Annotated in this window: 46 protein-coding genes; 28 read left to right on the forward strand and 18 right to left on the reverse strand. The window is 59.9% G+C overall.

The window, feature by feature from the left end; genetic code table 11:
* The first annotated feature begins 197 nt into the window (after nucleotides 1–197).
* Nucleotides 198–2,453 carry an Orn/Lys/Arg family decarboxylase gene (locus tag ACW9JC_RS06240; RefSeq protein WP_457454199.1) on the forward strand — a complete coding sequence of 752 codons (2,256 nt, stop codon included), beginning with the start codon at nucleotides 198–200 and terminating at the stop codon, nucleotides 2,451–2,453.
* A gap of 14 nt (nucleotides 2,454–2,467) precedes the next feature.
* A complete protein-coding gene (locus ACW9JC_RS06245) occupies nucleotides 2,468–3,082 on the forward strand; it encodes a GNAT family N-acetyltransferase (RefSeq protein WP_457454201.1) in 615 nt (204 codons plus the stop codon).
* Here ACW9JC_RS06245 and ACW9JC_RS06250 read toward each other — a convergent pair.
* Both ACW9JC_RS06250 and ACW9JC_RS06255 read right to left on the reverse strand, forming a co-directional pair.
* A complete protein-coding gene (locus ACW9JC_RS06250; RefSeq protein ID WP_457454203.1) occupies nucleotides 3,048–3,941 on the reverse strand; it encodes a LysR substrate-binding domain-containing protein in 894 nt (297 codons plus the stop codon). The genes ACW9JC_RS06245 and ACW9JC_RS06250 overlap by 35 nt on opposite strands.
* 88 nt (nucleotides 3,942–4,029) lie before the next feature.
* Complete coding sequence (locus tag ACW9JC_RS06255; RefSeq protein WP_457454204.1) at nucleotides 4,030–4,254, reverse strand: hypothetical protein; 225 nt, start codon at nucleotides 4,252–4,254, stop codon at nucleotides 4,030–4,032.
* Nucleotides 4,255–4,435: 181 nt separating this feature from the next.
* Between ACW9JC_RS06255 and ACW9JC_RS06260 the strand changes: the two genes are divergently transcribed.
* Complete coding sequence (locus tag ACW9JC_RS06260; RefSeq protein ID WP_338580489.1) at nucleotides 4,436–4,996, forward strand: NADPH-dependent FMN reductase; 561 nt, start codon at nucleotides 4,436–4,438, stop codon at nucleotides 4,994–4,996.
* A gap of 112 nt (nucleotides 4,997–5,108) precedes the next feature.
* Here ACW9JC_RS06260 and ACW9JC_RS06265 read toward each other — a convergent pair whose 3' ends face one another.
* Nucleotides 5,109–5,777 carry a TetR/AcrR family transcriptional regulator gene (locus tag ACW9JC_RS06265; protein WP_457454205.1) on the reverse strand — a complete coding sequence of 223 codons (669 nt, stop codon included), beginning with the start codon at nucleotides 5,775–5,777 and terminating at the stop codon, nucleotides 5,109–5,111.
* 55 nt (nucleotides 5,778–5,832) lie between these two features.
* Here ACW9JC_RS06265 and ACW9JC_RS06270 point away from each other — a divergent pair, with 55 nt between their 5' ends.
* From ACW9JC_RS06270 to ACW9JC_RS06280, 3 genes are all read left to right on the forward strand, one after another.
* The gene (locus ACW9JC_RS06270; RefSeq protein WP_457454206.1) at nucleotides 5,833–6,936 is read left to right on the forward strand and encodes a DUF2855 family protein; all 1,104 of its coding nucleotides are present in this window, start codon (nucleotides 5,833–5,835) and stop codon (nucleotides 6,934–6,936) included.
* 97 nt (nucleotides 6,937–7,033) lie between these two features.
* The gene (locus tag ACW9JC_RS06275; protein WP_457454207.1) at nucleotides 7,034–7,381 is read left to right on the forward strand and encodes a metalloregulator ArsR/SmtB family transcription factor; all 348 of its coding nucleotides are present in this window, start codon (nucleotides 7,034–7,036) and stop codon (nucleotides 7,379–7,381) included.
* A 31-nt stretch (nucleotides 7,382–7,412) separates the two neighbouring features.
* Nucleotides 7,413–8,696, forward strand: coding sequence for an arsenic transporter (locus ACW9JC_RS06280; RefSeq protein ID WP_457454208.1), 1,284 nt, complete (start codon nucleotides 7,413–7,415; stop codon nucleotides 8,694–8,696).
* A gap of 45 nt (nucleotides 8,697–8,741) precedes the next feature.
* On the opposite strand, the gene ACW9JC_RS06285 is transcribed toward ACW9JC_RS06280, so the two are convergent.
* Nucleotides 8,742–9,692, reverse strand: coding sequence for a DUF1853 family protein (locus ACW9JC_RS06285; RefSeq protein ID WP_457454209.1), 951 nt, complete (start codon nucleotides 9,690–9,692; stop codon nucleotides 8,742–8,744).
* A gap of 118 nt (nucleotides 9,693–9,810) precedes the next feature.
* Between ACW9JC_RS06285 and ACW9JC_RS06290 the strand changes: the two genes are divergently transcribed.
* The 6 genes from ACW9JC_RS06290 to pepN are packed head-to-tail and all read left to right on the forward strand — an operon-like array spanning nucleotide 9,811 to nucleotide 16,327.
* Entirely contained in the window at nucleotides 9,811–10,701 is an 891-nt protein-coding gene (locus ACW9JC_RS06290; protein WP_011333623.1) for an NAD(+) kinase, read from the forward strand.
* Nucleotides 10,701–11,672, forward strand: a complete 972-nt coding sequence (locus ACW9JC_RS06295; RefSeq protein ID WP_338580494.1) for a metallophosphoesterase — start codon at nucleotides 10,701–10,703, stop codon at nucleotides 11,670–11,672. Before ACW9JC_RS06290 ends, ACW9JC_RS06295 begins: the two co-directional genes overlap by 1 nt.
* Nucleotides 11,669–12,538 (forward strand): rhomboid family intramembrane serine protease, encoded by an 870-nt coding sequence (locus ACW9JC_RS06300; protein WP_338580495.1) that lies wholly within the window; start codon nucleotides 11,669–11,671, stop codon nucleotides 12,536–12,538. Before ACW9JC_RS06295 ends, ACW9JC_RS06300 begins: the two co-directional genes overlap by 4 nt.
* A gap of 33 nt (nucleotides 12,539–12,571) precedes the next feature.
* Nucleotides 12,572–12,832 (forward strand): YeaC family protein, encoded by a 261-nt coding sequence (locus ACW9JC_RS06305; protein WP_338580496.1) that lies wholly within the window; start codon nucleotides 12,572–12,574, stop codon nucleotides 12,830–12,832.
* Nucleotides 12,829–13,659: a DUF2797 domain-containing protein gene (locus ACW9JC_RS06310; protein WP_448108107.1), complete on the forward strand. Its 831-nt coding sequence runs from the start codon at nucleotides 12,829–12,831 to the stop codon at nucleotides 13,657–13,659. The genes ACW9JC_RS06305 and ACW9JC_RS06310 overlap by 4 nt, the downstream gene beginning before the upstream one ends.
* A gap of 10 nt (nucleotides 13,660–13,669) precedes the next feature.
* On the forward strand, nucleotides 13,670–16,327 hold the full coding sequence (gene pepN / locus ACW9JC_RS06315; protein WP_457454211.1) for an aminopeptidase N: 2,658 nt from the start codon (nucleotides 13,670–13,672) through the stop codon (nucleotides 16,325–16,327).
* Between the two features lie 82 nt (nucleotides 16,328–16,409).
* Here pepN and ACW9JC_RS06320 read toward each other — a convergent pair whose 3' ends face one another.
* Entirely contained in the window at nucleotides 16,410–17,720 is a 1,311-nt protein-coding gene (locus ACW9JC_RS06320; protein WP_457454212.1) for an ElyC/SanA/YdcF family protein, read from the reverse strand.
* A gap of 360 nt (nucleotides 17,721–18,080) precedes the next feature.
* On the opposite strand from ACW9JC_RS06320, the gene ACW9JC_RS06325 reads away from it, so the two are divergent.
* Both ACW9JC_RS06325 and ACW9JC_RS06330 read left to right on the forward strand, forming a co-directional pair.
* Nucleotides 18,081–19,133, forward strand: coding sequence for a WD40/YVTN/BNR-like repeat-containing protein (locus ACW9JC_RS06325; protein ID WP_338580501.1), 1,053 nt, complete (start codon nucleotides 18,081–18,083; stop codon nucleotides 19,131–19,133).
* Nucleotides 19,134–19,161: 28 nt separating this feature from the next.
* Nucleotides 19,162–21,546: an efflux RND transporter permease subunit gene (locus ACW9JC_RS06330; RefSeq protein ID WP_448108104.1), complete on the forward strand. Its 2,385-nt coding sequence runs from the start codon at nucleotides 19,162–19,164 to the stop codon at nucleotides 21,544–21,546.
* Nucleotides 21,547–21,616: 70 nt separating this feature from the next.
* Here the strand turns inward: ACW9JC_RS06330 and ACW9JC_RS06335 are convergent, their stop codons facing one another.
* On the reverse strand, nucleotides 21,617–22,840 hold the full coding sequence (locus ACW9JC_RS06335) for an NADH:flavin oxidoreductase/NADH oxidase family protein (protein ID WP_457454213.1): 1,224 nt from the start codon (nucleotides 22,838–22,840) through the stop codon (nucleotides 21,617–21,619).
* Nucleotides 22,841–22,917: 77 nt separating this feature from the next.
* On the opposite strand from ACW9JC_RS06335, the gene ACW9JC_RS06340 reads away from it, so the two are divergent.
* The gene (locus ACW9JC_RS06340) at nucleotides 22,918–23,322 is read left to right on the forward strand and encodes a MerR family transcriptional regulator (protein ID WP_457454215.1); all 405 of its coding nucleotides are present in this window, start codon (nucleotides 22,918–22,920) and stop codon (nucleotides 23,320–23,322) included.
* Here the strand turns inward: ACW9JC_RS06340 and ACW9JC_RS06345 are convergent.
* Entirely contained in the window at nucleotides 23,308–24,852 is a 1,545-nt protein-coding gene (locus ACW9JC_RS06345; protein ID WP_457454216.1) for an MFS transporter, read from the reverse strand. The genes ACW9JC_RS06340 and ACW9JC_RS06345 overlap by 15 nt on opposite strands.
* 103 nt (nucleotides 24,853–24,955) lie before the next feature.
* Between ACW9JC_RS06345 and ACW9JC_RS06350 the strand changes: the two genes are divergently transcribed.
* Together ACW9JC_RS06350 and ACW9JC_RS06355 are read left to right on the forward strand one after the other, a co-directional pair.
* The gene (locus ACW9JC_RS06350; protein WP_457454217.1) at nucleotides 24,956–25,825 is read left to right on the forward strand and encodes a LysR family transcriptional regulator; all 870 of its coding nucleotides are present in this window, start codon (nucleotides 24,956–24,958) and stop codon (nucleotides 25,823–25,825) included.
* A gap of 308 nt (nucleotides 25,826–26,133) precedes the next feature.
* Nucleotides 26,134–27,693, forward strand: coding sequence for a TerC family protein (locus ACW9JC_RS06355; protein ID WP_457454218.1), 1,560 nt, complete (start codon nucleotides 26,134–26,136; stop codon nucleotides 27,691–27,693).
* 81 nt (nucleotides 27,694–27,774) lie between these two features.
* On the opposite strand, the gene ACW9JC_RS06360 is transcribed toward ACW9JC_RS06355, so the two are convergent.
* From ACW9JC_RS06360 to wecB, 6 genes are all read right to left on the reverse strand, one after another.
* Nucleotides 27,775–28,371: a hypothetical protein gene (locus tag ACW9JC_RS06360; RefSeq protein ID WP_457454219.1), complete on the reverse strand. Its 597-nt coding sequence runs from the start codon at nucleotides 28,369–28,371 to the stop codon at nucleotides 27,775–27,777.
* A gap of 133 nt (nucleotides 28,372–28,504) precedes the next feature.
* A complete protein-coding gene (locus ACW9JC_RS06365) occupies nucleotides 28,505–29,587 on the reverse strand; it encodes a diguanylate cyclase domain-containing protein (protein ID WP_457454220.1) in 1,083 nt (360 codons plus the stop codon).
* Complete coding sequence (locus ACW9JC_RS06370; RefSeq protein WP_457454221.1) at nucleotides 29,571–30,446, reverse strand: DUF4434 family protein; 876 nt, start codon at nucleotides 30,444–30,446, stop codon at nucleotides 29,571–29,573. Before ACW9JC_RS06370 ends, ACW9JC_RS06365 begins: the two co-directional genes overlap by 17 nt.
* Nucleotides 30,446–33,610, reverse strand: coding sequence for an NfrA family protein (locus ACW9JC_RS06375; RefSeq protein ID WP_457454222.1), 3,165 nt, complete (start codon nucleotides 33,608–33,610; stop codon nucleotides 30,446–30,448). The genes ACW9JC_RS06370 and ACW9JC_RS06375 overlap by 1 nt, the downstream gene beginning before the upstream one ends.
* On the reverse strand, nucleotides 33,607–35,781 hold the full coding sequence (gene nfrB / locus ACW9JC_RS06380) for a cyclic di-3',5'-guanylate-activated glycosyltransferase NfrB (RefSeq protein WP_457454223.1): 2,175 nt from the start codon (nucleotides 35,779–35,781) through the stop codon (nucleotides 33,607–33,609). Before nfrB ends, ACW9JC_RS06375 begins: the two co-directional genes overlap by 4 nt.
* Entirely contained in the window at nucleotides 35,778–36,932 is a 1,155-nt protein-coding gene (wecB, locus tag ACW9JC_RS06385; RefSeq protein ID WP_448108094.1) for a non-hydrolyzing UDP-N-acetylglucosamine 2-epimerase, read from the reverse strand. Before wecB ends, nfrB begins: the two co-directional genes overlap by 4 nt.
* A 317-nt stretch (nucleotides 36,933–37,249) precedes the next feature.
* Between wecB and ACW9JC_RS06390 the strand changes: the two genes are divergently transcribed.
* The 10 genes from ACW9JC_RS06390 to ACW9JC_RS06435 all read left to right on the forward strand — a co-directional run bounded on the left by ACW9JC_RS06390 (nucleotide 37,250) and on the right by ACW9JC_RS06435 (nucleotide 44,746).
* Nucleotides 37,250–37,498 carry a type II toxin-antitoxin system Phd/YefM family antitoxin gene (locus ACW9JC_RS06390; protein WP_338580517.1) on the forward strand — a complete coding sequence of 83 codons (249 nt, stop codon included), beginning with the start codon at nucleotides 37,250–37,252 and terminating at the stop codon, nucleotides 37,496–37,498.
* A complete protein-coding gene (locus tag ACW9JC_RS06395; RefSeq protein ID WP_457454226.1) occupies nucleotides 37,488–37,769 on the forward strand; it encodes a type II toxin-antitoxin system RelE family toxin in 282 nt (93 codons plus the stop codon). Before ACW9JC_RS06390 ends, ACW9JC_RS06395 begins: the two co-directional genes overlap by 11 nt.
* Before the next feature lie 267 nt (nucleotides 37,770–38,036).
* Nucleotides 38,037–38,885, forward strand: a complete 849-nt coding sequence (locus ACW9JC_RS06400) for a transporter substrate-binding domain-containing protein (protein WP_457454227.1) — start codon at nucleotides 38,037–38,039, stop codon at nucleotides 38,883–38,885.
* 52 nt (nucleotides 38,886–38,937) lie between these two features.
* Complete coding sequence (locus tag ACW9JC_RS06405; protein ID WP_007941741.1) at nucleotides 38,938–39,600, forward strand: amino acid ABC transporter permease; 663 nt, start codon at nucleotides 38,938–38,940, stop codon at nucleotides 39,598–39,600.
* Nucleotides 39,601–39,608: 8 nt separating this feature from the next.
* Nucleotides 39,609–40,271 (forward strand): amino acid ABC transporter permease, encoded by a 663-nt coding sequence (locus tag ACW9JC_RS06410; protein WP_416127124.1) that lies wholly within the window; start codon nucleotides 39,609–39,611, stop codon nucleotides 40,269–40,271.
* Nucleotides 40,268–41,062: an amino acid ABC transporter ATP-binding protein gene (locus ACW9JC_RS06415; protein WP_448108092.1), complete on the forward strand. Its 795-nt coding sequence runs from the start codon at nucleotides 40,268–40,270 to the stop codon at nucleotides 41,060–41,062. Before ACW9JC_RS06410 ends, ACW9JC_RS06415 begins: the two co-directional genes overlap by 4 nt.
* Before the next feature lie 30 nt (nucleotides 41,063–41,092).
* Nucleotides 41,093–41,482 (forward strand): RidA family protein, encoded by a 390-nt coding sequence (locus ACW9JC_RS06420; protein WP_448108091.1) that lies wholly within the window; start codon nucleotides 41,093–41,095, stop codon nucleotides 41,480–41,482.
* Nucleotides 41,483–41,643: 161 nt separating this feature from the next.
* Entirely contained in the window at nucleotides 41,644–42,408 is a 765-nt protein-coding gene (locus tag ACW9JC_RS06425; RefSeq protein ID WP_457454241.1) for an IclR family transcriptional regulator, read from the forward strand.
* Between the two features lie 39 nt (nucleotides 42,409–42,447).
* Complete coding sequence (locus ACW9JC_RS06430) at nucleotides 42,448–43,665, forward strand: amino acid deaminase (protein ID WP_457454229.1); 1,218 nt, start codon at nucleotides 42,448–42,450, stop codon at nucleotides 43,663–43,665.
* A 148-nt stretch (nucleotides 43,666–43,813) separates the two neighbouring features.
* Nucleotides 43,814–44,746: a sugar kinase gene (locus tag ACW9JC_RS06435; RefSeq protein ID WP_457454231.1), complete on the forward strand. Its 933-nt coding sequence runs from the start codon at nucleotides 43,814–43,816 to the stop codon at nucleotides 44,744–44,746.
* A gap of 141 nt (nucleotides 44,747–44,887) precedes the next feature.
* On the opposite strand, the gene ACW9JC_RS06440 is transcribed toward ACW9JC_RS06435, so the two are convergent.
* Complete coding sequence (locus tag ACW9JC_RS06440) at nucleotides 44,888–45,163, reverse strand: peptidylprolyl isomerase (RefSeq protein WP_007933743.1); 276 nt, start codon at nucleotides 45,161–45,163, stop codon at nucleotides 44,888–44,890.
* 69 nt (nucleotides 45,164–45,232) lie between these two features.
* A complete protein-coding gene (locus ACW9JC_RS06445; protein ID WP_457454233.1) occupies nucleotides 45,233–47,770 on the reverse strand; it encodes a PAS domain-containing protein in 2,538 nt (845 codons plus the stop codon).
* A gap of 112 nt (nucleotides 47,771–47,882) precedes the next feature.
* Between ACW9JC_RS06445 and ACW9JC_RS06450 the strand changes: the two genes are divergently transcribed.
* On the forward strand, nucleotides 47,883–48,974 hold the full coding sequence (locus ACW9JC_RS06450; protein WP_457454235.1) for a PilT/PilU family type 4a pilus ATPase: 1,092 nt from the start codon (nucleotides 47,883–47,885) through the stop codon (nucleotides 48,972–48,974).
* Nucleotides 48,975–49,069: 95 nt separating this feature from the next.
* On the opposite strand, the gene ACW9JC_RS06455 is transcribed toward ACW9JC_RS06450, so the two are convergent.
* From ACW9JC_RS06455 to ACW9JC_RS06465, 3 genes are all read right to left on the reverse strand, one after another.
* On the reverse strand, nucleotides 49,070–51,025 hold the full coding sequence (locus tag ACW9JC_RS06455) for an acetoacetate--CoA ligase (RefSeq protein ID WP_457454237.1): 1,956 nt from the start codon (nucleotides 51,023–51,025) through the stop codon (nucleotides 49,070–49,072).
* 135 nt (nucleotides 51,026–51,160) lie between these two features.
* A complete protein-coding gene (hbdH, locus tag ACW9JC_RS06460; RefSeq protein ID WP_457454239.1) occupies nucleotides 51,161–51,934 on the reverse strand; it encodes a 3-hydroxybutyrate dehydrogenase in 774 nt (257 codons plus the stop codon).
* Between the two features lie 7 nt (nucleotides 51,935–51,941).
* Complete coding sequence (locus ACW9JC_RS06465; protein ID WP_338580532.1) at nucleotides 51,942–53,333, reverse strand: GntP family permease; 1,392 nt, start codon at nucleotides 53,331–53,333, stop codon at nucleotides 51,942–51,944.
* Nucleotides 53,334–53,502 lie beyond the last annotated feature (169 nt).

Below are 53,502 nucleotides of genomic sequence, written 5' to 3' on the forward strand. Positions count from 1 at the left end.
CTCCTACAAGGGAATGCGTAATCCTTTAGGAGCTGTCGAGTGAAACGAGGCTGCGATCCTTTGATCTTCAATAAAACGCACCACTGGCATGCGACGAATGACCCATTTCAGGGCATCACGCTCGCCACATCCGCTTCAACCCTCTACCCTGAGGTGATTGGCAGGTTCTGGTCTGCCGCCTCGGGACACTGAGCCTCATGTACAAAGACCTGAAATTCCCGGTCCTGATTGTCCATCGCGACATCAAGGCCGACACTGTCGCCGGCGATCGCGTGCGAGGTATCGCCCGGGAGCTGGAACAGGAAGGTTTCAGCATCGTCTCGGCGATGGATTACACCGAAGGGCGGCTGGTCGCGTCGACGCATCACGGCCTCTCGTGCATGCTGATCGCGGCGGAAGACGCCAGCGCCCATTCTCATTTATTACAAAATATGGCCGAGTTGATCGGACTGGCGCGTGTGCGTGCGCCGGATTTGCCGATCTTCGCCCTGGGCGAACAAGTGACCCTGGAAAACGCGCCCGCCGACGCCATGGCCGAGCTCAATCAGCTGCGCGGGATTCTCTACCTGTTCGAGGACACCGTGCCGTTTCTGGCGCGGCAGGTGGCGCGGGCTGCGCGCAAATACCTGGACGGGCTGCTGCCACCGTTCTTCAAGGCGCTGGTGCAACACACCGCCGATTCCAATTATTCGTGGCACACCCCCGGCCATGGCGGCGGCGTGGCCTATCACAAGAGCCCCGTGGGGCAGGCGTTTCACCAGTTCTTCGGGGAAAACACCCTGCGCTCGGACTTGTCGGTATCCGTGCCGGAGCTCGGCTCGCTACTGGATCACACCGGGCCACTGGCGGAAGCCGAGGCTCGGGCGGCGCGCAACTTCGGCGCCGACCATACCTTCTTCGTCATCAACGGCACCTCGACCGCCAACAAGATCGTCTGGCACTCCATGGTGGCGCGCGATGACCTGGTGCTGGTGGACCGCAATTGCCACAAATCGGTGCTGCACTCGATCATCATGACCGGCGCCATTCCGTTGTACCTGTGCCCGGAGCGTAATGAGTTGGGCATCATCGGCCCGATTCCCCTGAGCGAATTCAGCCCGCAGGCGATCAAGGCCAAGATCGATGCCAGCCCGCTGACCAAGGGCCGAGCACCCAAGGTCAAGCTCGCGGTAGTGACCAATTCGACCTATGACGGCCTCTGTTACAACGCCGAGCTGATCAAGCAGCAACTGGGCAACAGCGTCGAGGTGCTGCATTTCGATGAGGCCTGGTACGCCTACGCGGCGTTCCATGAGTTTTTCGCCGGGCGTTACGGCATGGGCACGTCCCGCAGTGACGATGGCCCGTTGGTGTTCACGACCCATTCCACCCACAAACTGCTGGCGGCGTTCAGCCAGGCATCGATGATTCACGTGCAGGACGGTGGCGCTCGGCAACTGGATCGTGACCGTTTCAACGAAGCGTTCATGATGCACATCTCCACCTCGCCGCAGTACGGCATCATCGCCTCGCTGGACGTTGCTTCGGCGATGATGGAGGGCGGGGCCGGGCGTTCACTGTTGCAGGAAATGTTCGACGAAGCGCTGAGCTTTCGCCGGGCGCTGGCTAATCTGCGTCAGCACATCGCGGCGGATGACTGGTGGTTTTCGATCTGGCAGCCGTCGTCGGTGGAAGGCATCGACCGGGTGGTGACCGAAGACTGGCTGCTGCAACCGGAGGATGACTGGCACGGCTTCGGCGACGTGACCGACGATTACGTGTTGCTCGATCCGATCAAGGTCACCCTGGTGATGCCGGGTTTGACCGCCGGTGGCGCACTCAGCGAGCGTGGAATTCCGGCGGCGGTGGTCAGCAAGTTCCTTTGGGAGCGCGGGTTGGTGGTGGAGAAGACCGGTTTGTATTCGTTCCTGGTGTTGTTCTCCATGGGCATCACCAAGGGCAAATGGAGCACGTTGCTCACCGAGCTGCTGGAGTTCAAGCGCAGTTACGACGCCAACGTCAGCCTCGCAAACTGCCTACCGTGTGTGGCGCAACAGAATGGCGCGCGCTATCAGGGCATGGGGCTGCGCGATCTGTGCGATCAGTTGCACGCCTGCTATCGCAGCAATGCCACGGCCAAACACCTCAAGCGCATGTACACCGTACTGCCGGAAATCGCCATGAAGCCGGCGGACGCCTATGATTACCTGGTGCGCGGCGAAGTCGAAGCGGTGTCGATTGATGCTCTGGAAGGGCGGATCGCTGCCGTGATGCTGGTGCCGTATCCCCCGGGCATTCCGTTGATCATGCCGGGTGAGCGTTTTACCGAGTCAACCCGCTCGATCATCGACTACCTGGCGTTTGCTCGCACATTCGATAGCAGTTTCCCGGGGTTCGTCGCCGATGTGCACGGATTGCAACATGAAGACGAGGGCAATGGGCGGCACTACACCGTCGATTGCATCAAGGAATGAGGACCTTTCCCAGTATGCAACCGGTCATGAATCCAAATCATCCAGGGCTGTCGGTGCGTGTTGCCGACGAAGGTTTTGCCGCTTACATCTGGGGCAGTGATTTCAGTTTTGAAGTCGCCGCCTACGGGGCGCCGAAAATAGGCCAACCGGTGGAGCAATGGCCGGTCACGCCGATCACGCCCTACCGCAAATGCTATGGCATCGATCCTGAAGAGTTCAGCAGTTTCCGCGACGCCGCCGACAGTGCGATTTTCATGGCCTATCTGGATGACGAGCCAGTGGGCCATCTGGTGATCAGCACCAATTGGAATGGTTTTGCCCACATCGACGAACTGGCCGTACATGCCCCGGCGCGACGCCATGGCGTGGCCAAGGCATTGCTGGATGTGGCGCAGTTCTGGAGCCGCAAGAAAAAACTGCCGGGCATCATGCTCGAAACCCAGAACAACAACCTCGGCGCGTGCCGGTTGTATGAGCGGTGCGGCTACGTGATCGGCGGCATCGACCACATGCGCTATCGCGGCATCGATCCCAATACCGCCGAGGTGGCGCTGTTCTGGTATCGCGTGTTCGATAACCCGTTGGAAAACCCGATCAGCTCCCCAGCATCGCCGCGGCTTGTTCCGTGATGATCGCCAGCAAGGTCTGGACGGCGGGCGAAGGCTCGCCATTCTTCAGGGTCAAGGCGTAGAGGCTGATCGGAACGGCGGGGGCCAGCGGACAGGCATCGAGCCCGGCGGATTTGGCGCCGAGGGCGGTGAAGGGGTCGACGATGGCCAGGCCTTCACCGGCCTCGACCATGCTGCGCATCATTTGATGGGTCTGGACCCTGGTCTGAATCACCGGTGCCGGGCGCAGCGCGTGCAGTTTGTGCTCAAGCGCCGGGCTGAGCGGGTCATGACCTTCCAGACCCACCATCGCCTGACCGGCGAGATCCTGCAGCGAGATGTATTTCTGTTTCGGTTGCAGCCAGCCATGGGGCGCGAGCAATTGCAGTTTGCCTTGGGCAATCACCTGACAATCAATCTCGGCACGATCCGGATCATGCAGGCTCAGGCCCAGATCGCTTTCGCGCAGCAACAGGCTTTTGACGATATCGCGCGTGGGTTGGCTGAGAAGAGTGCAAGGCGCATCGGGCACGCGTCGACGCAGCGCTGCAATGCTTTGCGGCAATAATTGCTGGGCCAGCGGCGGGGTGCAGATGATGCGTAATGGGGGCGCAAGGTATTGCTTGAGGCTATTGGCCAGACGTTGGACAGGTTCGAGCGCCTCGTAGACATGGGCGATTTCAACCTGCAACTCCCGCGCCTCGCGCGTCGCCTGCAAGCGACCGCGCACGCTGGAGAACAGCATGAAGCCCAACTGATCCTCGGCGTCGCGCAAAATGCGCTCGACCTCGGTCACCGGCAACTGCAGCCATTCGGCGGCGGTGCCCAGGTGACCGGTCTGCAGGAGCGCCTGGATCACTTCGATATGGCGTAAGCGCATGCGTGAAGTCCATGTTCAGCAGGTGAAGGAGTCAGTGGCTGAATCCTAACCCAAGTCCGCGCATATGACTTCTGCTCATAACGTCGAGTTATGAAACGGCATTCGTTTCCGGTTCACGGGTCAGGGTGACGCCGGATTGCACCAGTTGAAACTCGTTTTCATCGAGCTTGTTTACGCGATCGCCAATGGCCAGCTTGTAGGTGGTAACAGGCGCCGAACCTGTCGCCGGGGTGGAGTCCTGGAACTCATGCACGGAATAAATGCGGCCTTCCGCGTCTCTTGCATGGAACTGACCGACGAGTACTGCTGCCATCTGCTTAGAACCTCTGGAGATAAAACGCTTGATTTGCGGCTTTGTAGACCGCCATCAAGCACGGTAAGTTTTCCTACATAAAAAAAATAATCAGGACGCAGATATACCTGTGTTCACTGGTTGAACTGTCGTCTGATCATCTATAACTACAGGCTCCCCCACGGACAATCGAGAGTCTTCCATGAGCAATGTCTATAACGTCGCCGTTGTGGTCGGCAGCCTGCGCAAAGCATCGATCAACCGCAAGATTGCGCTGGCACTGGCTGATCTGGCGCCGGCCAACCTCAAACTCACTATCGTCGAAATCGGCGATTTGCCGCTCTACAACGAAGACATTGATGGTGATTCACCGCCGGCAGCCTACAGCACTTTCCGACAACAAGTGAGTTCATCCGACGCGGTGCTGTTCGTGACCCCCGAATACAACCGTTCGGTGCCGGCGCCGATGAAGAATGCTATTGACGTGGGCTCGCGCCCTTATGGCAAGAGCGCCTGGAATGGCAAGCCGGGTGCGGTGATCAGTGTATCGCCGGGTGCGATTGGCGGATTTGGCGCCAACCACAACTTGCGCCAGTCCATGGTGTTTCTCAACGTGCCGTTGATGCAGCAGCCGGAAGCCTATCTGGGCGGTGCCGGTTCGGCGTTCGATGAGGCAGGCAAACTGTCGGAATCGGTCAAGCCGTTCCTGCAAAGTTTCATTAATGCCTTCGGGCAGTGGGTCGAGCAACACAAAAAGATGTGACAAATACCCTGAACCTGTAGGAGCAAATCTTGCTCGCGAAGAATGTCTGGGCGCCGCGATCATTCAGGCAGCCTGCGTCATCGTTGACGTCCATCGCGAGCAAGATTTGCTCCTACGGAGGCTCAGGCGAGGTCTGGAGTCTTGCGCAGATCGTCGTTTCCATTTCCGACAGCCAGGCGGCGGTTTGTGCCGCCGCTGGTTGCGCGGTAACGCAATAACGTCGGCCGCCCCAGGCCATGATCACCCAGGCATCGATGGTCGCTGGTGAGGGTTGCGCTGGCAGGTCGTCGCAGGCCGCGAAGGCTTCACGCCATTTCAGCGTCAGTTCATCGAACACTCTTCGATGATGTTTAGGTTCGGCGATCTGGTGTTCGATGAGCAGCACGGCGTGGTTGAACAGGGGTTGGCCTTCATCGTCGGGGTCGCAGGTCAGGCGAATCAGACGCTTGATCCGGGTTGGCCAGTCCTGATCGTTGGCTTGGACGACAGTTTCATCCAGTTCCTGTAACAGGATATCCAGACGATGGCGGATGTAACCGGACAGCAAGGCTTCCTTGCTCGGGAAGTAGTCGTAGAGCGTGCCGACCGCAACACCTGCTTCCAGTGCCACCTCGCGGGTGGTCAGGCCTGACCAGCCGTCTCGCTGCCAAATCCGAACAAATGCCTCATAAATCGCATCGACGGTGAAAATCGCCCGGGCCTGAGTCGGCCGTTTCAGCGGTTTTGCGCGGGGATTGACGGTGGGCAACCGGCCCTTGCTGTTTCCGAACCCGTTCTTCATCGGCGGCCACTACGCTGGTGCTACCCGCCACTGTGTCGCAGCAGGAGATTGAAGGATGCAAATCACAAGCACGGTAACACGACTGATTACCCGTAAAGATGCCCTCGATCAAAGCCGCATCGAGCAGGTTTCGCGCAGTTTCGTTCCCGCCGCGGGCGAAGTCATTCTGAAGATTGATCGTTGCGCGCTGACCACCAACAACATTACCTACGCCGCTTATGGCAATTCGATGAACTACTGGGGCTTTTTTCCTACCGGATTGGCGGAGTGGGGCCACGTCCCGGCTTGGGGTTTTGCCGATGTCATCGCGTCGGATGTCGCGGGCATCAAGGTCGGTGAGCGTTTCTACGGGTATTTCCCGATTGCCAGCCACCTGTGGATGCGCCCGGAACGGGTTACCGAGCGCGGTTTCTACGACGGCGCCGAACACCGGCAAGGTTTGACTTCGGCCTATAACCAGTACACCCGCTGTAGTTGGGACGCTTACTACAGCCCCGATACGGAAAACTTGCAGATTTTGCTCAAGCCGCTGTTCTTGACGTCTTCGATGCTCGCCGACTTCCTGCAAGACAAGCAGTTCTTCGCTGCGACCCGGCTGGTGTTCTCCAGTGCGTCGAGCAAAACCGCCTACGGCACTGCCGTCTGCCTGGGAAATCATCCTGGTCTGGAAAGAGTGGGGTTGACCTCGGCGGGCAACAAAGCCTTTGTCGAGAGTCTTGGTTGTTATGAGCGCACGGTGTCGTACGAGGAACTGGCGAACCTGCCCAACGACCGTCCAACGCTGTACGTGGATTTTTCCGGCGATCTGGATCTGCGTGACCGGGTCCACCGGCATTTCTCCGGACAGTTGATCTACAGCTGTTTCGCCGGTTCTGCGCAAAGCACCCATGAGGCTCGGCTGACTGCAATCGAGGGCCCGCAGCCAGTGTTCTTTTTTGCGCCAATCCAGATTCGCAAGCGCAATGCCGATTGGGGGCCGGAAGGGGTCAGTCAGCATTTCGGTGAAGGCTTGCTGAAATTTTTCCAGAAGGTCACGGCCACTGAAAAGCCGTTGCTCAAGGTAGTGGAAAGTCGCGGGTACGAAGCGGCGCAGGCCGTTATTTCCCGCCTGTATCACGGCCAGATCAAGCCTGTCGAAGGGCATGTCATTCGCTTGTGAGTTTCAGTTGCATGCCGCTGTGATTTCCAGACAGCGCTTTACTGTATATTCGAAATTCCATATATTCACGCCTCGTTTGTTCAGAGGCGTGTTCTTCATGTCCGACTCCCGCAGTCCCGTCGCTGTTTTCAAGGCTTTGGCCGATGACACCCGCAGTCGTGTTGCGTTGCTGATCGCGCGCGAAGGCGAACTGTGCGTGTGTGAACTGACCGCCGCGCTGGACCTCAGTCAACCAAAAATCTCCCGTCATCTGGCGCAATTGCGCAGCAATGGCCTGCTGGCGGATCGGCGACAAGGGCAATGGGTTTATTACCGGTTGCACCCGCAGCTGTCACCTTGGGTCACCACGATGTTGCAAGAGGCGCTGGCGGCCAACGTCGAGTGGCTTGCAGCCGATGTGGCCCGTTTGCAGGCGATGGTCGACCGACCTGTCCGCTGCTGCTGATTCTTTCTCATTTTTCGCAAGGCAGTCGTCCATGCTGGTAGCGTCACTGATTTTCCTGCTGACCATCACCCTGGTGATCTGGCAACCCAAAGGGCTCGGCGTCGGCTGGAGTGCGGTCTTCGGCGCAGTGCTTGCGCTGATTTTCGGTGTGGTGCACCTGACTGACATCCCTTTGGTGTGGCAGATCATCTGGAACGCCACCGGCACCTTTGTCGCGTTGATCATCATCAGCCTGTTGCTGGACGAGGCCGGTTTTTTTGCCTGGGCCGCGCTGCACGTAGCCCGGTGGGGGCGAGGCAACGGGCGCAAGTTGTTTGCCTACATGGTGCTGCTCGGTGCGCTGGTCTCGGCGTTGTTCGCCAATGACGGCGCGGCGCTGATCCTCACGCCCATCGTGATCTCCATGCTGTTGGCGTTGCGTTTCTCCAAGGCGACAACCCTGGCGTTCGTCATGGGCGCCGGGTTCATCGCCGACACCGCGAGCCTGCCGCTGGTGGTGTCGAACCTGGTGAACATCGTGTCCGCAGACTTCTTCAACATCGGCTTCAACCGTTATGCGGCGGTGATGATCCCGGTCAACCTGGTGAGCGTGGCCGCGACGTTGGCGATGCTGATGTGGTTTTTCCGGCGCGACATTCCCAAGGCTTACGATCCCGAACAACTGGAGCACCCGGAAACCGCGATCCACGATAAGGCGACGTTCTATGCCGGTTGGGCGGTGCTGGTGATTCTGTTGCTCGGCTGTTTTGCGCTGGAGCCATTGGGCATTCCCATCAGCGCGATTTCAGCGGTGTGCGCTGCCTTGCTGCTGGCCATCGCGGGCCGTGGCCACAAGATTTCCACGCGCAAAGTGATGAAAGAAGCGCCGTGGCATATCGTGATTTTCTCGTTGGGCATGTACCTGGTGGTCTACGGCCTGCGCAATGCCGGGCTTACCGGGTATCTGGCAGGTTGGCTCAACGGCTTTGCCGAGTACGGCGTCTGGGGCGCGGCGATGGGCACTGGCGTATTGACCGCGTTGCTGTCGTCGATCATGAACAACTTGCCGACGGTGCTGATCGGGTTGTTGTCCATTGATGCCAGTCAGGCAACGGGCGTGGTGAAAGAGGCGATGATCTACGCCAACGTCATCGGCAGTGACCTGGGGCCGAAAATCACCCCGATCGGCAGTCTGGCGACATTGCTGTGGCTGCATGTGCTGGAGCGCAAGAACATTCAGATTGGCTGGGGGTATTACTTCAAGGTGGGGATCGTGTTGACGGTGCCGGTGTTGCTGGTGACGTTGGCGGCGCTGGCTGTGCGGTTGTCCCTCTAGATTGTTGAAGAGCAAGATCTTTTCGCTACACCGACAAAGTCCGGATCAACCTTGCCCCGGCACATTCGGCCAAAGATCCGCCACCAGAAACAACCGCTCGGCCTCTTCCCAATCGCCCTTGGCGTTTTCCGTCAGTCGAACCAGCAACTGCGCCGGCGCCAGCGGGTCGAGGTCAGCCATCCATGCCTTCAGTTGCTCGGCGCCCCAGGTGTGCTCCGCCGTGTAGTGCGCCGGCGCCAGCCAGGCGTGGCGGGGCAGGGGTTGCCAGCGGCCGGGCGGGCTTTGCTCGATAAAATCCGGCCAGTCCTTTTGATGCAGCCAGCGACCGCGCAAATGCTGCGGATGTGCGCCACGCGGAGACGCCGCCGGCCCCGGCCATGGATAAAGCAAGTAACCACCCAGCCACAAATGCGCGCTGAACTGGCGGATATCCAGCGCCGCCAGCACTTCACGGCTCTCCGGGCGCGCCGAAATCGGCAGCTGATGCTCGCTCAGATGGGCCAGTTTGCGGTCCAGCCGATCATGGCAGCCGGGACCGAGCCATTGCGCGGCGTCGTGGCCGTCGCCCTGTTGCGGGCCGAGATACAGTTTGATCGCCAGTTCCAGGTGATGCACGCCGTCGCGATCCCGCAGCAGCATGTCCAGTTCGCCCAGCGTGTGGCCTTCGCGGCGGATCGGCATGTTGGCGGCAATCAGTTCGATGCCGGGCGCATGCTGCACGGCAAACTGCCAAAGGCGTTCGTAATACAGGCCAAGTCGCCGGGTGCGGGCCTGGGCCAGCCAGTGCAGCAGGCCGTAGCTGTCCTGATCCAGCCGGCGCAGCCAATGTTCCAGGTGCTCCGGTGCCTGCACCCAGTCGCTGCCGGCCAGCGGATGGCGTTGCGGCCACGGCGTATCGGCGAGCATCGGCGGCGCGAGGATGACCCACGCCAGATCGCGCACCTCTGGGTGGCGCAACTGGTGGGGCAACTGCAGCAAATCTGGAAATAGGATCATCTTGCGAGCATAGCCTCAATCAGGAGTACATCCTTGGCGCTGAAAGGATTTTGTCTATCCGCCGCTTTCACCCATAATCGTGTTTTTCGTCGTCGCACAGATTCCCAGCAGGAGCCCCATGGAGCAATTTCGCAATATCGGCATCATCGGACGCCTCGGCAGTTCTCAAGTGCTCGATACCGTCCGCCGACTGAAACGCTTTCTGCTCGATCGTCACCTGCACGTGATCCTCGAAGACACCATCGCCGAAGTCCTGCCGGGCCACGGCCTGCAAACGTCTTCGCGCAAGATGCTCGGCGAAGTCTGTGACATGGTGATTGTGGTCGGCGGGGACGGCAGCCTGCTGGGCGCCGCCCGGGCCTTGGCCAAACACAATATTCCGGTGCTGGGCATCAACCGTGGCAGCCTCGGGTTCCTGACCGATATTCGCCCCGACGAGCTGGAAATCAAAGTCGCCGAAGTGCTCGACGGCCACTATCTGGTGGAAAACCGCTTCCTGCTGCAGGCCGAAGTCCGGCGCCACGCCGAGGCCATCGGTCAGGGCGATGCGCTGAACGATGTGGTGCTGCACCCCGGCAAATCGACGCGGATGATCGAGTTCGAGCTGTATATCGACGGCCAGTTCGTCTGCAGCCAGAAGGCCGACGGCCTGATCGTTGCCACACCGACCGGTTCGACGGCGTATGCGCTGTCCGCCGGTGGCCCGATCATGCATCCCAAGCTCGACGCCATTGTAATCGTGCCGATGTACCCCCATACCTTGTCGGGCAGGCCGATTGTGGTCGATGGCAACAGTGAGCTGAAAATCGTCGTGTCCAAGGATATGCAGATTTACCCGCAAGTCTCGTGTGACGGGCAGAACCACTTTACCTGTGCGCCCGGCGACACCATCACCGTCAGCAAAAAAGCGCAGAAATTGCGGCTGATCCATCCGCTCGACCACAACTACTACGAAGTCTGCCGGACCAAGCTCGGCTGGGGCAGCAAGTTGGGTGGTGGAGGCGACTGATGCTCGATCCCGCGCGTAGCTACGACCTGATCGGTGACGTGCACGGTTGCGCTCTGACCCTTGAGCATTTGCTCGACCGGCTCGGTTATCACAAACAAGGTGGCGTCTGGCGCCATGCCTCGCGCATGGCGGTGTTCGTCGGCGACATCATCGACCGCGGCCCGCGGATTCGCGAGGCGCTGCACATCGTCCACGACATGGTCGAGGCCGGTCAGGCGCTGTGCATCATGGGCAACCATGAATTCAACGCACTGGGTTGGGGCACGCCGGCGCTGCCTGGCAGCGGCAAGCAGTTCGTGCGCGAACACACGCCGCGTCATGCCCGCTTGCTGCATGAAACCCTGACCCAGTTCGAACATCATCCTGGCGATTGGCATGACTTTCAGCAGTGGTTCTATGAACTGCCACTGTTCCTCGATGCCGGGCGTTTCCGCGTGGTGCACGCCTGTTGGGATGCTGGCCTGATCGAACCGCTGCGGGCGTTGTTCCCCAACGGTTGCATCGACGAGCATTTCCTCCAGACCTCGGCGGAATCAGGCTCCTTTGCCTGTACCGTGTTCGATCGCTTGCTGCGCGGCACCGACATGCGCCTGCCCCATGGCTTGACCATGACCAGCGGCGATGGCCTGGTGCGTTCGTTCTTCCGCACCAAGTTCTGGGAAGACGACCCGAAAACCTACGGGGATATCGTGTTTCAGCCAGACGCCTTGCCTGAACCCGTGGCCCAGACGCCACTGACATCCACTGAAAAAAACAACCTGTTGCGCTACGGCGTCGACGAACCGTTGCTGTTCGTTGGCCATTATTGGCGCAGCGGCAAACCGGCGCCGATCCGCCCGAACCTTGCCTGCCTGGACTACAGCGCCGTGCTCTACGGCAAACTGGTCGCCTATCGTCTGGATCAGGAAACGCGGCTCGATCCGCATAAATTTGTCTGGGTCGATGTCGAGCGACCGGAGGTTTTGCAATGAGTTCTGTGGCGGTATTGCGTCTGCCGCTGGCAGTGGACTTGAGCGGCTTCGTCAAATTGCTGCAACGCATGCAAGTGCCGCATCGGGTCAGCGAAGAGGCGGGCGAACAGGTGTTGTGGGTGCCGGACAACATCAGCGAAGACGTTCGCGCCTTATATGAACGTTTTCCGGCGGGCGATCCCGACCAGCAACTGGACATTCCGGTGGCGCAAACCCGGAAGCGCCCCGGTTTCGTCGAGCAAGTGCGTTATGCCAAGGCGACCGCCGCGATACTCCTGCTGAGCGTGCTGGTCGGTGCGCTGACGATGCTCGGCGACAACCTCAACACAATGCGCTGGCTGACCTTCCTTGATTTCCGCATCGTCGGCGAATACATCCACTTCACGCCACTGGCCGACAGCCTGGCGGCGGGGCAGTGGTGGCGCCTGGTCACACCGATGCTGATCCACTTCGGCATCCTGCACCTGGCCATGAACGGCATGTGGTACTGGGAGCTGGGGCGGCGCATCGAATCGCGCCAGGGCAGCATCAACCTGGTCGGCCTGACCTTGCTGTTCAGCCTGGTTTCCAACTACACCCAATACGTTTTCAGTGGCCCGAGCCTGTTTGGCGGGTTGTCCGGCGTGCTGTACGGCTTGCTCGGGCACTGCTGGATCTTCCAGCTGCTGGCGCCGAACCCCGCTTATCGTCTGCCCCGTGGGGTGCTGGTGATGATGCTGGTGTGGCTGCTGCTGTGCCTGTCCGGGCTGGTCTCGATGATCGGCTTCGGCGAAATCGCCAACGCGGCCCATGTCAGCGGGTTACTCATCGGATGCTTCACCGGTTTGTTGGGTGGTTTGTACAACCGCCGTAAACTGGCCGCCTAATTTCAGAACATGCAATAAAGAGACGGAGACCCAATGTCCTCTTTTAACGAAATGATCAAGAACATCACCCCGGACATCTACCAGAACCTGAAACTGGCGGTGGAAATCGGTAAATGGGCCGACGGTGGCAAACTCACCGCCGAGCAACGCGAACTGTCGTTGCAAGCGATGATCGCCTGGGAAATCCAGAACCTGCCCGAGGAAGAACGCACGGGTTACATGGGCCCGCAGGAATGCAGCTCCAAATCGATCCAGGTGCCAAATATCCTGTTCAAGTCGGATGCCATCCATTGATCGAGATTGGCCGCGGTGCAATCAGCAAAATGTCGGCGCGCCTGGACGGGCCGAACGTGCAATACGCATTTCGTCTGGGCGAAACCGAGGTTCCGGTCAATCCGTTGATCGGTACCACGGTGCGCCTGGAATACCTGGGGGCGATCCACTGCACCCATTGCGGACGCAAGACCAAAACCAGTTTCAGCCAGGGTTACTGCTACCCGTGCATGACCAAGCTGGCCCAGTGTGACGTGTGCATCATGAGCCCGGAACGCTGCCATTTCGACGCCGGCACCTGCCGGGAACCGGAGTGGGGCGAGAAGTTCTGCATGACCGATCACATCGTCTACCTGTCGAATTCATCCGGGGTGAAAGTCGGGATCACCCGTGCCACCCAGCTGCCGACGCGCTGGATCGATCAGGGCGCCAGTCAGGCGTTGCCGATCATGCGCGTCTCCACCCGCCAGCAGTCGGGCTTCGTCGAGGACCTGTTCCGCAGTCAGGTGGCCGACAAGACCAACTGGCGCGCCTTGCTCAAGGGCGATGCGGTGTCGGTGGATCTGCCGCAGGTGCGCGACCAGTTGTTCGACAGCTGCGCCGAAGGCCTGCAAGGTTTGCAGGAACGATTCGGCCTACAGGCGATTCAGACTATTGCTGACGTCGAACCGCTCGAAATCCGCTTTCCGGTCGAACAGTATCCGGCGAAAATTGTCAGCTTCAACCTGGACAAGAATCCGATTGCCGAAGGCACGCTGATGGGGATCAAGGGCCAGTACCTGATCTTCGACACCGGTGTGATCAATATTCGTAAGTACACGGCCTACCAGCTCGCCGTGCATAGTTAAGGACTCCAGCATGCGCACCGAACAACCGAAGATGATCTACCTCAAGGACTATCAGGCCCCCGAGTACCTGATCGACGAAACACACCTGACCTTCGAGTTGTTCGAGGACCACAGCCTGGTCCACGCGCAACTGGTGATGCGCCGCAACCCTGAGCGTGGCCCGGGCCTGCCGCCGCTGGTGCTGGACGGCCAGCAACTCGACCTGCTGTCGGTGACCCTGGCCGACCGCGAGCTGAGCGAAGCTGACTACCAACTGACCGAGAACCACCTGACGCTGCACCCGACCAGCACCACGTTCACGGTCGACACCAGCGTGCGAATCCACCCGGAAACCAACACGGCGCTGGAAGGCCTGTACAAGTCCGGCACGATGTTCTGCACCCAGTGCGAAGCCGAAGGCTTCCGCAAGATCACCTATTACCTCGACCGTCCGGACGTGATGAGCAAGTTCACCACGACCGTGGTGGCCGAGCAGCACAGCTATCCGGTCCTCCTGTCGAACGGCAACCCGATTGCCAGCGGCCCCGGCGAAGACGGCCGGCACTGGGCGACCTGGGAAGACCCGTTCATGAAGCCGGCGTACCTGTTCGCGCTGGTGGCCGGTGATTTGTGGTGCGTTGAAGACACCTTCACCACCATGACCGATCGCACTGTAGCGCTGCGCATTTATGTCGAGCCGGAAAACATCGACAAGTGCCAGCACGCCATGAACAGCCTGAAGAAATCCATGCGTTGGGACGAAGAGGTCTACGGTCGCGAGTACGACCTGGACATCTTCATGATCGTCGCCGTGAACGACTTCAACATGGGCGCCATGGAGAACAAGGGCCTCAACATCTTCAACTCCAGCGCCGTACTTGCCCGCGCCGAAACCGCCACCGATGCCGCGCACCAGCGGGTCGAGGCAATCGTCGCCCACGAGTACTTCCACAATTGGTCGGGCAACCGCGTGACCTGCCGCGACTGGTTCCAGCTGTCGCTCAAGGAAGGCTTTACCGTATTCCGCGATTCGCATTTCTCCGCCGACATGAACTCGGCGACGGTCAAGCGTATCCAGGACGTGGCCTACCTGCGCACCCACCAGTTCGCCGAAGACGCCGGCCCCATGGCCCACGCCGTGCGCCCGGACAGCTTCATCGAGATTTCCAACTTCTACACCCTGACCGTGTACGAAAAGGGCTCGGAAGTGGTCGGCATGATCCACACCTTGCTCGGCGCCGAAGGTTTCCGTAAGGGCAGCGACCTGTACTTCGACCGTCACGACGGCCAGGCCGTGACCTGCGATGACTTCATCAAGGCCATGGAAGACGCCAATGGCGTGGACCTGACCCAATTCAAGCGCTGGTACAGCCAGGCCGGTACGCCGCGTTTGGCGGTCAGCGAGTCCTACGACGCTGCGGCAAAAACCTACAGCCTGACCTTCCGTCAAAGCTGCCCGCAAACCCCGGACAAGGTAGAAAAACTGCCGTTCGTGATTCCGGTTGAACTGGGCCTGCTCGACAGCAAGGGTAACGAGATTGCCCTGCGTCTGGCCGGTGAAGCTGCTGCACAAGGCACGACCCGGGTGATTTCGGTAACCGAAGCCGAGCAGACATTCACGTTCGTCGACATCGCCGAACAGCCGCTGCCGTCGTTGCTGCGTGGCTTCTCCGCGCCGGTGAAACTGAGCTTCCCGTATAACCGCGATCAACTGATGTTCCTGATGCAGCACGACAGCGATGGCTTCAATCGCTGGGATGCCGGTCAGCAATTGTCGGTGCAGGTCCTGCAAGAGTTGATCGCCCAGCAGCAGAAGGGCGAAACGCTGGTGCTGGATCAGCGTCTGGTTTCGGCCTTGCGCACCGTGCTGTCCGATGAGTCGCTGGACCAAGCGATGGTCGCCGAAATGCTCTCGCTGCCAAGCGAAGCCTACCTGACCGAGATCAGCGAAGTGGCGGATGTCGACGCAATCCACACTGCCCGTGAGTTTGCCCGCAAACAACTGGCGGATGCGCTGTTCGAAGGTTTGTGGCTGCGTTATCAGGCCAACCGCGACTTGTCCAAGCAAACCCCGTATGTGGCCGAGGCCGAGCATTTCGCCCGACGTGCCTTGCAGAACATAGCGCTGTCGTACCTGATGCTCAGCGGCAAACCGGAAGTGTTGGCCGCGACGCTGGAACAGTTCGACGCGTGCGACAACATGACCGAACGCCTGACCGCGTTGGCCGTGTTGATCAACTCGCCGTTCGAAGAGCAGAAGGCCACGGCACTGGCCAGTTTTGCCGAGCACTTCAAGGACAACCCGCTGGTCATGGATCAGTGGTTCAGCGTTCAGGCCGGCAGTGGGTTGCCGGGTGGACTGGAACGGGTCAAGGCGTTGATGCAGCATCCGGCGTTCAACATCAAGAACCCGAACAAGGTGCGTGCACTGGTCGGTGCGTTTGCCGGGCAGAACCTGATCAACTTCCATGCGGCGGATGGTTCGGGGTATCGCTTCCTGGCGGATCTGGTGATCGAGCTGAACGGGTTTAATCCGCAGATTGCTTCTCGCCAATTGGCGCCTTTGACTCGCTGGCGCAAGTATGACGCTGCGCGTCAGGCGTTGATGAAAGGGGAGCTGGAGCGGATTCGGGCTTCGGGGCAGTTGTCCAGTGACGTGTTTGAGGTGGTTAGCAAAAGCCTTGCCTGATAAAGACTGTTAACGTTGCCCGGGACAATAAGTCCGCGAAATAAAAATGCCCATATCGAAAGATACGGGCATTTTTTATGGCTTACACGTTACCGCGATTGAAGGTCAGTTCCAGCGGGTTGAAGAGCGACCTGAAGAAATCGTCGGCCGTGCGGACGGCCGTCTTGTCTTGTTGGGTCAATTGCGCCGACTTGAATCGCTCAATCATCTGTTGATCGATCGTTCGAATAGCACTGAGGACGGCCTCATGTTCGCCCGCATCTTTCGGATGGTCCGCCGTCAACTGGTCAGCGAACGTAGCCAGGCAGTCCTGAGCCGAGGAGAAAAACGCATCAGGGTAAACACCTGCGTCACCGGGTAAATATTGGGTATTGAACAAGTAATTCAGCGTAGTGGAAAACTCTCGAATAATGGCCAGGTTATCAGCGAGCGTGGTGTATTTAGCCTCCTCACAAAACGGGAATGATTCAATCTTGAAAGGCGTTTCGCTATTTATCTTAAGTTGTTGAGCATAGGTATAGGTTTGCCGAAAAACCGCGGCAGGCGTGCCGCTGACAACCACCGTGCCGAGTGGTTTTCCATCTTCAATGTCACGATTGATGATGTCCGCGACGTTGATCGCGTTTTGACCGCTGTTGGTTGAGAACGGATCAACAGTTATACGCTGTGGGTCGATGCCTTTATCCGTCAGCAATTCTTTAAAGCGGTCACCCTCGGTTCTGTTGGTCGCGATGACATGTCGATCGGTCGTGCCGTGGCCGCCGAACCCACTGGTAATAAACTTTATGTGCTTGCTGTCCGCGAGCTTTTCAGCAATGAACGATACGTAGGTTTCGTCGTTGTTGCCGTTCAGAACGATGTAGCAGTCCGGTCTGTCATGTCCCTGTAGCCAGTCAGTCATGCTGCTAGTGGAAGGGGCAATGGATGTGACGTTGCCTTTGTCGACGGACAAACCAACCGGTGAGGCGAGTATCGACAGACGGCCGTTGGCCGCCTCGCTCAAACTGGACTGGATGCGTGTGGCCAGTTCTAACTTCGGTGAGGTACCTGACGTTTTTTGTTCAGCGAGTTGGTAACCTTCCTTGATCAGATTGTGCATGGTGAGAGCGGTATTCAGGTTGTCTCGCACTTTAGCCTTGATCTGTTCGGAGGACAGTATCTTGGTATTAATGGTGGACGAGTAGGGCCGTGGCACGGTGTCAAAGAAACTGCCTGACTTGATAAAGCCTTTTGAGGTCGAGAACTCGAGCTGCCGATTTTCCTTGGACAGTTCCAGGCTGGCCTTGCCTTGGGAAACATTGATGAGTTCTTGTGAAAGGGTGGTGGAACGGGTTGTGGCAGCATCGCTTTGGTGTGTTTGGTTGATTGACGAGGTACTTATCGGCGGGAGCATGTCTTGCCTTCCTGGGTGGATGTCCTGGGTAACCCTATTGGCTAACCGATCGGCGAACTGACAAAAAACGCTCATTTAGACTGCGGTCGCCTACGACGCTCACTGCGACATCGACCAAGAGTGCGCAATCACCCAATCGAATACCCCTACATTCACCCAGGTTCCGATCCCTCCCGGTTAACAAAACATAACGTGCCGTCGATTGTCAGCCCTTCAAAAACACCGATAGGATAAGCCAGCTTCCGAAGGGGCTCTGGATTGCGGGTTTCAGGACTATGCTCTGAAACAGTCATCCCGGTCAGCACCCTAGCGGCGCCCAGAAAGGTTGAACGACCTAACAATAATAATGGGGGAAGGTCTATGAGTGAGCCTGTCATGGGTGTGGGTATCTGCCGCCCGCCGGCATTACGCAAATTCGCGTTGCTGGCTACAGCGCTCTCGCTGTTGGGCTCTGCCATGCTGTCAGCACCTGCGCTGGCCGCGGCTGCGCCGGCATCCGACGTTGTTTATTCGATTGAATCGGCCAAGGCCAGCAAAAGCCTGATGCTCGATGTCGTCCACGCAGGCAAGCGCCTGGTGGCGGTCGGGGATCGTGGGCACATTCTGTACTCCGATGACCAGGGCACAACCTGGACTCAAGCCAAGGTGCCAACCCGGGCACTGCTGACCTCAGTGTTTTTTGTCGATGACAAACACGGCTGGGCCGTCGGTCATGACGCGCAGATCCTCGCCAGCGAGGACGGCGGCGTCACCTGGACCAAGCAATTCGAAGATCTGAAGCGCGAATCGCCGCTGCTCGATGTCTGGTTCCAGGACGTCAACAGCGGCTTTGCCGTGGGCGCTTACGGTGCTTTGATGACCACCACCGATGGTGGGAAAAACTGGGAAGATGTCAGCGACCGGCTGGACAACGAAGACCAGTTCCACCTCAACGCCATCGCTGCGGTCAAGGACTCCGGTCTGTTCATCGTTGGTGAGCAGGGCAGCATGTTCCGCTCCGCCGATTGGGGTCAGACCTGGGAAAAACTCGAAGGCCCGTACGAAGGTTCGCTGTTTGGCGTGATCGGCACCGCACAACCTTCTACGCTGTTGGCGTATGGCCTGCGCGGCAATCTGTATCGCTCCACCGATTTCGGTAGCAACTGGGAACAAGTCGAACTCAAGGCCGAACGCGGCGATCTGGAGTTTGGCCTGTCCGGTGGCACGCTGCTCGAAGATGGTTCCATCGTGATCGTTGGCAACGGCGGTTCGGTGATTCGCAGCAGCGACGATGGCGCAACCTTCGAAGTGGTCAACCGTAAGGATCGCATTTCCGTCTCGGCGGTCACGGCGGCAGGCAATGGCAATCTGGTTCTTGCAGGACAGGGCGGCGTTCGCGTCACTTCGCCGAACGGCACCGAGTCGGGCAAATGAGCCGGGTTAATAATAAGAAGGCGGAGCTATGACTTCCTTGAGTACTCATCACCAGGAAAAGGCGACACTCCTAGAGCGCCTGATCTTCAACAACCGCCCGGCAGTGATTGTCATCTGCCTGTTGGTCAGCATTTTCCTGTTTTGGCAGGCGACGCTGATCCGGCCGTCCACCAGTTTCGAAAAAATGATCCCGCTGGAGCATCCCTTCATCCAGAAGATGATGGAGCACCGCAACGATCTGGCGAACCTGGGCAACACCGTGCGGATTTCGGTGGAAGCCACCGACGGCGACATCTTCTCCAAGGAGTACATGGAGACCCTGCGCCAGATCAACGACGAGGTGTTCTACATCTCCGGCGTCGATCGTTCCGGCCTCAAGTCGCTTTGGAGTCCGAGCGTTCGCTGGACCGAAGTGACCGAGGAAGGCTTCGCCGGTGGTGAAGTGATCCCGCAGAGTTACAACGGCTCCCAGGCCAGCCTCGACCTGCTGCGCAACAACGTGCTCAAATCCGGTCAGGTCGGGCGTCTGGTGGCCAACGACTTCAAGTCGAGCATCGTCGATATCCCGCTGCTGGAGTCCTATCCGGACCCGCAGGACCAGGGCAAGTTGCTCGCGCTGGACTACCGCAAGTTCTCCCATGAACTCGAAGACAAGATCCGCAACAAGTTCGAAGCGCAGAACCCCAACGTCAAGATCCACATTGTCGGTTTCGCCAAGAAAGTCGGCGACCTGATCGATGGCCTGGTGATGGTGGTGATGTTCTTCGGCATCGCCTTCGTCATCACCCTGATCCTGTTGCTGTGGTTCACCAACTGCCTGCGCAGCACCGTGGCGGTGTTGAGCACGACGCTGGTGGCGGTGATCTGGCAGCTCGGGTTGATGCACTTCTTCGGTTTCGGACTTGATCCGTATTCGATGCTGGTGCCGTTCCTGATTTTCGCCATCGGTATTTCCCACGGCGTGCAGAAGATCAACGGTATTGCCCTGCAATCCAGCGAGGCCGACAACGCCCTGACCGCAGCGCGCCGCACCTTCCGCCAGTTGTTCCTGCCGGGGATGATCGCGATCCTCGCCGATGCCGTGGGTTTCATCACGCTGCTGATCATCGATATCGGCGTGATCCGTGAACTGGCCATCGGCGCGTCCATCGGCGTGGCGGTGATCGTGTTCACCAACCTGATCCTGCTGCCGGTAGCGATTTCCTACGTCGGCATCAGCAAACGTGCCGTGGCCCGCAGCAAGAAAGACGCGACCCGCGAACATCCTTTCTGGCGCCTGTTGTCGAATTTCGCCAGCGCGAAAGTCGCACCGGTCTCGATCCTGCTGGCACTGATCGCCTTTGGTGGCGGCCTCTGGTACAGCCAGAACCTGAAGATCGGCGACCTTGACCAGGGCGCACCGGAACTGCGTCCGGACTCGCGCTACAACAAGGACAACAACTTCATCATCAGCAATTACTCCACCAGCTCCGATGTATTGGTGGTGATGGTCAAGACCAAGTCTGAAGGCTGCTCGCGCTACGAAGCCATGGCGCCGATCGACGAGCTGATGTGGAAGATGCAGAACACCGAGGGCGTGCAGTCGGCGATTTCCCTGGTGACCGTGTCCAAGCAAATGATCAAGGGCATGAACGAGGGCAACCTGAAATGGGAAACCCTGTCGCGCAACCCGGACGTGCTGAACAACTCGATTGCTCGTGCCGATGGCCTGTACAACAACAGTTGCTCGCTGGCACCGGTGCTGGTGTTCCTCAACGATCACAAGGCTGAAACCCTGGATCGCGCGGTGCATGCCGTGCAGGAGTTCGCCAAGGAGCACAACACCGAAAACCTGGAGTTCATCCTCGCTGCCGGTAATGCCGGGATCGAAGCAGCCACCAACGAAGTGATCAAGAAGTCCGAGCTGACCATCCTGATCCTGGTGTACATCTGCGTGGCGGTCATGTGCATGATCACCTTCCGCTCCTGGGCGGCGACCTTGTGCATCGTGCTGCCGCTGGTGCTGACCTCGGTACTCGGCAACGCCCTGATGGCCTTCATGGGCATCGGCGTGAAAGTCGCGACCTTGCCGGTCGTGGCGCTCGGGGTCGGGATTGGCGTGGACTACGGCATCTACATCTACAGCCGTCTCGAAAGCTTCCTGCGTGCCGGCCTGCCGTTGCAAGAGGCGTATTACCAGACCCTGAAGTCCACAGGTAAAGCGGTATTGTTCACCGGTCTGTGCCTGGCCATCGGCGTGTGCACCTGGATCTTCTCGGCCATCAAGTTCCAGGCCGACATGGGCCTGATGCTGACCTTCATGCTGCTGTGGAACATGTTCGGTGCACTGTGGCTGTTGCCGGCACTGGCACGGTTCCTGATCAAGCCGGAGAAACTGGCAGGGCAGAAGGGCAACTCGCTGTTCGCTCACTGATCCCGGCGTAAAACAGAAAAGCCGCAACCCAGGTTGCGGCTTTTTTATGGGTCGAATGTCTGGTCCGGGCTTACTTGCCCATCGCCTGGCGGTATTGGCGAGTGCGCCGTGCGATGTGCAAACGATCGAGAATCAACGCCCAAATCGCCGACACTTGCGGCCGTGTCGTACGCCCGCGACTCAAACGAGCCAGCTGGAATTTCACCACCGCCATGTTCGCCAGCGATGCCAGTGCTTTGCGTTTCCAGCGAATCGGCGGTAGCTGCGGATGGCTGTTTTGGCCTTCGCGCCAGTGTTTGACCAGCAGCGGTTCAACGGCCAGCGCGGTGCCAATACCGGCCATCGCGATGCCGCTGTCGAGCACCTGTTCAACGATTGCCAAGCGGCGGATTCCGCCCGTGACCATCACCGGCATCCGCGCCACGCTGGCCAACTCGCCAGCCATTTCCAGAAAGTAGGCTTCCCGCGCCAACGTGCGGCCGTCGCGAGCTTCGCCTTGCATCGCCGGTGCTTCGTAGCTGCCGCCAGAGAGTTCCAGCAGGTCGATCTGCTGCTCGTTGAGCCACTGGATCACTTGCCGGGCGTCGTCGGCGTCGAAGCCGCCGCGCTGGAAATCCGCCGAGTTGAGCTTTACCGAAACACAAAACTGCGGCGATACGGCTTTACGCACCGCGCTGACCACGGCCAACAGCAATCGAGCACGATTCTCCAGCGATCCGCCCCAGTGATCAGTGCGGCGATTGGTCAGCGGCGAAAGGAACTGGCTGATCAGGTAACCGTGCGCGGCATGGATCTGCACACCGGTAAAACCGGCCCTTTCCGCCAATGTGGCGCTGGTGGCGAAGCGCTGGATCACCTCTTCAATGTCGGCTTCGTCCATCGGTTTCGGTTCGGCGAACATCTTCGAAAACGACCCCAGATCCAACGCCACCGCCGACGGTGCCAAGGCTTGTTGACCGAGGTTGGCCATGGTCTGGCGGCCGGGATGATTGAGTTGCACCCAGAACTGCGCACCACCGGCCCGGCCAATGTCCGCCCATTGTCGAAAGCGCCCAAGGTGGCGCTCATCCTCCAGCACCACGCCGCCGGGGCCGGTCATGGCGCGGCGGTCGATCATCACGTTGCCGGTCAACAACAGACCGGTCCCGCCCTCGGCCCAGGCCTGGTACAAGCGAAACAACGCGTGGTCGGGCGCCTGATCGAGATCGGCCAGGTTTTCCTCCATCGCGGCTTTGGCGATGCGATTGCCGATGGTCTGGCCGTTGGGCAAATTCAACGCTTGGAAGGGCGACATGCTTGACTCCTCATCAGTGATGCGTAGAGGCTAAGCTTAAAGTTAACTTTAATGTCAAGCAGGCAAACGAGGGCACGATGAAGATTGGTGAACTGGCGCAGTTGAGCGGACTAACCGCTTCGCGCATCCGCTTTTATGAGGCTCAGGGGTTGATCCAGCAGGTGCAGCGCTCGGCCAACGGCTATCGGCGCTATCCGCAGCAGGTTCTGCAAACCTTGCAGATCATCCAGTGCGCCCAGCAGGCCGGGTTCAGCCTGGAAGAACTCAAGAATCTGTTACCGGATAATGTGACGGGCGCGTTCAAGCACGATGAACTGATGGTCAGCCTGCAACGCAAGATCGAGCAGATCGAAGCGATGCAACTGCACCTTGCTCAGAGCAAAGCGCAGTTGCTGGGCTTGATCGAAAACATCCAGGCACGTCCCGAAGGCATGGCCTGCGATGCCAACGCCGAGCGGGTGCTGGCGTCATTCAAGCACTAAGGAGCGTTGGGGCGCAGGAATCGGGTTGCGCATCAGCGTGCCCACCACCAGCGCACCCAGCAATGCCGCAAGCCCCGCGACCCACAGCAACAGACTGAAACCTGCGACAAAAGCCTGCCGGGCCAAGGGTCCGACCAGCGTTCGCGCCGCTTCGGGCAGCAGGCTCATTGCCGCGCTCATGTCACCGGCCACCACCCGCGAGGCGACATCCTTGGATTGTTCGAGCAGCGCCGGAGCCTGGCTCGACAGGCCAGTGTGCAGCTGTTGTTCGGTGTGGCCGGCGAGCAGGGCGCCATACACGCCGATGGCCAGCATCACCGCACTGAAGCGCATGGTGGTGCTCATGCCCGAGGCCATCCCGGTGCGCTCCCGAGGCACGCAGGCCATGATGTTTTTCTGCGTGTCACCGTTGAGCAGACCGGCACCGGCGCCGGTCACGGCAATTGCCAGGGCGAAGAGCGGGTAACCGCCGCTGTTGACGGCCCAGGCGCTGAGCAGGTTACCGCTGCCCACCAGCGTCAAGCCGATGGCCATCATGTTCGCCGGGGTCACGCGACCTGTCAGGCGTGCGCCGATGCGCGGGAAAATCAGCATGGTCACTGCAAACGGCAACATGCCCAGTCCCGCCGAAATCGCGGTAAAACCCAAACCGTTCTGCAGATAAAACGGCAGCATCGTCATCATCACCTGGGCGCACGCAGCGTAGGAGAACATCCCGAGCAGGGCGCCGATGAAACGCGGATGGCGAAACAGTTGCAGGTCGATCATCGGCCTCTGTTGCAGGCGTTCGATCACCACGAACAACCCCAGCAGCGCCGCGCCGCCAATCAGGCGCGCATAAGTGACCGGGTTGTTCCAGCCGATGCGGTTGGCTTCGATCAGGCCCCAGATCAGGCATAACAGACTGGCGCTGAACGCCAGACTACCCCAAGGATCGAGGCGTGCGGCCTGGGCGTCGCGGGATTCCGGCACCGCGCGCCAGACCATATACATCAGGAACAGGCCGACCGGCAGGTTGAGGTAGAAAATCCAGCGCCAGCCGACGTACTCGGTGATCAATCCGCCCAAGGTCGGCGCAGCGGTCATCGCCACGCCCATGCAGCCGCCCCAGAACGCCCAGGCCTTGGCCCGTTCCACTTCATCGTGAAAGGTGTGGCCGATGGACGCGAGCGCCGAGGTCAGCAGCAGCGCGGCGCCGACGCCTTTGATGGCGCGGGCGATGTCGAGAAACAGTGCATTCGGCGCGGCGCCGCAACCCAGCGACGCAAGGATGAAAATGCCCAGCCCCCACATCAGGGTTTTCTGTCGGCCAAAACGGTCGGCCAGGCTGCCGGCAGGCAACAGCAACGCGGCGAAGGCCAGCATGTAAGCACTGACCACCCATTCGATGTCCGCGAAATTCGCCCCCAGATCCCGAGCGATGCTGGGCAAGGTAACGGCGACGATGTTGGTGTCGAGCACGATCAGCGAGCAAACGGCGGAAGCAGTGAGCAAGGTCAGGCGTGGGCTTACCTTGGGTTTGACGGACATGGCAGGGGTTCTCTACTGTGGCGGTTCGTGCAGCTTATCGCTCGCTGAAGATGTCTTTGTTAGGCGCGCTTCATCACTTCATTACCTTTGAGCTAATGCAAAAATGGACATCCGTCACTTCCGCTACTTCCTGGCCGTCGCCCGGCAGCGCAATTTCACCCGTGCCGCCGAGCAACTGGGCATTGCACCGCCAACGCTGACCCGGCAGATCCAGGACATGGAAACGGAACTGGGCACGCGGCTGTTTTTGCGTCAGGTGCGGGACGTCAGCCTGACCGAGGCTGGCGCAGCGCTGCTGATCGAGGCCGAAGCCACGGTGCGGCAATTCGAATCGGCGCAACGCAATGCGCAACGTGCCGGTCGCGGTGATATCGGCCATATCGAACTGGGTTACGTCGCCTCGGCGGTGTACTCGGGGATATTGCAAAAACAGGTGCAGGGTTTTGCAAGCGAGTACCCGGATGTCAGCCTCAACGTGCGGGAAAGCCCCATGGCCAGCCTGCCGAACATGATCCTCGAAGGGCGCTTCGATCTCGGTTACATCCGCTGCCCGATGGCCTTGCCCGAGGGCGTCGAAGGCGTGCGCCTGAATGATGAGGGCTTTGTCCTGGCGCTACCGGTCGACTCGTGGCTGACTCGCTTGCCGGTGATCACTTCGGCGCATCTGCAAAATGAGAACTTCATTCTTCCGGAGCAAGTGATTGGCACTTTGCAAGTGGCCGCGCAGGGTAAGTTCGTCCCGAAACTGGGCGCGCAACCGGGTGGATTGGTGGCGGTGATTGCGCTGGTGTCGCTGGGGCAGGGCGTTGCGGTGGTGCCGGAATCGGTGGTCGGGCATGTCAGTTTGCCGAATGTGGTGTATCGGCAGGTTTCGGACTGCAATACGTCGTCGTGGTTGGCATTGGTTCATCGGCGGTTTGAGAAATCGCCGGCGGTGGTGCGGTATATCGAACGGATCAAACATTCGGGTTAGCCTTCAGAAGATCGTCCGAAGGCTGCGATCTTTTGATTTCCTACAGATCTTGAAATGATTTCCGGCTGTAGGATTTGTCGCTATCACCTGTACGATTCAAGTCCTTTTTTCCTTTCAGGACTTGCATGAACACCCTCACGGAGCCTCCCAGTTATCCTTCCTTCTCGCGCCAACGCGCGGTCTTGACGCACGCGAAACATCCGGTCTTTCGGGTTCTGAACACCCATGACATTGCAGCTCCACGGCCTCTGCGCCGCGCCTTGCCATGCCCGGCATTCTGAATTCACTGAAGAGATCGAGACGTTTTTATGGAATGGTTAGCTGACCCCACCGCATGGCTGGGCTTGTTGACGCTGATTGTGCTGGAACTGGTGCTGGGCATCGACAACCTGGTGTTTATCGCGATCCTGGCGGACAAGTTGCCGCCGCATCAGCGCGACCGTGCGCGGATCATCGGTTTGTCCCTGGCGTTGTTGATGCGTTTGGGCCTGCTGGCAAGTATTTCCTGGCTGGTGACCCTGACCCAGCCGTTGTTCGAGGTGTTCGACAAGAGCTTCTCCGGGCGAGACCTGATCATGCTGTTCGGCGGTGTGTTCCTGTTGTTCAAGGCCACCATGGAATTGCACGAACGGCTCGAAGGCCATGTCGGCGAACGTTCGTCCAATTCGGCCTACGCGCTGTTCTGGCCCATCGTGGCGCAGATCGTGGTGCTGGATGCGGTGTTCTCCCTCGATGCGGTGATTACCGCCGTGGGTATGGTCGATGAACTGGCGGTGATGATGATCGCGGTGATCATTTCCATCGGCCTGATGATCGTCGCCAGCAAACCGCTGACCCGTTTCGTCAATGCGCACCCGACGGTGATCATGCTGTGTCTGGGTTTCTTGATGATGATCGGCTTTGCGCTCACCGCCGAAGGCCTGGGCTTCCACATTCCCAAGGGCTATCTATATGCGGCCATCGGGTTCTCGATCCTGATCGAGGTGTTCAACCAGATCGCCCGGGCCCGGCGCAAGCGTTCGATGCAAGGTCTGCGACCGATGCGCGAACGAACTGCCCACGCGGTGATGCGCTTGCTCGGCGGGCGCAAGATGGCGGTGGAAGAGGTGGGTGAAGAAATCGCCGACATGCTCGACAACGGCGAGGCACCCAGCGAAGAACTGTTCGATCGCCGTGAGCGGGTGATGATCAGCGGCGTCCTGCAATTGGCGGAGCGACCGATCCGCACGTTGATGACCGTGCGCGCCGATGTCGATCACATTGACCTGGCCGATGACGCCGAGGCGATTCGTACGCGGCTGATGCATTCGTCCTACTCGCGCCTGCCGCTGATTCGCGACGGCGCGGTGGATGAGCCGTTGGGCTTCGTGCACAAGAAGGAACTGCTTAAGGAGTTTCTGGCCGGCAACGAACCCGATCTGGCGCATCTTGCACGCCAGACGATCAATTTGCTGGAGAGCTATTCGATCCTCAATGCCCTGGAGCAGATGCGCAAGGCGTCGACGCACATTGCGTTCGTGGTCAACGAGTTCGGTGATTTCGTCGGGGTGCTGACCATGACCGACATCCTTGAGTCGATTGCCGGTGAGCTACCCGATGCCAGCGAAATCGAAGGCCCGGACGTGATCGAAGAGAAGGGCGGCTTCGTGGTCAGCGGCGCATTGAACCTGGCGCGGGTTCGACAGCACACCGGATTTGCCGCAGAACCAACCGATGACTATCAAACTTTGGCCGGGTTGGTCGTGAGTCTGCTGGATCGGTTGCCAATGATCGGTGACAGCCATGAGTGGGAAGGCTGGCGCTTGACGGTCACGTCGGTGGAAGAGCGACGGGTGAAGAGGGTGCTACTGGTGCGCATCGGCAGTTAACGGATTGCGCCGTGCGCTGTGGACATGTCAAGGATGGGAGGACTGACGTGATGTCAGCCTCCCACGTTCATTCAGTGCAACTTACGGACGAACAACGAACGTCGCCGGTTGTGCCCAATCAGACACCGCATCGTTGAGCGTTTGGTTGGCCGTCATGGGAAACTCGCCCGAGCGCAGTTTTTCAGTCACCTGGACACGCCATTCACCATTGTTGTCCACCACGCCACTGCCGTGAACGACGCCGCCGTAGCCCGCCTGATAGAGTTTTATCGTGGCACCGGGATAACCGCGGCCAAAAACCAGCGGCTTGTCTGTGGAAGCCTGGGAGGGCGGATGAATAATCGGCTTCTCAAGGCCCATGACTTTATCGCCCGACCAGGCCCAGGCACTTCTGGTTGGCCACTCGGCATAGTCGATACGAAAGTAAAATTTGGTTCCGGGTGCAATGAGGTTGCTCGGGACTTGATAACTGAACGGGCCACGCGCTTGATTGTAACTGTGGATCAACGTTGGGCCGGTGTAGATCTCCAATCGCCACGCCGCCGCCTTGCGAGCCCGTGCCTCGATCAAAAAGCCCGGGGTGAGATAAGCCCCTGGCAGGGGCTGCGTGATGGACGGGCCACCAAATACACCCGCCATCGCCGCTTCGGCTTCATCTTTACGGATTTCCATATCCATTTGTTTACTGCTCCATTGGGGGGACAAATGTTGTCCCGCTGGAGCAAATTTTTAGCAGCTTTGCGCCGGAAACACTCCTTGGGATAGTTAACCGTTTGTAACCCCCGCAGCAGTTTTCATGCAGGCCATTGATTCAATTCAACAGATGAAAGGTATACCGATCCTTCCCCGTATGTTTTGACTCATACAACGCCGCATCGGCCTTGACCAGCGCCTGATTCAAGGTGTCGTCATCCAGTACCTGCGCGAGCCCGATACTGATGGTCACCGGATGCTGAGTCGGTTGCTCGCGCACCACCCGGCAAAGCTCCCCGGCCAACGCCTCGACCTCTTCCCGGCGTACCCCCGCCAGATAAATTGCAAACTCCTCACCGCCCAGGCGCGCGTATTCGTAGTGGCTCATTACCGCTTTGATGTCCTGCGCGATGCGCTTGAGCACTTCATCGCCGATGTCGTGGCCGTAGACGTCGTTGACCTTCTTGAAGTTGTCGATATCGATCATAGCCAGGTAGTGATCGTGTTCACGTGGCGTGGCGTGCAATTGCTTGTCGGCGCGGGTCATGAACGAACGCCGATTGGGGATTTCGGTCAGCGTGTCGATGTACGCTTGATCCAGCAGTAACTTGGACATGATGAAGTTGTAGAGTTTGGCCTTGCGCAAGGTGAGGAAGCTGTAGATGGTCAGTGCGCAAATGAACGTCGTGTAACTGAGCGCCATCACACCCCTGAGTTCTTGCGTTTCGATACCGGAGTCGTAGAAGGGGTTGAGAAATGCCCACGTGATGAGTTGTGCGGCAAAGAATGCCCAGCGACTCAGGGGCAGCACCGACGCGGTGAACAACGTGGTCGATGCCGCCAACAGCAGCCAGGCCGGTTGGTGGTCTTCGGGTACCCCTTCGATCAACAAGCGCGTGCCCAAAGCGATGGTGAAGATGAACAACAGGTTCAGCTTCTGGAAATGCCGAGCGTCGCGGGTGAACAGCAGAATGATCACCAGGATCGTGAAGACGCCGACAAACACCACTGAGCGCCACGTGAAGCTCTGGTCGCCGACAAAGCTGAGAATCAGGTCGTAGGCGATCCAGACCGCGATACTGGCGATGTAGATCAACAGGCAGAACTTGTGCAGCCGGTCGAACTCATGCTGGAGAAACTCGGCTTTCAGCGCCGCTGGCGCGGTTCTCTTCAGCACTTCATCTTCAATGGTTTTGTACATCGCTGCCCTTGGTCTTGTGTTGGTTGTCGAGAATCACCTTGCCCCATGGCCGGTAACGCAGCGAAAAAACCGCTGTGGGGTGGCAACCTGGCGATATTTGCAAATTGGCTGGCTCGGCGCGGAAGGCTTGCCCGGCAGCGCTGACCTGATGGAACGCTTCCTGGACGATGCCGATGGAGCAGGGCAAGGCATTGGCGTAGCCGTTGCGCACCAGTGCCGGCAAACGCCCGGTGCCAACCCCGTCCTGCCACCAGACTTGAATCCCTGCACTCGCCAGTTCACCCAGCCACTGGGCATTCACCTGCGGCGCAAGTTTGCCGACGCTGAAGACGCTGACATGCAGTGGCGCATCGAGTTTGCCGGCGAAGTCCTTGAGTTGGCGCTGCAGGGTTTGCCTGCGATCAGGCGCCAGAAAGTGCAAGTCATCCAGCTCCATCGGCAGATACCAGCCGTTGACCGGCAGCTTCCAGTCTTTGCGCAGCTTCTGCTGCTGGGCCAGCGATTGCCCCAATTGCGCCTGCCAGTAACTCGCCAATCCGGCGCTGTCGAGTTCATTGATGCGCTGGTAATAGGCCGGGTCCATGCTCAAGCCCAGCACCAGGTTCAGGCCTTGCTCGCGGGCGAGTTTCAGGCTGTTGGCTAACCAGCCTGTGGCGCCGCCGAAGTCTGAGTCGCCATAGGCGGTCCATTGCACGATCAACGTGTGGGCGCCTTGTTTGGCGGTGTCTCGCCAGATCGTGCGCCATTGGCTTTCGCTGAGGCTCGCGTCGACGTTTAGCGGTTGATAGAAAATTCGCTCATCGGCGCGGGCCGCAGTGCTGCCCAGCAACAGGCACATGATCAGTAAAAATCGCCTCATCAGAAATTCAACTCCACGCCCAGCAGCACGCCGTTGCCGCCTTCATACAAGTTGCCGCCCAACGACTGCTGATACTCGGTGCGAACCGACAGGTGAGCGCGGTAGGCATTGTAGATATCGTCGTCGAACCACCATTGCCAACGCAGGCCGATACCGGTGCGCAGGTCTTGGCGCCAGTCGTTGCTCGGGTCCTGACTGGCGAACTCGAGAAAGCCGTAAGGCATGAGCGTTTGCGCACCGTTGAACGGCAGCTTCCAGGCATGACCTTGCTGGAAGCGCGAAAGCCATTGATGGTCGCCAGCCTTGGTCCACCACGCCGCATCGAGATAAAGGAAACGTTCCTCCCAATCGCTTTCGTCAACGCGCCAATCGTTGCGGAATCGCCCCTGATCAAGAAACGAAGCGGTGGCGCGCAGCAGGTAATCGGTAGTGGTGTGGCCGTCCTTGCGGTGATCTTCGACCTGATCCCCGAGTTTTTCCGGAACCAGCATTTGGCCCAGGCTCAAGCCGTGGTTGTCCTGATCATCGAACTGACTCTGCTTGTAGATTTCGCCATAGAAGTTGATGTTCGCCGTGCCCCAGGGCTTGTAGCGCAGGCCCACGCCGGTGCCGAGGGATTCGGCGTAACTTGAGCGGCCGACGCCGCCCAGCAACACGCGCCCGTAGACTGACAGCGTGCTGCCGGCGCGACTGGGTTCCTCGCCGAGTGCGTGGTCCCACATGGCCAGTTGCACGTTTTGCGAGGTCGAACGGCGTCTGGAGCCGGTGGTGTCGTCCGGCAGCAGGAAGTCGTTGGTCGAGACGCCGGCCGGTGACCAAGTGCTGGCGATGGTGCGCGTGTCACGACGGGACAGGGTTTCGTGGGCACGGCGCTGGCGGTAGCGGCGGGCCTCCATGCTGCCGTCCTCGTCGTCGGCGGCTACCGGGTGCTGTTCCAGATCGATTACGCGGCGCAGTTCCTTGCGGGCCGAGGCGCTGTCTTCGGCTTCGTCGTAGCGCCAGGCCAGGGTTTCGCCGAGGCGATAGTCTTCCGGAAAGTCTTTGGTCGCGCTTTGCAGATAGGGGACGGCGCGAGCGCGTTCTTCCCGGGTGTCTGCACCGGCCAGGCGCATGCCGTAATCGGCGCGATAACGCGGGTTGTCCGGTTCAAGGCGAACGGCTTCGGCCAGCCACGCGGTGCTCTGTTGCAGGTCGCCGGCCTTTTGCGCGGTGACCGATGCGGCGTAGAAATGTCCGGCGTCCGCTGACTGTTGCAGGGCGGAGCGCTGGCGCTGCAAGGCGAGGGCGTGATCGCCCCGGGCATCGGCAATTGCCGCGCCCAAAGCCCATTCGTTGGCGCCACGGCTGCGGCTTTGCTGCCAGTAGCGTTCGGCGGTCTGCGCATCGCCGGCATTGAGGGCGCTGCGGCTGGCGGTGAGTCGTGCGTTATCGCTCAGTTCGGACGCCGGGGTGCTGCGCCAAATAGCCAAGGCACCGGGAGAATCCCCGGCGGCTTCCAGCGCGTAGGCCAACGGCAGGCGACTGCCACGGTCGCCGAGTTTTTCTGCGCTTTGGTAATACACCACCGCTTCGCCGGGACGCTCCGGCATCGCACAACGACCCAGGGCGCGGTAGTCGCCGGCGCTTTGCGGATGATCGCCGATGGCCTGTCGCACCGCCGTGCACTGGCCGCTTTCCGCCAATTGCGCCAGCAGTTGACCGCGAGTTGCGGGGTCGACGCGATTGAGCAGCGATACCATGCGTTGCTGTTGCGCCGGGGTCGGTGTCGACGAGGCATACAACCCGGCCAGGCGTTGCAGCAGGGCGGCTGGCAGCTTGCCGTTGTGGCGGTCGTACGCGTTTTCGAGCAGTTGTTGCGCGTGCTCACGCTGCCCGGCATTCAGTGCCAGATAGGTCGCCTGATCGAGAGACCTCAGGTTGCCGGTTTGCTGGTAATGCCGCTCCCAGAGTTGTTGCGCCTCTGCATTGCGACCCAATGCCTGCACCAGCTCGGCCCGGCGCTTGACCACGTCGGCGGTCTGCGGTTGACCGGCGAGCCAGGCCATGACCTTGTCGCTGCGGCCCTGTTGTTGCCAGACGTTGAGCAATTGCGCTTGCCGGCGGCTATCCCACGGCTCGGGCAAGCGTGTGCTTTGCAATAGATCGGTGGCTTGCAGGCGCTGGGCGAGGACCAGCCAGGCCTGCGGGTCTTCGTCGGGCCGGCATTTGCGCAGTTGCGTCAGCGCGGCTGGCGGATCACGCCGGGACAACCATTCGGCCGTCTCCAGGCACGGCCGCTGCAATTCGTCACTCAGGCGCTGGACCGTTGCGCTGTCGCCGGTTTCCCGCGCCAGTTCCCACAAGCGCTGTCGCTGGGCTGGATCGGCAAGGTCTTCGGGCGGTAGCGACTGCATCCAGCGCTGTGCCTGCTGGGTATGCCCCATGGCAATCGCCCGCTCGACCATGGCCAATCGAGCCTTGCGCGCAGCTTCCGGGCTAGGCGCCTGTTGCAGCAATTGCTGCAAGGGTTGATCGTCGAGGCGTTGCACGTAGGCGTTGGCCAGCCGTTGCCAGCCTTGGGCGTCCAGTTGATTGCTCGCGGCCAGGGGCGCCAGTTCCTTGATGGTGCCGTCCCAGTCGCGCAACTGCTCGGACCAATTGGCGCGGGCCATTTGCAGGATTCGTTGATCGCCCTTGGGGGCCAGTTGCGCCAGCCAATCGTGGGCCCGCGCCGCACCGCCGAACTTGGCCAGGCTCAAGCTGTAGGCCTGCCAAAGGCGTATGCGTTGGGTCATGTTGCTGGTGGCGATCCACTGTTCGACCTGCTCGCTGCCCGGCGGATCCTGTTCGATCCAGGTCAGGCGCAGGTTGAGCAGGGCGTCGCTGTTTTGCGGGTTGTCCGGCAGCGCTTGCACGGCGTCCTTGTAGCGCCGCTGTTTGTCCAGCGCCTCCACCAGCAAGGCACGCGCTTCATCGTTGTTCGGCACGATGCCGAGAAGGTGGCGCATCAACCGTTCGACTTCGGCCCAGTTGCCTTTTTTCGCTTCGCGATAGCTGCGGTCCATGTAAGGGAAACTGCGGAACTGCTCAAAATCGGTCAACGGTTCGGCCTGCACCCACGCCGCGGTACAAAGGCTCAGCAGCAGGCTGCCGACAAGCAGGGCGTGACGCTTGCCTGGCTTCATTCGACCTCCCGGGCAATGCCGAAGGCGGCTTGCTGTTCAGCGGCCTGATCCTCAAGCGCCTGTTCGAGCACTTGCTGGGTAATGATGCCGCGCGAGATCAGATGTTCGCCCAGCGACATGCGCTCGGCATCAAAGTCGATCAAGGCCTGATTGAACAACGACGGCGGGACCATTCCTCGCACTTGCAGCAAATTGCCCAGCAGCACTTGATGGTGACTGACGCGCTCAAGCAAGGCTTCATCGTCCTGATGACGTTCAAGCACTTCGAGCATGTGATGCACGTCTGCGCTTTGCCGGGCGCTCGGGTACCAGAATCGGATCCCCAATGTCACCCGGCCCTGAGGCGCGAGACGGCAGCGAACCGAGCGTTTCAGCTGACGGCTGATGGCGCCCAGCGATACCTGGCTGACCGGGCCTTCGGAGGCCAGCACCAAGGTGTCGCCCTCTTCGGCGGCGGGCAGCACGCCGTAGTGCGTGGCGACCTTGCGCGGAACGGCGTCGATCAGGCGTTTATCGAGTTTGAACGGATTGAGCGGCGCCCATTCCATGTCCAGTTGTTCGGCCAGGGTCTGCACCAGTTGCGTGGTGTCGATGTGGCCGCGCAGCAGCAGTTCGTGGCCCAGGCGCCGACGCACCGGGTTGGTGATCGCCGCGTCCAGTTGTTCTTCGCTAAGCAGGCCTTTTTCAACCAGCCGATGACCCAGCGGGGTGCGTTGCGCCTGGGCCAGGGCCGGGAATTCATGGGTGGTCTTGTCCCACGCTACGCGACGCGAATCGCCCATTTCCATGACTTGCCGCAAGGCCCGCAGGTTGGCGAAGAAATTGACGAAATTGCTCCACATCATCCGCGGCGCCGACAGCAGGCCTTCAACGATTCCGTAATAACGGGTGACGAACCAGCCGCGCTGGAACAACCGGTTGAGCAGCATCAGGCCGTTGAGCCAAAGCAGAGTCGTGAGCAGAGTGCTGTCGGTGAGGATCGACGGGTAACGCCAGGCCTCGGGGAAAATAACCGTCACCAGCCACATCGCCAGCAAGACCAGCAACAGCAGGTTGACCAGGAAGCTCAGCAGGTACGCGATCAACCCACGACGATCGCGCCACAGGAAATAATTGAGCAGGCCCGTGGGGCTCCAGCCGAGGTTCTTGGTGCCCTGGAATACGATGCCGACGATCCAGCGGGATTTTTGTCGGATCGCGTGCTGCAAGTCCCGGGGGAAATGTTCACGGACGCAGATCACCTGGGAAAAGGCGCGGTTCATGCCGAACACCCAAGGCTGTTGCAGTGCCAGTTTCGGGTCGCTCACCGAGTAGCGGGCGAAGATGCACTTCATGCCTTTCTGTTTGAGGCGGAAGCCGATGTCGTAGTCTTCGGTGAGGCTCTGCACATCGAAGGCAATGCCATCGCCATCCTCGAGCAAGGCGCTGATGGCCTTGCGGCTGAAGCAGGTGCCAACCCCGGCACTGGGGACCTGGCCGGTCAGCGCCTCGCGGACAATGACATCCTTGCCGTGATTTTCGGCGAACTCGTCGACGTAATGACCTGCGGTGAAACCTCTCCATTCGGGGGCGTAGGGATAGACCGGAATCTGGATCAGGTCCTTGTTCGGCAGCAGGTAGTTGAAGAGGCGTAGCTCCATCGGCGAGATCACATCTTCGGCATCGTGCAGGATGAAACCGGCAAACTGGATTTTCGCATCGCTTTCAAAACGCAGGATGGCGTCGATGATGTTGTTCAGGCAGTCAGCCTTGCTGGTGGGGCCGGGACGGGCGCAGATCACCTTGTGCACATTCGGGTAGTGCTGGCAGACCGCGTCGACGTCGGCCTGGGTCTCTGCATCGTTGGGGTAGGTGCCAACGAAAATCTGATAGTTCTCGTAATCGATGGTCGAGGCGGCCAGGCGCGCCATTTCGCCTACTACACCGACTTCATTCCACGCCGGAACCATGATCGCCAACGGCTTTTCGCTGATGGTGTAGAGCCGCTGTTCATCGGCGCGCTTGAATTTCTCATAGTAGCGCCAGCGGCGGATCAGCTTGCGGGTCCAGTAGACGACGTCGATGAACAAGTCATCGAGGCCCAGCACGAACATCAACAGAGCCAGGGCAATTGCGAGGTATTTGAGGCCGAAGAGCACATATGCGAAGAAATCGACCAGGCCCAGACTCATGCTCCTTTACCCGCTACTGCGCGGTGTTTGAGCCACACTCCGAGCCGATTGGCGATCCGTTCGCTGGCATGGCCGTCGCCGTAGGGGCTGTGGATGCGGCTCATGCGCTGGAAGGTTGCGTCGTCATCGAGCAACAGGCTGGCTTCCTTGACGATGCGGTCGGTGTCGGTGCCCACCAGCAGCACCGTGCCGCCTTCGAGCACTGACGGCCGTTCGGTGACATCGCGCAGCACCAGCAACGGTTTGCCGATGGCCGGAGCTTCTTCCTGGATGCCGCCGGAGTCGGTGAGGATGAAATGCGCGCGGTCCATCAGCCAGACAAAGTGCTGGTAATCCTGCGGTGCCACCAGATAGATGTTGGGTTTGTTGGACAGTACGCTGTACACGGCGTTTTGCACCTGCGGGTTGAGGTGCACCGGGTAGACGAATTGCACATCCGGGTAACGCTCGGCGAGGGTGGCCAGGGCCAGGCAGATGTTGCGAAAGCCGCCGCCGAAGTTCTCGCGGCGATGGCCCGTGATCAGCACCATGCGCCGATTGTCGTCGAGCACCGCCAGTGGAGAGTCGGCCGCCGGATGCCACTGGATTTGTTGCTGATGGGTGCGCATCCATACCAGTGCATCGATCACCGTGTTGCCGGTCACTTCGATGTTGGCCTTGGGTACGCCTTCGCGAAGCAGGTTGTCTTCGCTCTTGGTGGTCGGCGCGAAGTGCAGGTCGGCGATGACGGCGGTCAGGTGCCGATTGGCTTCCTCCGGCCACGGCGCGCGCAAGTTTCCGGTACGCAAACCGGCCTCGACATGGCCGATGGGCAGTTGGCGATTGAAGGCGGCGAGGGCGGCAATGAAGCTGGTGGTGGTGTCGCCATGGACCAGCACAATATCCGGCTTCACCCGCTCGTAGGCTTTGTCCAGATGTTCCAGCAATTGCTCGGACAGACCATTGAGGGTCTGGCCCTGAGTCATCACTTGCAGGTCTTCGTCGACCACCAACTCGAAAGAGTCGAGCACCTGCTTGAGCATCTCCCGGTGCTGGCCGGTCGAGCAGATGTTCAGTTCGATACCGGGCCAGTTACGCAAGACTCGAGCAAGGGGTGCCATCTTGATGGCTTCCGGCCGTGTTCCGAACACCATCATGACTTTGAAGGACATGAACCCTCCCTGGACAACACACGCCACCACGCGTCGCCACTGTTAAGACTGTTTATCACTTGTAGATTGAATAAAGCAGTCGGATGGGGGGTTGTCCAACTCGGATATTTCTGACGGTTTTTGAGGGCGAGCCTCACAACAAGCTCGGAAATGTGGAATGCCATGACGTGATAATTTTTGTGCAGACGTCATGAGCTACCGCAAACGAGGGGTTTCAACCATGAGTAAAACCAGAAATTTTGCCCTTGGAGATCTCACGAGATGCCTTTTGGAGTGCTATTTTGAGTGTCTCTAAAAGCATCCCAAGGAATTGTTTCATGACACATATCGTGCTTTCTCAGGTCGTGGCGAGCATCTCGGAACTGAAAAGAAACCCGATGGGTACAGTTGCTGCGGGAGGCGGTTCGTCTGTTGCGATTCTTAACCGTAACGAACCAGCTTTTTATTGTGTCCCCGCAAAAGCGTATGAAGCCATGATGAACCGTTTGGAGGACCTGGAACTGATTGCCTTATGCAAGGAGCGGGAAAACGATCCAACCATAAAGGTTTCAATTGATGACCTATGAGTTGGAGTTTTCCGAAAAAGCCTGGAAAGAATGGAGAAAGCTGGGAGAAAACCTGAAAACCCAATTCAAGAAAAAGCTTCAGGAGCGATTGATCAATCCGCACGTTCCCGCAGATCGACTCAGTGGTCTTGGTAATGCCTACAAGATCAAGTTACGCAGCGCGGGATATCGAATGGTTTACCGCGTGAGAGACGAAGTACTCATCGTGACCGTGATAGCTGTGGGGAAAAGAGAGCGCGACGATGTCTACAAGGATGCAAAAGCGCGCTGACGATCGCGCCGATTTGATGCACCTAACTGGGTCATCCAAACCCTGTTGTGAACCAGATACCCGCTCTCTGTAGCCATCGGTAGCGGTTACTTTCCCCGAGCGTTTCGTAACGTTTTTCCACGTGCGTACGCATCCCCCTGATTCAAAACACTTTTCAATCCCCCCTACATTCCCTCCACAACCTGTGGCACACTTTCTGCTGTCTATTCCGTTGTTACATACCTAGTTCCGGTATAGCGGAATATACATCACCCTGGAGTGCTTGCCATGCATCGCCGACCTTCCTTGTTCAAAGCGTGTGTTTTTCTATTTGCAGCGTCTGCTGCTGCCATGGGCGTGGCCCAGGCGGCGGACAGCAAGCTCGATAGCGTTCTGGCCCGTGGCAAATTGATTGTAGGCACCGGCAGCACCAATGCGCCGTGGCACTTCCAGGGCGCCGATGGCAAGTTGCAGGGCTTTGATATCGATATTGCGCGCATCGTGGCCAAAGGCTTGTTCAACGATCCGAGCAAGGTCGAGTTCGTGGTGCAGTCGTCCGACGCGCGGATTCCCAACCTGCTGACCGACAAGGTCGACATGAGTTGCCAGTTCATCACTGTGACCGCCAGCCGTGCCCAGCAAGTGGCGTTCACCTTGCCGTACTACCGCGAAGGCGTTGGCCTGCTGTTGCCGGCTAACAGCAAGTACAAGGAAATCGAGGACATGCAAGCCGCCGGCGATGGTCTGACCGTGGCGGTCCTGCAAAACGTCTACGCCGAAGAACTGGTGCATCAGGCGCTGCCTAAAGCCAAGGTCGATCAGTACGACAGCGTTGACCTGATGTATCAGGCCGTGAACTCCGGTCGCGCCGATGCGGCAGCCACCGACCAGTCTTCGGTGAAATACCTGATGGTGCAGAACGCCGGCCGCTATCGCAGCCCGGCCTACGCCTGGAGCCCGCAAACCTACTCGTGCGCAGTCAAGCGTGGCGATCAGGACTGGCTGAACTTCGTCAACACCGCCCTGCATGAAGCCATGACCGGCGTTGAATTCCCGACGTACGCGGCGTCATTCAAACAGTGGTTCGGCGTGGACCTGCCGTCGCCAGCCATCGGTTTCCCAGTCGAATTCAAATGATCCCGTGAGAGCGGGGCGGTGTTGAATCGCCCTGCTCAAGGTACTGCCGACCATGAACTATCAGTTGAACTTTGCCGCCGTGTGGCGCGATTTCGACACCTTGCTGGCGGGGCTCGGTCTGGGTCTTGAGCTGGCGCTGGTGTCTATCGCCATCGGCTGCGTGATCGGCCTGCTGATGGCGTTTGCTTTGTTGTCGAAGCACCGCGCGTTGCGGGTGCTGGCTTCGGTGTATGTGACGGTGATCCGTAACACGCCGATTCTGGTGTTGATTCTGTTGATCTACTTTGCGTTGCCGAGCCTGGGGATTCGTCTCGACAAGATCCCGTCGTTCATCATCACCCTGTCGCTGTATGCCGGGGCGTACCTGACCGAAGTGTTCCGTGGTGGGTTGTTGAGCATTCCCAAGGGCCAGCGTGAAGCCGGGTTGGCGATTGGCCTGGGCGAGTGGCAGGTCAAGGCCTACGTCACCGTGCCGGTGATGCTGCGCAATGTGCTGCCGGCGCTGTCGAACAACTTCATTTCGCTGTTCAAGGACACCTCGCTGGCGGCGGCGATTGCCGTGCCGGAGCTGACCTATTACGCGCGCAAGATCAATGTCGAGAGCTACCGGGTGATTGAAACCTGGCTGGTGACCACGGCGTTGTATGTCGCGGCCTGCTACCTCATTGCCATGATGCTGCGCTACCTCGAACAGCGTCTGGCGATCCGCCGATAGGAGGCCCCATGTACGAATCCCCCAGTTGGTTGCACGAGTTGTGGGTCGCGCGCGAGCCGTTGATGCAAGGTTTTTTGACCAGTGTGCAGGCTTCGGCGCTGGCGATTTTGTTCGGCACGGTGATCGGTGTTTTCGCCGGGCTGGTGCTGACCTACGGCAAGTTCTGGATGCGCGCGCCGTTTCGTTTTTACGTCGATGTGATTCGCGGTACGCCGGTGTTTGTGCTGGTGCTGGCCTGCTTCTACATGGCGCCGGCGCTGGGCTGGCAGATCAGCGCGTTCCAGGCCGGCGCCTTGGGCCTGACGCTGTTCTGCGGCTCCCACGTCGCCGAGATCGTGCGCGGTGCCTTGCAGGCATTGCCGCGCGGACAGATGGAAGCGAGCAAGGCCATCGGCCTGACGTTCTACCAGTCGCTTGGCTACGTATTGTTGCCTCAGGCATTGCGGCAGATCCTGCCGACCTGGGTCAACTCGTCCACCGAGATCGTCAAGGCCTCGACGCTGTTGTCGGTGATCGGCGTGGCCGAGCTGCTGCTCAGCACCCAGCAGATCATCGCCCGGACGTTCATGACCCTGGAGTTTTACCTGTTCGCCGGTTTTCTGTTCTTCGTCATCAACTACGGCATCGAATTACTCGGCCGGCACATTGAAAAGCGGGTGGCCTTGCCATGACTCAGACTCAAACCAATAACCAGAACGGCCAACCGCTGCTGGACATTCGCGGCCTGCACAAACGCTACGACCAGCTTGAAGTGCTCAAGGGCGTCGACCTGACCATGCAGCGCGGCAACGTGGTGACGTTGATCGGCTCCAGCGGCTCGGGCAAGACCACGCTGCTGCGCTGCGTGAACATGCTCGAAGAATTCCAGGGCGGGCAGATCCTGCTCGACGGCGAGTCCATCGGCTATGACGAGGTCAACGGCAAGCGCATCCGCCACCCGGAAAAAGTCATCGCCCGCCATCGCGCCATGACCGGCATGGCGTTCCAGCAGTTCAACCTGTTCCCGCACCTGACGGCGCTGCAAAACGTCACCCTCGGTTTGCTCAAGGTGAAAAAGCTGCACAAGGACGAGGCCGTGGCCCTCGCGGAGAAATGGCTGGAGCGCGTCGGTCTGCTGGAGCGCCGCGATCACTTTCCCGGCCAACTGTCCGGCGGTCAGCAACAGCGCGTGGCGATTGCCCGGGCGATCGCAATGAACCCGAGCCTGATGCTGTTCGACGAAGTCACTTCGGCCCTCGACCCTGAGCTGGTCAGTGAAGTGCTGAATGTGATCAAGGGCCTGGCGGATGACGGCATGACCATGTTGCTGGTGACCCACGAAATGCGCTTTGCCTTCGAGGTCTCGGACAAGATTGTCTTTATGAATCAAGGTCGCATCGAAGAACAGGGTCCGCCCAAGGACCTGTTCGAGCGTCCGCAATCGCCGCGTCTGGCCGAGTTTCTTAAAAGCACGCGGTTTTAAACACTCGATTTTCAATCAGGAGAAACACTCATGAGCATTACGCGTTACGGCACCGGCAGCGCCGCTGCAGGCGGCACGCCTCGTCCTTTCGCCCGCGCCGTTGAGGCTGATGGCTGGCTGCACGTTTCCGGGCAGGTGCCGGCGGTGGACGGCGAGATCATCACGGGTGGCATCGTCGAGCAGACTCACCAGACCATGAAGAACCTGGTCGCCATTCTCCAAGAGGCCGGTTATGGCCTGGAAGACGTGGTGCGTGTTGGCGTGTGGCTGGAAGATCCGCGGGATTTCACCAGTTTCAACAAGGTCTTCTCCGAGTACTTCAAGCCCGAACACGCCCCGGCGCGGGCCTGTGTGCAGGCGAACATGATGGTCGACTGCAAGGTTGAGATCGACTGCATTGCGTACAAGAAAAAGGCCTGAATTTGACACCGATCGTTCCCATGCTCTGCGTGGGAATGCCTCAACGGACGCTCCGCGTTCGGCTCTTGGGACGCAGAGCGTCCCGGGCTGCATTCCCACGCAGAGCGTGGGAACGATCATTGGCGGTAAACTCCCGGCGACTTTGAATGGGAACCACTGAAATGACCGAAGACACCATCAAGCGCCGGGCACGCGGTCTGGACCGGGCGTTCGATATCCTCGATTTCCTCAAGGAAGTCGGCCAGCCCCTGCGCCCGAACGACATCGCCAACGGCATCGGCAGCCCGAAATCCACGGTCTACGAGCTGGTGGCTTCGCTGCTGGAACGACGCATTCTGGAGCCGGTCGGCAAGGACGGTCACGTTTATCTCGGCCGCCAGCTGTACTTCCTCGGGCAGGCGCATTTGCGTCATTTCGACCTGACCCGCGAGGCCGATCAGGCCTTGCAGGAAATCGTCAGCCAGACCCATGAAACCGCGCAGATGTGCCTGCTCAACGGGCGCAAATACACCGTGGCGCTGATGAAAGAGGGCGAGCGGCATTTTCGTATTTCCTCGGACATCGGCGAGAACGCACCGATCCCATGGACCGCTTCCGGGCGCCTGCTGCTGGCGCACCTCAGCGACCAGGAAATCGTCGACCTGATCGACCACGACGACTTCATCCTGCCCGACGGCGAGCGTTTGCCGCTGGAGCAGTTCCTGAAGGAAATCCGTCAGGCCGGTATCGACGGATTCTTCTCGTTCGATAGCGTTGCCGACACTTTTACCCATTGCTTCGCCGCCGCGGTCAAAGACCCTAACGGCGTGGCCATCGCGACCCTGTGCATCGTCGCCCCCCGGGCCGATGCCAAGAATAATTACAACGACTACCGCCGGGTGCTGATCGATAGTGCGAACAGCCTGGCCCGTCGCATCAACGAATAACCGCGGCCGTTTGCGGCCGCGAAAGTGAGGAATTCGACCATGTCTACTGCCCCCAATACTGCCAACGTGGATAAAGGCGCAGCACGGATCGGCGCAAGCCTGGTGCGTGACGTCAGCCTGCCGGCGCTGGTGCTGCACCGTGAAGCGCTGGAACACAACATTCGCTGGATGCAGGCATTCGTCAGCAACAGCGGCGCGGAACTGGCGCCCCACGGCAAGACCAGCATGACCCCGGCGCTGTTTCGTCGGCAACTGGACGCCGGCGCCTGGGGCATCACCCTGGCCAGCGCCACGCAAACCCGTGCGGCCTATGCCCACGGCGTGCGCCGGGTGTTGATGGCCAACCAACTGGTGGGCACGCCGAACATGGCGTTGATTGCTGATTTGTTGGCCGACCCGACGTTCGACTTCTATTGCATGGTCGATCACCCGGACAACGTCGCCGATCTCGGCGCCTATTTCGCCTCGCGCGGTGTGCACCTGAACGTGATGATCGAGTACGGCGTGGTCGGCGGGCGTTGCGGTTGCCGCAGCGAACAGGAAGTGCTGGACCTGGCCAAGGCCATCGCTGCGCAACCGGCACTGGCATTGACCGGGATCGAAGGCTACGAGGGTGTGATTCATGGTGATCACGCTGTCAGCGGGATCCGTGCGTTCGCCGGGTCTTTGGTGCGTTTGGCGGTGCAGTTGCAGGACAGCGGCGCGTTCGCCATCGCCAAACCGGTCATTACCGCTTCCGGCTCGGCCTGGTATGACCTGATTGCCGAGGAGTTCGAAGCGCAAAACGCTGCCGGGCGTTTCCTCAGCGTGTTGCGTCCAGGCAGTTATGTGGCCCACGACCATGGCATTTACAAAGAGGCGCAATGCTGCGTCCTTGATCGCCGCAGCGATTTGCAAGAAGGCCTGCGTCCGGCGCTGGAAGTCTGGGCGCACGTGCAGTCGTTGCCGGAGCCGGGCTTCGCGGTGATTGCCCTGGGCAAACGCGATGTGGCCTACGACGCTGGTCTGCCGGTGCCGTTGCAGCGTTACAAGGCCGGCGTGGTGCCGGCCAAGGGCGACGACGTCGGCGCCTGCAAGGTGACGGCGGTGATGGACCAGCATGCGTTCATGACCGTGGCGCCGGGGGTTGAATTGCGCGTGGGCGACATCATTTCGTTCGGCACTTCGCACCCGTGCCTGACGTTCGACAAATGGCGCACGGGGTGTCTGGTGGATGAGCAGTTGAACGTCATCGAGAACATGGAAACCTGTTTCTAAGGCTTGAGACCGAGGTGCGGCCATCGCGGGCAAGCCATGCTCCTACAGAACGGATGTGATCTGGCGAACAACATCAATCCTGTAGGAGCCGAGCTTGCTCGCGATGAGGCCCTGGCAGACAACATCGCGATACCAGAGACCCACAAAAATGAACACCATCAACACCCTCGGCCCCAACACCCCGCGCATCGCCCTGATCGGCGAATGCATGATCGAGCTACAGCACCGCGCCGACGGCAGCCTGCAACAAAGCTTCGGCGGCGATACCTTGAACACGGCGGTCTACCTGTCCCGTGAATTGGGCGCAGCCGGCTCGGTGGACTACGTCACCGCATTGGGCGACGACAGTTTCAGCGATGCCATGTGCCAGAGCTGGGCTGAAGAGAATATCGGTCTGGGCATGGTTCAGCGCTTGCCCGGACGCTTGCCGGGGTTGTACTGCATCCAGACCGACGCGGCGGGTGAACGGCGTTTTCTCTACTGGCGCAACGAAGCGGCGGTGCGCGATTGCTTCACCACCCCGGCCGCCGAGCCGATCCTGGCGGCGTTGCCGGATTACGACGTGCTGTATTTCAGTGGCATCACCCTGGCGGTGCTGGGCGTGCAAGGCCGGGAAAAACTACTGCTCACCCTGATCGAAGCCCGGCAGCGTGATGCGCGGATCGTCTTCGACAACAACTACCGGCCACGGCTTTGGGCTTCGGTGGAAGAAGCGCGGGCGGCTTATCGCAGTGTCTTGCCGTACATCGACCTCGCATTGCTGACTGTCGATGACGAGCAGGCGCTGTTCCATTTTGCCGATGATGCAGCGGTATTTGCCGCGTACGAGCAGATCGGCACGCCGGAAGTGGTGCTCAAGCGCGGTGCCGAGGCGTGTTTGATTCGTTGTGCTGGCGAGTCATTCGAGGTGCCGGCGCAGAAGGTCGAGCGAGTGGTGGACACCACGGCGGCGGGGGATTCGTTCAGCGCGGCGTATTTGGCCTCGCGGCTCAAGGGCGGAAGTCCGGCGGAGGCTGCCGAGGCGGGGCATCGGTTGGCGAGTCGGGTGATTCAGGTGCCGGGGGCGCTGATCCCAAGGTAAACGGTGAATGGCCGTTGGCTGCGCCATCGGATCGCTGGCAAGCCAGCTCCCACAGGTTTTTTGCTGCGGCTGAAATCTGTGGCCACTCACAAAACTCTGTGGGAGCTGGCTTGCCAGCGATGAGGGCCTAAAGCCAACCACTCAATCCCGGTAAAACACCTGCACCAGGTGATAGCCAAATTTGCTCTTGATCGGCCCATGCACCACCCGCAGCGGTTTCTTGAAGATCACCGCATCGATCGCACCGACCATCTGCCCCGGCCGCACTTCACCCAAATCACCGCCGCGCTTGCCGGACGGGCAGGTCGAGTACTTCTTGGCCAGCACATCAAAGGCTTCGCCCTTGGCGATGCGTTGCTTGAGTTGCTCGGCTTCTTCCGAGGTTTTCACCAGGATATGGCGGGCTTGAGCTTTCATGGGGCGAATACCTTGTAACGGTGGTGACAATGCTGGTGAGAAAGAGGGCGCGCGCGATTATGCCTTAACTCACTCGGAACGGCCGATCATCGTGCGAATCTTGTTGGCCAGCAAATCAATGGAAAACGGTTTGGCCACCATGTCCATGCCTTCCTCAAGGAAACCCTGGCGCTCGGCAGCCATCTGCGCATAACCGGTCATGAACAGCACTTTCAGTTGCGGGCGATGCTGGCGCGCGATCTCCGCCAGTTGCCGGCCGTTCATTCCCGGCAGGCCGACATCGGTGACCAGCAGATCGACCCGCAGATCGGATTCGAGCAAGGGCAGGGCGGCCTTCGCATCTTCGGCTTCGTGGGCGTGATAACCCAGTTCTTTGAGCAGGTCGAGCACCAGCATGCGCACCGCCGGGTCGTCTTCCACCAACACCACGGTTTCCCCGGCAATCGCCGGCGGCGCCTGGCTGATGACCGGTGACAGCACGTCCTCCGGCTCCACTGCATGCAGGCGCGGCAGATACAAACGCACGCTGGTGCCCTGGCCCGGCAGGCTGAACAGGCTGACGTGGCCGCCCGACTGCTGGGCAAAACCGTAAATCATCGACAAGCCGAGCCCGGTGCCTTGGCCGATCGGCTTGGTGGTGAAGAACGGGTCGAACGCCTTGGCCAGGACTTTGGCTGTCATGCCGGTGCCGTTGTCGCTGACGGCGATCATCAGGTAGTCGCCAGCCTTGACCGGTTCCAGGGTGTTGATGTCGCTGCTGTCGAGGTAGACGTTGGCCGTTTCAATCCGCAGTTCACCGCCATCAGGCATGGCATCCCGGGCGTTGATGACCAGGTTGAGCAGGGCGTTTTCCAGTTGACTGACATCGGTGCTGACCGGCCAGACGTCTTCGGCCAGTTGCAGCTTGAGTTCGATATGGTCGCCCTTGGTCCGGCGCAGCAGATCTTCCAGGGAATGGATCAGCTCGTTGGCATTCAGCGGCCTGCGATCCAGCGACTGACGCCGGGAGAACGCCAGCAGGCGATGGGTCAGCGCGGCAGCGCGGTTGGCTGAGGACACGGCGGCCTCGGTGAAACGGCCGATTTCTTCGGTGCGCCCGTCGGCGATGTAGCGCTGCATCAGGTCGAGGCTGCCGATGATCCCGGTAAGCATGTTGTTGAAGTCATGGGCGATGCCGCCGGTGAGCTGCCCCACGGCTTCCATTTTTTGCGCATGACGTAAGGCGTCTTCTGCGCGTTCGCGCTCGAACATCTCGTTTTGCAGGCGCTGGTTGGTCTCGGCCAGTTGCTGGGTGCGGGCGGCGACCCGTTCTTCGAGGGTTTCGTTGAGATTGCGCAACGCTTCTTCGGTCTGTTTGCGCTCGGTTTCGTCGATCACGAAGATGTAGAAACCGTTCACCGCGCCGTCCGCACCATGGCGCGGCAAGTAGTTCATCAGCGCATGGCGGATGCTGCCGTCGCGGTGCGGCGTGTTGATGCTGAAGCAGCACGATTTGCCGGTCAGCGCCTGGGCGATGTGCTCGGCGCGCAAGGCATAAGCCTCATCTCCCAGTACCTCGCGAACTGTCCGGCCGAAGAGTTCCTGGGGCGTGAGGCCGTACCAATCCAGATACGCGGCGTTGTTCAGGCGAAAGCGCTCTTCGCGATCCACATAGCTGATCAGGATCGGCATGGCGTTGATGATCAGCTGCAACTCGGTCTGACTCTGGCGCAGGGCCTGTTCGGTGTTTTTGCGATCGGTCAGGTCCAGGGAGGCACCGAGGAAGCGGATTGGCCGGCCGTGATGGTCCTTGTAGCAACGCCCGCGGGCAAATACCCAGCGCAGCTGACCGTCGGCTTGCAACAAGCGATATTCCTCGGCGTATTCAGTGCCGTGGGTGATGCAATGCTTGATGCTGCGGGCAATCAAGGCGCGGTCTTCGGGGTGAACGCCGTGGAGGTAAGCGCTGATCGGCAACTGGCCGGCCATGACCGGATCGATGCCGTGCAACTGGGCGAAATGCGCGTCGGCGATGAAACGGTCCTCGCTGATGTCCCAATCCCAGGTGCCCACCGCATCGGTGGCGGCGAGGGCCAGTTGCAAGCGTTCCTCGGTTTCCTGCTGCGCCTTGAGGCTGGCGGCCGAACGCTGCTCCAGTTCCAGGGCGATACGCCGGCGCTCGTTGGTTTCGATGGCGGTGACTAGAATTCCCGCGACCTCGGCGTTTTCGTCACGGATCGGGCTGTAGGTCAGGTCAAGCCAGAAGTCGGAATCCTTGCCTTCGCGTTGTAGGGTAAAGCGCTGCTCGCTGTAGGTCCGCACTTGGCCTTGTAGGACGGCGCTGTAAATCGGGTCGGCAAAGTCTTTGAGTTCTGGCCAGATCTGGTGTGTCGGCTGTCCGAAAGCGTGCGGATGCTTGCTGCCGGCGAGCAGGGCGAAGCCGTCGTTGTAGATCTGCGTCAGCTGCGGGCCCCAGAGCAACAGCATCGGCATCGGTGAATGGATCACGATGTCCACGGCGGTGCGCAGGCTCTGCGGCCAGGTACTGGCGGCGCCCAACGGACTGTTCGCCCAATCCAGTCGGGCAATCAAGGCCTGGGCATCGCTGCCGGTGGGTGATGCGTTCATCAAGGTGTCCTGCACATGAGTCGGTGTGGCGTGTCTACTATTCTTGGTTGACGCTGAATGCCCCGATTCGGGTCATTTTTTTTCATTGAATGCTTCGCGGGTGCTTTTTGCCATGGAAATCGATGCGTTGTTAAAACGCCTGGCCAGCCAGGATGGCTCCGATCTTTACCTGTCCACCGGCGCGCCACCCTGTGCGCGTTTCGACGGTGTTCTTGCGCCCCTGACCGATCAGCCGTTCAAACCGGGGGATATCGCGGCGATTGCCGGGTCCATCATGGACGCCGAACAGCGTCTGGAGTTCGATCGTGAACTGGAGATGAACCTGGCTATTTCTTTGACCGGTATCGGGCGCTTTCGGGTCAATATTTTCAAACAGCGTAACGATGTGTCGATGGTCGTGCGCAACGTCAAACTGGACATTCCGCGCTTCGAAGACCTCAAATTGCCGCCGGTGTTGCTGGAAACGGTAATGCTCAAGCAAGGCTTGATACTGTTCGTCGGCGCCACCGACTCGGGCAAGTCTACCTCGCTGGCGGCGCTCATCGACCACCGCAATCGCCATAGTCGCGGGCATATCGTCACCATCGAAGACCCGATCGAGTACATCCACCGGCACAAGCAATCGATCATCAATCAGCGCGAGGTCGGCGTCGATACGCGCAGTTTCCATGCTGCGTTGAAAAATACCCTGCGTCAGGCGCCGGACGTGGTGCTGGTCGGCGAAATCCGCGACCGCGAAACCATGGAACATGCCCTGGCGTTCGCCGATACCGGGCATCTGGTGATCTCCACGCTACATGCCCACAACGCCCATCAGGCGCTGGACCGCATCATCAACTTCTTCCCCGAAGAGCGCCGGAGTCAACTGCTCAATGATCTGGGGAATAACCTCAAGGCCTGCGTTTCTCAACGACTGGTGCGTAGCCGAGATGGGCAACGCCGGGTGGCGGTGGAGGTGATGCTGGGGACGCCGACGGTTGGCGATCTGATTCGGCTCAATCAGTTTTCCGAGCTCAAGGGTGTGATGGAGAAGTCAGCGGCGCAGGGGATGCAGACGTTTGACGGCGCGCTTTATGCCTTGGTCGTAGAGGGCATGATTGATGAGGAAGAAGCGTTGAAGCATGCCGATTCGGTGAACAATCTGCGGTTGCGGTTGAAGTTGCACACGGAGTCCACTCCCGGCGATTGGGGGCTCATGGACTGACGCAAATCCCCTGTAGGAGCTGCCGCAGGCTGCGATCTTTTGACTTTAAAGATCAAAAGATCGCAGCCTGCGGCTGCTCCTACACAGGGCGCATTTCAACTCTGCAGCTCTGGCCGGTCGCGAAATTGCTCCAGCGCCTCTGGATTGGCCAGCGCATCGGTGTTCTTCACCTTCTGCCCATGCACGACATTGCGCACCGCCAACTCGACGATTTTGCCGCTGATGGTCCGGGGAATATCGGTCACCGCAACAATCTTCGCCGGTACATGGCGCGGTGTGGTGTTGGCGCGAATGACTTGGCGAATTTCCTGCTGCAACGCTTCATCCAGCTCCACGCCGTCGCGCAAACGCACGAACAGCACCACCCGCACGTCGTCCTGCCATTGCTGACCGATGGCCACGCTGTCGAGTACCTGCGGGACCTTCTCCACCTGACGGTAAATCTCCGCCGTGCCGATGCGCACACCACCGGGGTTGAGCACGGCGTCGGAACGGCCGTGGATCATCATCCCGCCGTTCGGCAATTGCTCGGCGTAATCGCCTTGGGCCCAGACACCGGGAAACTGGCTGAAATACGACGCCTTGAGCTTTTCGCCGTCGGGGTCGTGCCAAAGGCCGATGGGCATCGCCGGAAAGTGCCGGGTGCAAACCAGTTCGCCTTTTTCACCAATCACCGGATGACCGTCGTCGTTCCATACCTCGACGGCCATGCCCAGGCTTTTGCCCTGCATTTCGCCACGGCGCACCGGTTGCAGTGGATTGCCATTGGCAAAGCACGAAACGATATCGGTGCCACCCGACATCGAAGCCAGGCAGACATCAGCCTTGAGGTCTCGATACACGTAATCGTAACTCTGTGGTGATAGCGCCGAGCCGGTGCACAGCAGGGTTTTCAGGCTACCCAGATCATGGCTGTGCATGGGCTTCACGCCGCTGCTTTCCAGGGTTGCGAGGAATTTCGGGCTGGTGCCGAAGACACTGATGCGCTCGTCGTCGATCAGATCAATCAGGCGCTCGGGGTCAGACTGAAACGGCGAGCCGTCGTACAGCACAACGGCGCTGCCCACGGCGAGGGCCGAGACCAGCCAGTTCCACATCATCCAGCCGCAAGTGGTGTAGTAGAACAGGCGTTCGCCGGGGCCGAGGTCGCAATGCAGGCCATGTTCCTTGACGTGTTGCAGCAACACGCCGCCGGTGCTGTGGATGATGCATTTCGGCACGCCGGTGGTGCCGCTCGAATAGAGAATGTACAGCGGATGAGCGAAGGGCACGGGGACGAAATCCGGCTCGCCGCCGGGGAAATAGAAATCGTCCCACAGCGTCACGTTCGCCGCTGTGTGGAAGTCTTCGATGCGCGCTTCTGGCCGTGCGTAAGGCACGATGACCAATTGCTGCAACGACGGCAGGCGTTCGAGGATTTCGTTGACCTTGAGGGTCTGGTCGATCTCTTTGCCGGCGTAACGATAGCCGGCGCAGGTTACCAGCACTTTCGGTTCGATCTGGCCGAAGCGGTCGATCACTCCTTGCGTACCGAAGTCCGGCGAAGAGCAGGACCAGATCGCGCCGAGGCTGGTGGTGGCGAGCATGGCCACCAAGGTCTGCCAGGTGTTGGGCATACACGCCGCCACCCGATCGCCCAAGCCGACGCCGGCGGCGATCAAACCGCTTTGAAAGCCGGCGACATGCTCCGCCAGTTCGGCCCAGGTCAGGTGTTCGCGCTGGCCGTTTTCCGCTACGGCGACCACCGCCACGGCGTCGTCGCGACGGCGCAGCAAGTGTTCGGCGAAGTTCAGGGTCGCACCGGGAAACCACTGGGCGCTGGGCATTTGCGCGCCTTCGAGCAGTACCGCGTCGGGTTGCTCATGGAAGCGGATATCGAAGAAGTCGACGATGGCTTGCCAGAAATCCTGGCGCTGATCGATGGACCACTGGTGCAGGGCAGGGTAGTCGTCGATGTGCAGGTGATGTCGCTGATTAATGAAACGCCGAAAGGCTTCCATGCGGGTCTTGCCGATGCGCTCGGCGCTGGGTTGCCACAGGATCTCGGACATGGTTTGCCTCTTTTTGTTGGCGAGTGCTGAGCACTCGATCGCTAGCAGGCTAGCTCCCACAAGGAACCGCATTTCAATGTGGGAGCTAGCCTGCTAGCCTGCTAGCGATGAACGATAACGCGGTCTAGCGGCCAATCACTGCGCCAACCACCCACCATCAATATTCCACGCCGCACCCCGCACCTGAGCCCCGGCCTCGCTGCACAAGAACAGCACCAACTCGCCCAGTTGCGGCGGGGTCACAAACTCCAGCGACGGCTGCTTCTCGGCCAGCAAATCATGCTGCGCCTGCTGCGGGTCGATCCCGGTCGCGGCGCGATCATCGATCTGTTTCTGCACCAGCGGCGTCAGCACCCAGCCCGGGCAAATCGCGTTGCAGGTGACGTTGCTGGTCGCGGTTTCCAGGGCGACCACTTTGGTCAGCCCGATCACGCCGTGCTTGGCCGCAACGTAAGCTGCCTTGCCCGTCGAACCGACCAGGCCATGCACCGAAGCAATGTTGATCACTCGGCCCCAGCCCTTGGCGCGCATGCCCGGCAAACTCAGGCGAGTGCTGTGAAACACCGACGACAGATTGATCGCGATGATCGAATCCCAGCGCTCCACCGGGAACTCGTCCACCGGCGCCACGTGCTGGATGCCGGCGTTGTTGACCAGAATATCGACGCCGCCAAACTCACGCTCGGCGTAGGCAATCATGTCGGCGATCTGCGCCGGGTCGCTGACGTCGGCCGGGTGATGGCCGACCTTGCCGCCGAACTGCTGAACCTCGGCGATCACTTTGGATGCATCGCCAAAACCGTTGAGGATCAGGTTGGCGCCGGCCTTGGCCAGGCTCAGGGCAATGCCCAGGCCGATGCCGCTGGTGGAGCCGGTGACCAGTGCGGTCTTGCCCGAAAGAGTCGTCATGAATACCTCACACAATGCCAGTGGCGTAGAAAGTACCGATCACCACGAAAACCGCCAGGGTCTTGATCAGCGTAATACAGAAAATGTCTTTGTAAGCCTCGCGGTGGGTCAGGCCGGTGACCGCGAGCAAGGTAATCACTGCGCCGTTATGCGGCAGGGTGTCCATGCCGCCACTGGCCATCGCGGCTACGCGGTGCATGACTTCCAGCGGGATGTTCGCGGCGTGGGCGGCGGCGATGAACTGCTCGGACATGGCTGCCAGCGCGATGCTCATGCCGCCCGACGCGGAACCGGTGATACCGGCCAGCAAGGTCACGGTAATTGCTTCGTTGACCAGCGGATTGGGAATGCCCTTGAGCCAGTCGGCCAGCACCAGGAAGCCCGGCAGGGAAGCGATCACCGCACCGAAACCGTATTCCGAGGCAGTGTTCATCGCCGCGAGCAACGCGCCGCTGACTGCGCTTTTGCTGCCTTCGGCGAGCTTGCTGCTGATCGCTTTGTAGCCGAACGCCAACACCATGAGGATGCCCACCAGCAACGCGGCCTGTACGGCCCAGATCGCGGTGAGCTTGGCGATTTCGGTGGTCACCGGTGCGGCCATGCCCGGCAGCGCCAGGCTGTGGGTCTTGCCGTACCACTGCGGAATCCACTGGGTGAACAGCAGGTTCATGATGCCCACGGCCAACAGCGGCGACAGGGCGATCCACGGGTTGGGCAGTTTGATGTCGGCGGCGGTTTCCGGCTCGTTGCGCAAGTCGGTGCCATAGCCTTCACCGGAACGCTGGGCCTTGTTGCGTTGGCGCTGGAGGAACAGCATGCCGGCGCAGAAGACGAAAATCGTCCCGATCACACCCAGCCACGGCGCCGCCCAGGCGGTGGTGTTGAAGAAAGTGCTGGGGATGATGTTCTGGATCTGCGGGGTGCCGGGCAGGGCATCCATGGTGAACGAGAAGGCGCCGAGGGCGATGGTCGCCGGGATCAGGCGCTTGGGGATGTTGCTCTGGCGGAACATTTCAGCGGCAAACGGATAGACCGCGAACACCACCACGAACAGCGACACGCCGCCGTAAGTGAGCAAGGCGCAAACCAGCACGATCACCAGCATCGCCTGACGGGTGCCAAGCAAGCGGATGGCGGCGGCGACAATAGAACGCGAAAAGCCGGACAGTTCGATCAGCTTGCCGAACACCGCGCCGAGCAGGAACACCGGGAAATACAGTTTGATGAAGCCGACCATTTTCTCCATGAACACGCCGGTGAAGGCGGGTGCAACGGCGGAAGGGTCAGTCAAAAGGACAGCGCCGAGGGCGGCAATCGGGGCAAAAAGGATAACGCTGTAGCCACGGTAAGCAGCCAGCATCAGCAGCGCGAGGGCTGCCAAGGCAATGATCACACTCATGGTGTGTCTCCTGGGATTGTTATTTTTTTAGGTAGTACTTTGTGGAGGGGCTATAGCGAGTTTCGTGCCAAAAGCATAAGTCATTGAAATATAAGGATTTAATATTCTGAAAAGGATTATTTGTCTCTATTTGGAGATTTTTTGTGCCTGAAAAGATCGCAGCCTGCGG

The sequence above is a fragment of the Pseudomonas sp. SDO5591_S426 genome, from assembly GCF_054070755.1.

Bases quoted from the DNA above. Each gene is read 5' to 3' on its own strand.
- ACW9JC_RS06440 (WP_007933743.1), bottom strand. From the start codon at position 45,163: ATGAAAGCTCAAGCCCGCCATATCCTGGTGAAAACCTCGGAAGAAGCC.
- ACW9JC_RS06390 (WP_338580517.1), top strand. From the start codon at position 37,250: ATGACACATATCGTGCTTTCTCAGGTCGTGGCGAGCATCTCGGAACTG.
- ACW9JC_RS06255 (WP_457454204.1), bottom strand. From the start codon at position 4,254: ATGGCAGCAGTACTCGTCGGTCAGTTCCATGCAAGAGACGCGGAAGGC.
- ACW9JC_RS06465 (WP_338580532.1), bottom strand. From the start codon at position 53,333: ATGAGTGTGATCATTGCCTTGGCAGCCCTCGCGCTGCTGATGCTGGCT.
- ACW9JC_RS06420 (WP_448108091.1), top strand. From the start codon at position 41,093: ATGAGCATTACGCGTTACGGCACCGGCAGCGCCGCTGCAGGCGGCACG.
- ACW9JC_RS06415 (WP_448108092.1), top strand. From the start codon at position 40,268: ATGACTCAGACTCAAACCAATAACCAGAACGGCCAACCGCTGCTGGAC.
- ACW9JC_RS06340 (WP_457454215.1), top strand. From the start codon at position 22,918: ATGAAGATTGGTGAACTGGCGCAGTTGAGCGGACTAACCGCTTCGCGC.
- ACW9JC_RS06240 (WP_457454199.1), top strand. From the start codon at position 198: ATGTACAAAGACCTGAAATTCCCGGTCCTGATTGTCCATCGCGACATC.
- ACW9JC_RS06280 (WP_457454208.1), top strand. From the start codon at position 7,413: ATGCTGGTAGCGTCACTGATTTTCCTGCTGACCATCACCCTGGTGATC.
- ACW9JC_RS06260 (WP_338580489.1), top strand. From the start codon at position 4,436: ATGAGCAATGTCTATAACGTCGCCGTTGTGGTCGGCAGCCTGCGCAAA.
- ACW9JC_RS06410 (WP_416127124.1), top strand. From the start codon at position 39,609: ATGTACGAATCCCCCAGTTGGTTGCACGAGTTGTGGGTCGCGCGCGAG.
- pepN (WP_457454211.1), top strand. From the start codon at position 13,670: ATGCGCACCGAACAACCGAAGATGATCTACCTCAAGGACTATCAGGCC.
- ACW9JC_RS06250 (WP_457454203.1), bottom strand. From the start codon at position 3,941: ATGCGCTTACGCCATATCGAAGTGATCCAGGCGCTCCTGCAGACCGGT.
- ACW9JC_RS06445 (WP_457454233.1), bottom strand. From the start codon at position 47,770: ATGAACGCATCACCCACCGGCAGCGATGCCCAGGCCTTGATTGCCCGA.
- ACW9JC_RS06245 (WP_457454201.1), top strand. From the start codon at position 2,468: ATGCAACCGGTCATGAATCCAAATCATCCAGGGCTGTCGGTGCGTGTT.
- ACW9JC_RS06285 (WP_457454209.1), bottom strand. From the start codon at position 9,692: ATGATCCTATTTCCAGATTTGCTGCAGTTGCCCCACCAGTTGCGCCAC.
- ACW9JC_RS06430 (WP_457454229.1), top strand. From the start codon at position 42,448: ATGTCTACTGCCCCCAATACTGCCAACGTGGATAAAGGCGCAGCACGG.
- ACW9JC_RS06365 (WP_457454220.1), bottom strand. From the start codon at position 29,587: ATGTACAAAACCATTGAAGATGAAGTGCTGAAGAGAACCGCGCCAGCG.
- ACW9JC_RS06320 (WP_457454212.1), bottom strand. From the start codon at position 17,720: ATGCTCCCGCCGATAAGTACCTCGTCAATCAACCAAACACACCAAAGC.
- ACW9JC_RS06425 (WP_457454241.1), top strand. From the start codon at position 41,644: ATGACCGAAGACACCATCAAGCGCCGGGCACGCGGTCTGGACCGGGCG.
- ACW9JC_RS06375 (WP_457454222.1), bottom strand. From the start codon at position 33,610: ATGAAGCCAGGCAAGCGTCACGCCCTGCTTGTCGGCAGCCTGCTGCTG.
- ACW9JC_RS06270 (WP_457454206.1), top strand. From the start codon at position 5,833: ATGCAAATCACAAGCACGGTAACACGACTGATTACCCGTAAAGATGCC.
- ACW9JC_RS06435 (WP_457454231.1), top strand. From the start codon at position 43,814: ATGAACACCATCAACACCCTCGGCCCCAACACCCCGCGCATCGCCCTG.
- ACW9JC_RS06350 (WP_457454217.1), top strand. From the start codon at position 24,956: ATGGACATCCGTCACTTCCGCTACTTCCTGGCCGTCGCCCGGCAGCGC.
- ACW9JC_RS06300 (WP_338580495.1), top strand. From the start codon at position 11,669: ATGAGTTCTGTGGCGGTATTGCGTCTGCCGCTGGCAGTGGACTTGAGC.
- hbdH (WP_457454239.1), bottom strand. From the start codon at position 51,934: ATGACGACTCTTTCGGGCAAGACCGCACTGGTCACCGGCTCCACCAGC.
- ACW9JC_RS06265 (WP_457454205.1), bottom strand. From the start codon at position 5,777: ATGAAGAACGGGTTCGGAAACAGCAAGGGCCGGTTGCCCACCGTCAAT.
- ACW9JC_RS06325 (WP_338580501.1), top strand. From the start codon at position 18,081: ATGAGTGAGCCTGTCATGGGTGTGGGTATCTGCCGCCCGCCGGCATTA.
- ACW9JC_RS06370 (WP_457454221.1), bottom strand. From the start codon at position 30,446: ATGAGGCGATTTTTACTGATCATGTGCCTGTTGCTGGGCAGCACTGCG.
- ACW9JC_RS06330 (WP_448108104.1), top strand. From the start codon at position 19,162: ATGACTTCCTTGAGTACTCATCACCAGGAAAAGGCGACACTCCTAGAG.
- ACW9JC_RS06405 (WP_007941741.1), top strand. From the start codon at position 38,938: ATGAACTATCAGTTGAACTTTGCCGCCGTGTGGCGCGATTTCGACACC.
- ACW9JC_RS06455 (WP_457454237.1), bottom strand. From the start codon at position 51,025: ATGTCCGAGATCCTGTGGCAACCCAGCGCCGAGCGCATCGGCAAGACC.
- ACW9JC_RS06450 (WP_457454235.1), top strand. From the start codon at position 47,883: ATGGAAATCGATGCGTTGTTAAAACGCCTGGCCAGCCAGGATGGCTCC.
- ACW9JC_RS06305 (WP_338580496.1), top strand. From the start codon at position 12,572: ATGTCCTCTTTTAACGAAATGATCAAGAACATCACCCCGGACATCTAC.
- ACW9JC_RS06355 (WP_457454218.1), top strand. From the start codon at position 26,134: ATGGAATGGTTAGCTGACCCCACCGCATGGCTGGGCTTGTTGACGCTG.
- wecB (WP_448108094.1), bottom strand. From the start codon at position 36,932: ATGTCCTTCAAAGTCATGATGGTGTTCGGAACACGGCCGGAAGCCATC.
- ACW9JC_RS06360 (WP_457454219.1), bottom strand. From the start codon at position 28,371: ATGGATATGGAAATCCGTAAAGATGAAGCCGAAGCGGCGATGGCGGGT.
- ACW9JC_RS06275 (WP_457454207.1), top strand. From the start codon at position 7,034: ATGTCCGACTCCCGCAGTCCCGTCGCTGTTTTCAAGGCTTTGGCCGAT.
- ACW9JC_RS06295 (WP_338580494.1), top strand. From the start codon at position 10,701: ATGCTCGATCCCGCGCGTAGCTACGACCTGATCGGTGACGTGCACGGT.
- nfrB (WP_457454223.1), bottom strand. From the start codon at position 35,781: ATGAGTCTGGGCCTGGTCGATTTCTTCGCATATGTGCTCTTCGGCCTC.
- ACW9JC_RS06400 (WP_457454227.1), top strand. From the start codon at position 38,037: ATGCATCGCCGACCTTCCTTGTTCAAAGCGTGTGTTTTTCTATTTGCA.
- ACW9JC_RS06290 (WP_011333623.1), top strand. From the start codon at position 9,811: ATGGAGCAATTTCGCAATATCGGCATCATCGGACGCCTCGGCAGTTCT.
- ACW9JC_RS06345 (WP_457454216.1), bottom strand. From the start codon at position 24,852: ATGTCCGTCAAACCCAAGGTAAGCCCACGCCTGACCTTGCTCACTGCT.
- ACW9JC_RS06335 (WP_457454213.1), bottom strand. From the start codon at position 22,840: ATGTCGCCCTTCCAAGCGTTGAATTTGCCCAACGGCCAGACCATCGGC.
- ACW9JC_RS06395 (WP_457454226.1), top strand. From the start codon at position 37,488: ATGACCTATGAGTTGGAGTTTTCCGAAAAAGCCTGGAAAGAATGGAGA.